This is a genomic window from Rhodopseudomonas sp. (assembly GCF_036404135.1).
Lineage (GTDB): Bacteria > Pseudomonadota > Alphaproteobacteria > Rhizobiales > Xanthobacteraceae > Rhodopseudomonas_A.
Map to the genome: position 1 here is coordinate 112,486 of NZ_DASWPE010000098.1, position 56,267 is coordinate 168,752.

The following is a 56,267-nucleotide window of genomic DNA, read 5'->3' on the forward strand; positions in this document are numbered from 1 at the left end:
GGTGAGGCATGAGGTTTTAGCGCGGCGCGCTCAACGCCGCCAGCGGCAACGGCGGCAATTGCGGCCGGGCGGCGCGGGCCGCAGCCTTTGCCGCTTGCCGACGCGCGCGGCTTTTGCGGCGGCGGCGCAGCCACCAACTTGTCGCGCGTTCCGTCGTCGCCTTGATCGACGCCAGCACGCCGAACAAGGCGAACACCGCCCACAGCATCCACCACGACAGATTGAAGGCGCCGAGCGTCAGCAACAACGCGCCGCGGCCGAGCAGTTTGAGGATGCCGCGGGTCTGGCCGGCCTTGGACTCCGCGAGTCTTGCGGCGCGCGCAATGTCCTTCGGTCCCTCGGCGATCTTCAGCGTATCGAGCGCGCCGCGGGTGCCGAGCTTCTCGCCGATCCGTCCGACATCCTTGGCGACGCGCAGCAGCGCACCGGCCTGTTCGGCACGGAACGCGGCCCTCACCGCGCCGGCGGTTTCCGCCGGCCGGTTCAGCGCGCCCTGCGACAGCGCGTTACGCAACGCCGGCGTATCGACCACGTCGCGCGCCGAGCGTCCGGCCCAGCGCGACAGCCCGGCGCCCAACCGCCCGACCTTGCGGGCGTCCTTGACCAGCGTCAGCCCGGCGCGCAGCGGCGTAGTGCCTCCGACCGAGACAAAGGTCGCCGCCGTCACCGCAAGCCCGGCGGCCGCCAGCCCGAGTATCACCCGGTCCGGTTCCTCGCCGGCGACCAGCCGCTGGCTTTGCTGCACCACGTCGCGCACGTCGCCGAACACCAACAGATCGCCGGCCACGCTGCCCGACAGACTCGCCGCGTCCTCGGCATTGCCGGTGAGCAACCCGGATGCAAAACGCTTGGCGACTTGCGCTGGGCTGTGCTCGGCGCGCAGCGCGGTGTCAACGCGGCTTGTCAATTCCTCAGCAACGCCGATGCCTCGGTCGGCGGCCAGCGCAACCAGGCTCTGCGCAAGCTCGGCGTCGTTCTGCGCAAGCGCGTCCTCGATGTTGTGTTCGATCAGGCCGGGCGCCTGCTGCACTGCCGAACTAACTTGCAGGTCAGCAAGTTCCGCCGGATCGTCCTGCGCATCCCACAACGCGCCGGCGTGTCGGGCCTGCGGCCAGGCGAGCAGCAACGCTGCGATGCAAATCGCAGTTCCTGCCAACGCCGATCCGCTTTGCAACCGGGTCATCGCATCCTCGCGGCCACATCCTCAAAGGTGGTGCGTCATTTTTCGGACACAACCGCCCCGACGAAAGAAGGGCTTCTCCAACGCCACGGGATTGTGTCGAATTTCCGCGGGCGAATGGCCGCCGGCCGCTCTAGGAATCAAGAACCGTGAACAGTATGGTGCGCGCACCATGCTGTCTTCGTTCGTCGCGACCATAAGGTGAAGAACATGTCCGACCACGTCGTCCCTCACTTCCACAATGATGCCGGCGTTCCGATCATCGAAATAGGCTCGAAGGAATTCATGTGCGTGGGGGCCAACCCGCCGTTCGATCACCCGCATGTGTTTCTCGACCTCGGCAACGACAACGAAATCATCTGCCCCTATTGCTCCACATTGTATCGCTACGCCGCCGACCTGGCGCCGGGCGAAGCGCGGCCTCCCGAATGCGTGCTGCAGGATAAGGTAGCCTGATCGACGGCATTGACCGCTTCACGAACCATCGTCGTCGCGGGCGCCGGGATCGGCGGCCTGACGGCCTCGCTGGCGCTGGCCGCCAAGGGCTTCGACGTTATCATCCTGGAACGGGCGCAGCGGCTGGAAGAGGCCGGCGCCGGGCTGCAACTGTCACCCAACGCCAGCCGCGTGCTGATCGATCTCGGACTGCGGCCGCGGCTGGAGCCGCACGCCGTCACCCCTGACGCCGTCTCCATGATGAGCGCGCGCGGCCCTGGCGAGATCGTTCGCCTGCCGCTCGGCGAGCCGGCGTCGTTTCGCGCCGGCGCGCCGTATTGGGTGATGCATCGCGCCGATCTGCAGAACGCGCTGGCAGCGCAGGTGCGTAGTCATCCCAACATCGAGCTGCAGCTCGGCTGTCAGTTCGAAGAGGTCGGCAGCGACCCCGGCGGCGTGGTGGTGACCCGGCGCAGCGGCGTGTCGCGGTCGCAGCAGCGGGCGCTGGCGCTGGTCGGCGCCGACGGCATCTGGTCGACGGTGCGCGGCCAATTGTTTGCCGATGCGCAGCCGACCTTCTCCGGGCTGATCGCCTGGCGCGGAACCTTCGACGCCGAGCAATTGCCGGCAGGCACCGCCTCACGCAACGTGCAGATCTGGATGGGCCGCGACGCCCATCTGATCGCCTATCCGATTTCCGCCGGACGCCGCATCAACATCGTCGCGATCGTTGCCAGCAGCTGGAACCGGCCGGGCTGGAGCGCGCCCGGCGAACCCGCCGAGATCAAGAGCCTGTTCGCCGCGCCGGCCTGGCCGGCGGCGGCCGGCAGCATGATCGACGCCGTCGACGGCTGGCGGCGCTGGGCGCTGTTCACCATGAAGGATGGCGGGGTGTGGAATCGCGCCGCGGTGGCGCTGCTCGGCGACGCCTCGCACGGCATGCTGCCGTTCGCGGCGCAGGGCGCCGGCATGGCGATCGAGGACGCCGCGGTGCTGGCGAATTGCCTCGGCGAGATCGCGGCGCCGGAGGCGGTGCCGGCGGCGTTGCAGCGCTATGCCGAACTGCGGCAGCCCCGCATCATCCGGGTGCAACGCACCGCGCGGCACAACGGCCAGATCTATCACCTCGCCGGCGCCGCGGCGCTGGCGCGTGACCTGGCGATGCGCGCACTCGGCGGCCCAAGGCTGCTGGCGCGGCAAAACTGGATCTATGACTGGCGGGTGTGACTTGCGCCGCAGCGGCTCTATAGCGTTTTCGAGCGAAGTGGCTCCCGGTTCGCGTGAAGAAAACGCGTCAAAATAACAATCGAGAGCCGGTTCTGATCTATCAGAACCGGAACAGCTCTGGCCGGCGTCGTCAATGCTTGGCATGGCCCGGACGCGGCGGCGCCGCTACAGCCGCCGGCGGCGGCGGCGTCGGCGCGCTGACGCATTTGTTGCGGGCCCAGACCTCGTCGGCGAGCTTGGCCTGCGCGCGCAGCGTGATATAGCTGTTGCGGTAGCCGATCTCCGCCATCACCGCGCCGCCGGTGCCGGTCTGCGCCTTGGCGATCAGCCCGTCGAGTTCGGCGATCCGCACCGCCAGCGACTTGCGCTCGGTTTCCAATTGCTTGCAATCCCACAGATCGTATTTCGCCGGATCGGCGAACGCCACCGAGGTGGCGCCGTCGCCGAGCCCGGCGCAACCGCCGAGACCGGCCGCCAGCGCCAGCAACGCGGCATAACCGGCATGCGGCAGGAAACGCGGCAGGAAACGAGATCTGTGCGGCCGGTCGGTCATGTCGTGTTGCCCATTCTGTGTTGCCGCCGCTAAGGCACATGGCGGGATGACCGCAATGTGGCCGAGCCGGCGCCCGCCCCTGCGGGCCGGCGCGCCACGCGGCGGCTGGTGCGGACGGCGGGAATCGAACCCGCACGACGTTGCCATCGAGGGATTTTAAGTCCTAATGGGTATAGCGTATCACCTTGATACTGCAACGTATTTTTTTAGTTTAGTCGCCTGTGTGCTAAAAGGCGTGTTGAAAATGAGTCCCGGCATAGGTTTTTGTCAGACAAACCGTGCTAGGAATTTTTACATTGTACACAGCGTATGCAGCCCGCTTGACCCTGCCCCCAGGTGGGTGGCAAGAGCGCTATCGTCCAGCGGAAGGACGAAGTGGCCAGACCTTGCCTTGAGACTACTCAGGATCCCCTAACGGAGGGTTGCCAGCCTGGGCGGGCGCTGGAGCACGTTGACGGAGCGCACGTGTGGATTTATATTTGCCCGTCGCTCAAAATGGTTGTGTGGCATGGGTCGCTTCTGCGGCCCTTTTTATTTGGACCGACCACGGCCGAAGTATTTGGCAATGATGCGACTGCGGCGTTCATCTGCCGGCAGCCCGAGCCGGTCGGACTCTTCAGCCATCTGCTTGGCTTCCTTGCTCAGGTGTACGCCTTCGACCGCGGAGATTCTCTCCCAAACGGCGCGGCCTATCGTCAAGGGGACTCCAGCCTTCTTCGACGAACGTTCGGCGGGGGTTTTTGCCGGTTTCGTTCAAGGTCAGATTACCCGGTGGCTGGGCGGTTTGTCGCGTTCGGTCGAATAACTTTGCTGCTTCTTCTGCCGCATGACGAGATTAGCCCGCCTAATCTCGTCATTGTTTCGAATACAACTACTTACGCTCACCACATCTTCAACTGAGTCCCAAGCAGGACGAAATTGCTCACTCATTGAACATCCCCCTTGCCCCCGCTCTGTCATCTGCGGAAGGTTGAACCCATGGACGCGGCAGCCCTGAAAACCAAAATCAATGAACTCCGGGCGAGGGAAGAAGCACTGATTGCCCAGCAAAATGCGGCGACCAACGACAAGGAGAGATTTGAACTTGAACTCTGCGTCGCGTGCACGAGATGACAGGAGAGAAAACCATGGTCTCACAGCCGATTGACGATCAGGCCGCGGCGGTGACCCAAGCCAAATCCTTGAAGGAGCAAGCCAGTGTAGGTGGGCTACGTTTTGAACTCTATTTGCCGCCGGATTTGGCTGAATGGCTGCTTGGCCTGGTGGAGTCCGGTACGTTTGATTCACCCGCCGAAGCCGCTTTCTCTCTTCTCTCTGAGGCTAAGGATCTGGCGCCCCACAAAGACCTACGGCAGGAAATTCTGCGACGTTCGATCGAGCGCACCCTTAACGATTCGCGTCCTTCCATTCCGTTTGAAGAGGTTATGAACGGCCTGCGCAAAATGATGCGTGCCCCGCCGCCCGAACCTGCTGTTTGGAAAACATCCAGGAAATAAGGGCATCATCAACTCGCTAGGCAAAACGCCTCCTAGGGAGCGTATCAGATTATGCTTACCACAGCAGACGATATTCCATGGCTCGAATCTGTCGTACCGCAGGCGTGTTTGCCGTGTTGCGGGACTATCTGTTCAACACACGGCACCCCCGTGAAGGTTCAGCTTTCTAGCATCGCGAGTATATTTTCGCGTTATCCTTCCGCGTGGTCATTGCATCGTCCAGCATCTGCTATCATTGTCCATTGAGACAGGGGGTAATTGGATGTTCCTTTCTAGAATACAAATCAGCAACTTTCGCAATTTTGCCGAGCTAGATGTGCGCCTTTCAGGAAATGTCGTGGTGGTCGGCGAGAACCGAGTCGGCAAAACCAACCTTCTGTATGCCCTCCGGCTTCTATTTGATCCTGCGTTGCCAGATAGCGCTCGCCAACTCATTCTCGCCGATTTTTGGGATGGGCTTGGCAGGCCGGGCCCCGACAACAAAATCACCATCTCTGCAGAAATCACCGATTTCGAGAGAGACTCTGATATTCTAGCTGTTCTCACCGACTTTCGACTCGATGCAGACCCACACACCGTAAAACTCACTTACGAGTTCCGCCCTGTCGCTGATCTTGCTGGCGCCCCGTCATCTGACAACGACTACGAGTTCCTCTGCTATGGCGGTGAGAACGAAGCCAAGAGATTCGGACATGATCTTCGTCGGCGGATTCAAATGGACCTGCTTCCGGCGCTCCGGGACGCCGAAGGGGATCTCGCCAATTGGCGTCGATCGCCGCTACGGCCTCTCGTTGAAGCTGCATTTGCTGGCGTTGATCGTGCCGAACTTGAAACGATCAAACAAAGTATTGAAGCAGCGACAAACCAGCTCACCGAATTCGACTCCGTCGATGCTCTGGAAGAGTCACTTCGCAAACTCACCGTGGAGATGACCGGACCAAAGCAAGACGTCAAACCAACACTTGGATTTGGCGCGACTGACATAGCCCGAATCTACAGAAACCTCCGACTTCTCATCGACGAAGGACACCGCACCGTTTCCGATGCCAGTTTGGGGTCTGCCAATATCCTATTTCTTACGCTAAAGGCACTGGACCTGAAACGACAGATAGATGAAAACAGGCGCGATCATACGTTCCTTGCCATCGAAGAGCCAGAAGCTCACCTCCACCCACATCTACAGAGGTCCGTTTATCGGCATCTTTTCACTCAGTTTGCCGCCCATGGAGAAGAGAGGCCACTCTCCATCCTTCTTACGACTCACTCCCCCCATATTGCGAGCATCGCGCCGCTACGTTCCCTTGTATTGCTAAAAGACAGCGGCGATTTAGGTACCGTTGGGCGCTCCACCGCCGATATTTCGCTCACTGACGATGACGTCGAAGATCTCACTCGCTACCTTGATGTGACCCGAGCCGAAATGCTCTTTGCGAGGGGGATTATTCTTGTTGAAGGAGATGCCGAAGAGTACTTGCTCCCTGTCTTTGCAGAAACGATGGGCCACCGCCTTGACCATCTCGGCATCACCGTCTGCTCGGTCCGCGGAACAAACTTTGCTCCTTATGTGAAATTGCTGTCCGCCCTAAGCATCCCATTCTCCGTAGTCACCGATTGGGATCCAATTGACGGAAAGACGCCTCTCGGGGCGACGCGAGCCGCGAGGTTAGCGTTTCTCGCGGAAAAAACAGGCAGTGGAAGGGAGTCTAAAAAACTAAAAGACACCCTTGTTGAAGCAATTGACAAGAGTGATTGGACTACCCTCGACCAACAATGCAATGGTCACGGAGTTTTCACGAACAGCCATACGTTGGAAATTGATCTGTTTGAAGCGGATTTCGCGGGGCACGTTGTTGAAACTCTACGAGAGCACAATTTTAGCAAGCAACGCGTTGAATTAATTGATAGCTGGGCTGCAGATAATGATACCCTTGAGTCCGTGGAGTATCTGAAGATGATTGAGGCAATCGGGAAAGGTCGTTTTGCGCAGCGACTGGCTACGCGCATTGGAGGCATAGCTCCTCCGGAATATATTAGCGGCGCTATCCAATTCGTGGTCGACCGTGTCTAACCGAGCACTCTATCTCCGCACCGCCGAAGAACTGAGACGGAACCAGGGGCAATGGGACGCATACACCTCCGAGGGAAACTGCGTCGTCTTAGCAGGTCCTGGAAGTGGCAAAACAAAGACCCTCACCATTAAGCTTGCTCGGATGTTGGCGGAGGACGTTCAAGATCCGAGGGGTATTGCTTGCATCACTTACAACAACGAGTGCGCGAGGGAACTTGAAGACCGCCTTGAAGCGCTCGGTGTGGAGGGCGGGCGGCGCGTCTTCATAGGGACGGTTCACTCCTTTTCGCTTACTCAGATCATCCTACCGTATGCCAAGACAGCGCAGATGGGACTGCCCGAGGAGTTCAAAGTCGCCACAAGGGCTGAACGAGCAATTGCGCTTGAACGAGCATTCCGCCGGACGATCGGGGGCCCCGAAAATCCTCAAACTTGGGATTTTCGGATGGGCACTTATCGGAGATCGATTCTCAACCGGGAAAGCGCGGCATGGGAAGGCGACCCTCAACTAGCTCGCCTTGTTGAGGCCTTCGAGGCTGAACTTCGCGCCCTTGGGCGAATCGACTTTGACGATATGCCGCTCCTGGCGGTCCGCGCCCTCAGGAAGCATGTTTGGCTGCAAAAGGCGCTTCTCGCGAAGTTTCCCATTTTGGCCGTCGATGAGTACCAGGATCTCGGTCGAGCTCTCCATCAAATGGTGATGGGACTCTGCTTCAGTACAGGCATGCGGCTGTTCGCAGTTGGCGACGTAGACCAGTCCATTTATGGATTCACGGGCGCTCATCCAGAACTGCTACAGCGGTTGTCCGAACGCGACGACGTTCAAACCGTTAGGCTGCGCCTGAACTACAGATGCGGCGCTCGCATCGTTACCGCGTCAACCTACGCGCTCGGGCAGGAACGTGACTACGAAGCCGCTGAAGGCGCTTCGGATGGCACAATCTATTTTCATCCTTTGACAGGACAATACCCAGGTCAGGCCAACTGTCTATTTACTCATATATTACCTGAGATTCAGGCTAGAAATCTCGACATTCGTCTCGGAGATATAGCCATATTGTATCCTACGGCATGGATCGGCGATGCTCTCGCGAGTGCGGCTATAGACGCCGGGCTCTCGACGCTCAGAAGCGACACGAACGCGTTATATCCGCGGTCGAGCCGTCTGATGAGATGGTTGGAGCAATGCGCGGAATGGTGTTGCGGCGGTTGGCAGACTGGCTCGCCGCGCTTCAGTCGACTCGTCAATGAAGGCAAGCGGCTTTTCACGGAGGCTCTGACGGCCGAAGAAGGTCAGATATCATTCCAAAGACGGCTCGTCGAAATTCTGTGGAATCGCAGGGACGGCACATTAGCCCTTCAGACGTGGTTCGAGGAAATACACGATAGTCTGATCGGAGATCTGCTCACCGCCTGCCGCACCATGCAGGATGAAGGAGATACTCTGGCCACGTTTATCGAGCGTTGCACGACAGGCGACTGTAACCAAATGCTACTCAGCCAATTTGCGGGACAAGGAGAAGGTCGTGATTGTTTAAAGCTTTCAACTCTGCACAGTTCAAAGGGGCGCGAGTTTTCTGTGGTCATCATGTTCGGGATGGACGAGGGACGCATCCCCCGTAACAATCCAACTCCACGCGATCTGGTGGAGTCGCGGCGTCTCTTCTACGTCGGTTTTACTCGCGCAAAGACCGAATTGCACATGGTATTTTCTACACGTAGTCAGTCTCGGTTCGTAGCCGAAGTTGAGAGGCGGCTGAATGAGGATTGAAGACGCAGATTTGTTTGGCCCGCTCGTGAGCAGCAATCGTCCGAGACTAACCGCTGGTTAGCATTTCTCTTCTTTCAGTTATTTTATGAACTTACCAACTTGGTGCGGGTGCCCGGAATCGAACCGGGATGGGGAATCCCCAACGGATTTTCGTGCCACTTCGGCTTTCGCCGCCGCCACCTGGCGTTCGTGGTCTGGACTATCCCTTCACCGTAGCTGAGTCGCTTTAGGTGCTGCCCGTCTAGTCTCTACACCTTCCCTAGGGTTAGGAGTTCGTCCATGTCTGCATCGACTACGCCTCGCGCGTCGCATTCTCGCAAATCATGCCCGACGAGAAGGCCGTCAGCGCCGTGGCGTTTCTGCGCGCCGCGCTGGCCTATTACGAAAGCCTCGGCGTCACCGTCAGCCGCGTCATGACCGACAACAGCAGTTGCTACAAATCCTTCGATTTCCGCGACGCATGCCGGGCGCTCGGCCTCAAGCATATCCGCACCAGGCCCTATACGCCCAAGACCAACGGCAAGGCCGAACGTTTGATTCCAAGCGCGCTCAGGGAATGGGCCTATGCCCAGGCCTATCCGACCTCACAACACCGCGCCCAGGAACTGCCGGTCTGGCTGCACAGATACAACTGACATCGGCCCCACGGCGGGATAAAATGACAAACACCAATCACCCAACTCGGTCTGTCCGAGGACAACCTGTTGAGGCTCCACATCTAGCAACGATCTGTCTGATTCATCAGCGACCAGCATCACTGCCTGTATGTGCTGAACGTCAAGGCGAAGGCATGCCCCATCGGCTCAAGCGGATTCCGGCTTGCAAAGCGGTCAGTGGCGCTCGGACGTCGTTCGTCGCGGCATCGATCTAAAGACTGCCCGGAGAGCCCGCAACAAACATTCTCCTATCTTCCAAATGGGCTTTCGTCGACCGGACGCGCGCGGCGGTTGCCAGCCAAGTACCGGCCCAACATGGACAGAGATGTTGTAAGCATACTGAGACTGGTTATACGGCGCACCCACATACAAGATCGCATCGCACGTTTCTGCAAGCTCTTGGTAAAGAGTATTCGCTGTCGCACAGCTGTAAAGCAGTGCCACCTTTAGACGACGATCAACTGCCCTAGCCCGCACAATCATGAAGAGCGCGCGATCGTCCGGATCTCCAACTTCTATGCTCCAGCCGGCGTCTCGCAACGGTCGGACAAGGTCACGCATACACTCCTGCACCAAGACTGCCTTACGGAGAAGGACGCCGTCGTCGGTCGGCAATTCTGGCACCAGGCGGCCGCTCTCGTGATAGTGCTTCTCCTCAATCCGCTTAACAGCTCCTTGCAGATTGCCGCGCAGCAGAGCTTGTTGCCAGAGCAGTTTGCTATCCTCATTCATCTTCGGGAAGAATGGAGAAATGGCGTGCGTGCCGTCATACCAGGACTCAACGAATCCAAGCGTCGCCAAAGCGACAACCAACCGCTCAAAGTTCGACGATTGCTGCCAGGACAAATGCGTGTTGTGCGCAAACATATGCCGGTTGAGCGCCGTCGGACCGTCATAACGTTCCGTATCCGCGAAGAATGAGGTCTTCAGCCAACGGCGATAGGTCTCAAGAGCGAACACGACCTCGTCTTGGGAAAACAAATAATCGCAAGTCAGATACTCCCGAGGTACCCACGTTCTATCTTCTCCTCGCATCTCAAAATGCCACTCGCTCGCCGTGTCGATGGCCTTATCGAAGATTCGATCAATCCTGACGAAGAGCGGGTCGGTGCCTGCATGCGGCAGGATGCGCGACAATCCACCCTCAAGCGCCGGGATCAGGGCAGCGATGCTCGACGCACGATGGCCGCTATAGAACGCCAAGTATGCCTCGCGCGCGAGGGGAACGAGCTCCTTCAAGCTGGGGGCCTGGGAGAGTATCTGTGCAATGCACACAGCTTGGAAAGGCACAGTGTAGAGGGTTGATGTGTGATAGTGGAACAGTTTGATCGCCCGCTCCCCGGAAGCTTGGCGAATATCGCGAAGGAGCTTGCTGGCATCAGCCATCCCTACCCACAGCGGACTAAACCACTCAGCTTTCGCCCATAGGGCCGCCTGAGCATCCATGGCCAACCTTCGCGATTGCCAGGCTGAATCCTTGCGGTATGGCACTTTCGGGAAGATGGCCCGCGTGTCACCCGTCCGCAGGACAACGACCGGAATGGCAACGAAGCGGCCCACCGAAGACTCCTCGACGATCGCATCATGAATACCAAAGGCTGTCGCCCACTTTTCAACAAGGGCTGAAGTTATCTCCTGTCTAACATAAGTGTTGGAAGCCCGGTTCCAAATGGCCTGGAATTGTCGACTTAGCTCAGAAGAAACGTTCATCGGCGATCAGTCGTTAATATAACTTTGTTGACGCTCACGCGGATCAATTCCTGAGTGTGTCGTTGTCGTCGATGATGACTTATTGTCAAACTGCGTGCAAGGCGCTCTGCGCTCACTAAATGCCGCCCTTCAGGCAAAACACACATTTCCAGGTCTTGTCGCTTGAGGTTGGCAAACGGATTGCCGCAGGCAGCGCGCATTCCTCTTACGGGAAGCTGCTCATGACCTATACTCTCCCTTTGGGACAATAAGCGAGTAGCTCGTGCTTCGACCACCAGCTGAATCCTTCTGCAAAATCTCACGCGCGATGAGTTCATCAATATCACGAGCTGCGGTCGCCTGGGAGACCTTCGCCAGCTTGGCCCATTTGGAAGAAGTCAGTTTGCCTTCAAATCCATCGAGTAACCGATTGATCACGAGACGTTGCCTATCGTTCAAGGACTGCCCTGCATGCAGCTCCCAGAACCGAGCTTTACCGAGGACATTGGCCAATATGACGTCCGCACCATCAAACGCGCGGTCCAGGCAGCCAAAGAACCACTCCAGCCAAGGCGTGATATCAAGCCCACCCTTCTGTGTGTGCTCTAGAATGTCGTAGTAGGATTTGCGTTCCTTCCGGATCTGCGCGGACATGCTGTAGAACCGCTGGACGCTGTTTTCGGACCTTGCGAGCGCCAGATCCGCAATCGCACGTGCAATGCGCCCATTGCCGTCCTCGAACGGGTGGATCGTCACAAACCACAGATGGGCAACCCCGGCCTTCAGGACAGGGTCAATGCGGCTAGAGGCGTTAAACCACTCCAGGAAGCGCTGCATTTCAGTTTCGAGCCGACCAGCAGCCGGGGCTTCGTAATGAACATTTTCACGACCAATAGGGCCGGATACGACCTGCATGGGACCGGATTGTTCGGTACGCCATGCCCCAACGACAATTTTACTCATTCCGCTGCGCCCCGTAGGGAATAGCGCCGCATGCCAGCCGAACAGGCGCTCCGCTGTGAGGCCTTCGCTGTACTTTTCCGTGGCGTCGAGGATCATTTCGACGACGCCTTCAACGTGTCGATCTGCGGGCGCGAGCGCGCCTATATCCATCCCTAACCGTCGCGCGATAGATGAACGAACCTGCTCCCTGTCGAGAACCTCGCCTTCTATCTCGCTGGATTTGACGACTTCTTCAGTGAGCGTCTGCAAGGCGGCTTCAGCCCTGAGGTTGAAGCCCAAATGCTCCATCCGTCCGATGAGCCTGCCCTGCTTATGGCGTACAGCCGCAAGCTGCTCCGAAAGCTGCTCGCCGCTCCAGGTTAACTCCGGCCACCCCTGAATCTCGTGAATGTATGCCATTATTCTCTGCATCCTTTGCAGAGAATATGGAACCAATTCTCCTCAAGCGCAACAATATTCTATTCATTTTTTGCAGAGAATAGAGGCTTTAATCTCGTCATACGGCAAAGCCGTTGAAAAATACCTGTGTTATCATTTGCTTGACCATCGTCAGGCCCCGACATGTCCAACACACGACTTCAATAGAATCGCTGTCTATCGGGGAGACCCCGTTGCTCAAATACCTAATGGTGATTTTGCGGTTCGTACGAACGATAAATTTTTCCAAAATCAGTGGCATAAGCCTCCACAGACCGCCAATATTGCCGGATGTTTTGCTGCTTCGAGGCCCTTCACCACCAAGCCCGACCATAGCTCATTTTACCCGCGGGTCATGAGCCCTGAGAGCGTCATCATAAGAGCTTCTCTGGAGCACTTGCGATGGCAGGTCGGAAACTACGGATCTCGGCTTATTTCGACCCGCCTCGCAGGCGCGCAAAAAAAATTGCTCAAATCCGTTAGGCAACGGCCTGCAACTCTCCTATCAGCTTGAAGATCTCCAGTAAGACCTCCTTTGAATCGGCGAGCTTCTTTGCCACCACCAGGTCCTGTCTGCAGGAAAGCTGGAGAACGGCCTCCAAAACGGCATCAGAGGTCCGGACCAGGTCGACCAGATGTTCACCAGTCGGACCGTTTTTCGCCAGAAACCAGTTTTTGACGGCCCGTTCATTGGCGTGAGTCAGGTTGACCACTGCTTTGATTGATGAGTTGTGCTGTCCGAACTCCCGATGCAGCGCGTCTGCGATCACCTGAGCGAATCGCGTGTTTTGAAAATATTCCTTTTGATCCGGAATCTCTTTTCCGGGCCCGGACTGACTCTTTCGGTCTGTTTTTGTAGGCGACATTCGGCGTCTCCCTTGGTTACGCTGAAGGAACCCAAAGGACGCTCAACTGGAATTCCGGTTGATCGATGACCGAGTAGCCATGACGTGCGACGTTCCAGGCAAGTACCGGCCGACGCATTTCCGGACGGCCCAATCCCAGCCGCTCAATACGTGCGCATGTCCACCGAGCATCAAAAATACTCAACTGAAAATCAGGCCGACGTCATCGCCGCCTATGCGGCGAGACGTGGATTCACGATCATCAAGACCTACGCCGACGAGGGGCGTAGCGGCCTGAGCCTCGACGGCCGTGATGCGCTCAAGACCCTGATCAAGGACGTTCGCGACGGGTCGGCCGGCTTCGCCGCCATTCTTGTCTATGACATCAGCCGCTGGGGACGTTTTCAGGACGCGGACGAAAGCGCCTACTACGAGTACATCTGTAAGGAAGCGGGCATCCGCGTCTTATACTGCGCCGAGCAATTCGAGAATGACGGCAGTCTCACCTCGACGATCATCAAGAACATGAAGCGCGCGATGGCCGGCGAATATAGCCGGGACCTGTCAGCGAGGGTTTTCAAAGGACAATGCAAACTGGTGACTCTTGGTTACCGGCAGGGCGGCTCACCTGGATATGGCCTACGCCGGACACTGATCGACGAACACGGGCGCCCCAAGGCAGACCTGGCCCGAGGGGAATACAAGAGCCTCCAGACAGACCGGGTCATCCTCACGCCGGGTCCGCCCAATGAGGTCGGGATCATTCGCCGCATCTACCAAAGCTTCGTGATCGGACGTAACGCGGAATCTGAGATCGCGGCAGAATTGAATCGGGAAGGAATATCCAATGAATTCGGGCGCCCCTGGTCGCGGGGAACGATCCACCAGATCCTGACCAACGAAAAGTATATCGGAAACAACGTCTATAACCGCGTATCTTTCAAATTGAAGCAAAAGCGGGTGGTTAATCCGCAAGAGATATGGGTCCGTGCCGAGAATGCCTTTGAGGGCGTGATAGAGGCCGGTCTGTTCGCCGCCGCCAGCAGCATCATCGACGAACGCTGCAAGCATTTCAGCGACGAGGACATGTTGAGGCGCTTATCGTCGCTTCTGAGTGACAAAGGATACTTGTCAGGTCTCGTCATCGACGAGGTTGACGACATGCCGTCCAGTTCGATCTACCGCGCGCGTTTTGGCAGCCTTCTTCGCGCCTACCAGTTGGTGGGTTACAAGCCGGATCGCGATTTCCGATACTTGGAAACGAACCGCGCACTTCGCTCGATGTATCCTGATATCCTGCGACAGACCATCGCCGGGATCCGAGATTGCGGAGGCGTCGTCGAGCTGGATCCGTTGACTGACGTTCTGACGGTCAACGGCGAGTTCACCGCCTCAATCATTATCGCTCGTTCCCTTCGCACAAGCGCGGGTTCTTTGAGGTGGAAAATTCGTCTCGACGCCAGCCTGAGACCCGACATCAGTATCGCAGTACGCATGGATGGAACCAATGAGACGGCGTTGGATTACTATCTCCTGCCCAGCATTGATATCACGACCGATAAGCTGAAACTGGCTGAGGAAAACGGCCTCCGTCTGGACGCGTATCGGTTCGACAACCTCGATATGCTCTTTCGATTGAGCACCCGCGACGACCTGGGAGCGGCCGCATGAACGACATCACCCCTGCCATCGTCAAAGTTCCGATCTCGGCAATCACGATCCTCAACCCGAGGGTCCGCAACAAGCGCGGGTTCAAAGAGCTGGTCACCAGCATTGCCAATCTTGGTCTGAAAAAGCCTATCACCGTCAGCCGGCGCAATGGCAGCGGCAGGTTTGATCTTGTCTGTGGCCAGGGACGCCTGGAGGCCTTTATTGCCCTACGCCAGGAGGAAATTCCGGCGGTGGTGGTCGAAGCCTCCGAGGAAGATTGTTTCGTCATGAGTCTGGTGGAGAATCTGGCGCGGCGGCACCATTCTTCCATGGAGTTGATCCAAGAGATCGGCAATCTCAAGAAACGCGGATATTCGATCAACCAGATCGCGGCCAAGACGGACTTCAGCGCGGAATATGTCTATGCCCTTTGCTATCTGCTCGAGCATGGCGAGGAACGCATCCTCACCGGCGTCGAGAAAGGCGTCATTCCGTACTCCATCGCGATCGAAATTGCCCGGGCCAAAGAGAGTGACGTTCAGACCGCCTTGGCCGACGCCTACGAAAACGGATCAATTCCCGGAAAGCAGGTACTTGCCATTCGAAAAATCATCGAGCAGCGCAACTTGACCGGCAAGGGACTTCATTCGATCGGCAAACGGCCGCCATTCAAAAGATCGGTTACCTCCGGCGCCCTCATTCGAGCCTACCGCAAGGAAACCGATCGTCAAAAATTGCTCATCAAGAGGGCTACGCTGGCGCAGGGACGTTTGCTTTTCGTGGTCAACGCCATGAAAAGCCTGTTGAACGATACGCCATTTGTTACTTTGCTGCGCGCAGAGGAACTGCACAGCCTGCCACGTCCGTTGGCCGAACGGGTGGGAGGAACGGGAATATGAAAACAGAGCCCCCGGATGTAAAAATCGCCTTCGAGCAAAATATCGTGGTGCTTCCCATTGCGTCGATTTTGCCGCTCAAGCAGGTGCCTGACGCGATCAAGAGTTTGACCAAGTATCGCAGGATTGCGCAATCCGTCGCCGAGATCGGCGTCATAGAGCCTCTGGTCGTGTCTCAGCGTCCTGATGGAAACGGCAAATATCTGTTGCTCGATGGACACGCCCGTCGCGCGATCCTGATGGACCTCGGCGAGACATCCGTCCGCTGCATCATGGCTTTTGATGATGAGGCATTTACCTACAATAAGCGTATCAACCATCTTGCCACGGTCCAGGAGCACTTCATGATCACACGCGCCCTCGAACGCGGGGTGTCCGAAGAGAAGCTTGCCAAGGCCCTGAACGTCAATATCCAGCATATTCAGCGGCGCCGCTCGCTGTTGAATGGCGTCTGTCCCGAAGTTGTCGATATGCTCAAGGATAGGGCCGTGAACCCGGTGACCTTCGATGTCCTGCGCAAGATGCGTCCCATGCGGCAAATCGAGGCCGCCGAACTCATGCAATCCGCATCGAACTTCTCATCCAGCTATGCGAAGGCCATTCTAGCTGCGACGAAGCAAGCTGATCTTGCGAAGCCGGACACTCCGAAGAAAGTCGCGGGAATGACCTCAGAGCAAATGGCCCGGATGGAAAGGGAGATGGAGACTCTGCAACGCGATTTTAAAGCGATTGAGACCTCGTACGGCGAGGACATCCTGAACCTCGTGATCGCCTCTGGCTACCTGTCGAAATTGATCAGCAATCGCAAGATCGAGCGCTATTTGGCCCAAAACCACGGTGAGATACTTGAGCGGTTCCGATCGATCGTATCCTCGGCCTCGCTTGACAGCCCATCGGCCGAGTCGCCTGTTCATCCATAACGCCGTCGAGCGCCGGGGGCGCAGGAGGGAGTCTCGTCCTATCGTGACGCTACCCTCTTGCGGTATTCGTCAACCATTGATGCCGTGACATCGTGGGCATAGCAAAGAGGTGCTGCGCCCCCTGGTCGGGAATATGCACTCCTGCCGCCGCAAGCTCGGCCGTTCCGCATTCGATCATCCGGGCAGGCACAGGGACGGCCCGTCGCATGATAGGCACTGCGGCTTGCGGCGATGATCAGCGCCGCGACAGCGGCGGCGGTCAACAGTTCCTTTGGGGGTTTTGCGACCACTGCCCCCTCTTGCTTCTCCCCTGACTTCTGCGGGGGAAGGGATTCGATCGAAGGCGGCAAAACCGTAACCGGACGCGGAGTGGCGGCCGCGACATCCGCTCTTTGGACCACGGGTGATTGTTTCGCCGGGGCAGCCGAGAGACCGGGGGTGGCCAGGTATTTGACGGGCGGCACTGGTTGCGGCGGCGTTGAGTGAGGCGCGCCAACCCCGATGCCCAAGGCGATCAGCCCCGCGAGGCACGTACTCCCAGCTAACCATGACACAACCCGGCGCATTCGCCCTCTCCCGCGCTCGGTACCAGCACCGATCCAACCGCAACCGGGGGACAGACGCAAGGCAACTTAGGGCGGGGAATTGAACGGCGGATTCTGCCGCCTTCGGTCGGCCAGGCTAATGCCCGACATACCGCGTTGCGGTATCGAGGCCATCTCGCCCGGTGCGGCGGGCGATGACGTCCCTGACGCGGTCCCAATGACCGCGAGGCCGGTTTCCGTCAACGACGGCGGTGTGCTCAGCCTCACGCGCCCGGCGGCGCGCTTCCTCGTACGCGAGCTCCTTGTAGCCGCACAGAAGTGCGTCCGCATCCGCCTCGACCAGCGCGGCCTTTTCGCGGCGCGCCTTCAGCCACCCAAAGACCATGACCCGCTCCCGGGGCAGATCGTCAACATCTTGACGTATACAAAATTTTGACTCATAGGGGAAACATCGCTTCAAGCGGTTGTGTATTGAGAAGGGGCCGTGCTAGCGGCCCCTCTCGCTATTTGAGGCGAACGCTGATTGCGAGGACGACCTGCAATCGTCACCACCACACAGCGAGCGTACCGCACAGGTGCATGGCATCGCTCCTTCTTTTGGTTGTATCTGGCAGCGCCATGCCTCGCCCATTGTTGCCACGCTGTCGACGGCGGTGGACGTATGTCTGCGCAAGTTCTCAATCGCGCATTCAATACCGGCGTTCTTAACGTACGACTTCTCAGATCACGGCCGCGACATATTGATGATTTTCGGCGAATCCGGACATCTCCGCGTATTGATGAAATCGATTATTTTTTGTCCAGTCTCCTCTCCCGAGTAACCAAAGCCACTCACCCTCAACATCGTATGAGGCATCGTTTTGTTGTCGATGTTGGCTGAGTTATAATGCCCCTGGATCGGGACAAGGTGCCCCTGCGCGTCCTGGGCGAGACTGATAACCCCGAATCCGTAATAGGTTTTGTCGGACTCCCCATCCATTTGAGCAGCGAAGATGTAGAGGTACCTTTTTTGTTGAATATCTAAGTAACTCGTAATTGTCTGCCAGTGACAAAATTGGCTACCGTCATTTCGATAATTCGTCCCGTCGAATAAATACATACCCCTAGACTCATCACGGTATATTTTTCCAAAACTGTATTGGTGAGCTAGGCCGCCTTCCGTTACGGAATGTTCAATGTATTCTCCCCAATCGCCTTCAATATCGATTGGGATCTGCTTCTTTCTAATTTTATGAACCTGATACATGCTCCAAAATATTTGAAAAATCAGGTTTGATGCAATGCCAGAGACAACACCAATGCTGAAAGAGACGGCATTCGCGTTACTGAAGATGTTATCCATTTGGCGATCTCCAGACCCGGTGGGAATCATGTCCCGTAACGGCTGCATTAACCTATCTCGTTTTATTTCAAAGCGATTTGGGAACAAACAAATTCGATCTATGCGTCGCGCCGAACGACAACAACGGTAAGTCGCACCTCTATCTCGGTACAATGATACATCCTGACTTTGGACACGGCAGCGGAAATAACGTGCTCATCGGTTTTCAGGACTTCCCGCCAATGCGCCAGCCACTGCGGATGGTGAGGTGGCGGCTCAACGCCCCCCGAACTCGGTGCACAGGAACGCGGGGCCGCGCTTGGAGATTTGCGCTCCCCTGGCATACGCCTAAGTATCTAACCGGCCCCACAGATCACGACCGCACAATGAGAAGGGGCCGTGCTAGCGGCCCCTCTCGCTATTTGAGGCGAACGCTGATTGCGAGGAAGACCTGCAATCGTCGCCACCACACAGCGAGCGTACCGCACAGGTGCATGGCATCGCTCCTTCTTTTGGTTGTGTATCTGGCAGCGCCATGCCTCGCGGCTTTCCTCTTTAGCACGGCATCAAACGTACCGGATATCCGGCTGCGCAACGTCTAAGCTACGCGCTTCCTGTATGACAAATCAGGGGGCCCGATCTGGACAGCGCCGGGTCTGTTTGCAGTTTTGAGCTTTTACCGGCCGCGCGGTATATGTAAGCTAACCCCACTTTTTAAACTCACAGGTCCAGACCCTGGACGGGGTTCACGACGAAGAGGATTTTGTACCCTGAAATATTGAATCTAGCGATTGCGAGGTCCGCCATGGAAATCTCGACATTATCACCTCCTTACGCCAACCGAACTTTCAGATTTTCCATAACCGACGGGACGGCACCGATCGAAATCACCGTCCTCATCAACGGCCGGCAAATTTACTCAATCGACTGTCCCGATCCTCCTTGCCACGAGACCATCGAGATTCCCGACGCTATCGGGGCCAGACTGACCATCACCGCAAAGGACGCCCGGGGAGAATTTGTACAACAGGAATTCACGATCGCAGCATCCACGGACAACTCCGGTTTCAGTACCGCGTGACTTGCGATGACCTTCCTTGAGGAACTAGGGACATTGAGCCCCGGCACGCTCGCGGCGTTTTCGTCGTTGGCGACATGCGCGGGTGCGATCGCAACGGCAGTCATCGGAAAACTGGTCGTCACGCCGTTCCTTGGAGCCCGCGACAAACAGGATCGGGAAGCGGAATGGCGCAAGCACGCCATAGAGCTGACCAAGCTCGATCTCGAGCGTCGGCTTAAGACGCGCGACCCCAACGACAAGAGTCGACTGCGACCGGGTATTTTGGATTTTTTGGCGAACTATCGCGACCTGCAGGAGCTGGGAAGCCGTTCACCGAAAGAACTCTACGCGATCATTACAACGCAACGGATCAAGGCTTACGCGCCCCCCGCTGAAAAGACAGGATTTCCCAAGCGCTTCGTGAAAGGTGTCATTCGACTCTTCGACCACAGGTATGCCGAGCGGTAGTTGTACCTGATCTGCCGGGAAAAGGTATCTCCCCGGCTCACCCTGTCAGGTACGCGCAGGCCTCGGCGGCCTTGGACGCGGCGGTGAAGATGGCCCGCTTGTCGGCCTTCAGGACGTTCAGCCAATGCGCCAGATACTGCGCATGGTCAGGACGCGGCTCGACGCTGATCCCGAGCTCTGCGCAGAGAAAAGCGGCGCCCAGCTCGGCGACAAGCTCTTCCATCGCGTAGGCCTCGGTGCCGAACCGGCCGGACAGGTCGCGATTGCACCGATGGGAAGGGGCCGTCCAGTGGGTGAGCTCATGCAGCACCGTCGCGTAGTAGGCCTCGGTGGCCGTTGACGTGGCAGATCCCGTGAACGCGGTGCGCTCGGGCATCCGGATTTCATCCAGGGACGGAATGAAGCACGCCCTGCTCCCGCCGTGGACAATGGTCGCGCCGGTGCGGGCAATGAAGGCATCAGCGGTCCCGACGCCCTCGACCGGCGTTTCAACTGCGGGCGCCCCGAAGCCATCGACCTGATCGGCGTTGAACACCGGTGTCGCCCGGGCGAATAGGCGGCGTTTGGAATCGTTTTCGCACTCATCATCGGCGTCGACCTCGATCTCCTTGTAGAAAACGACGTAGGAGGCCTTCTGGCCCTTGCGGACGGTGGCGCCGGCGGCCTGCCATTGGCGGAACGTGCCCCAGAGATGCGAGCCATAGCTGTTCACCTGGGCCTCGACCCACAGGCCAAGGACGTTGACGCCGCGGTACTTGTTACCGGAGGCAATGTTGACCGGATGACGCCCGCCGCTGCCCCGGTGCCACGGCATCTGCCATTGGCCTGCCCCGGCCTCGATCGCCGCGACGATGCGGTCGGTCAGGTGCTGGTGAATATCGAAACGTTCCTTGCTCATCTGTCTCTCCTTTGCTGGCGGCCCCCTGGCCTTGCCGGCGACCGGAGAGACGGGGAGAGACGGCCGCCGCACCCGCAGGGCGCGCCTGCGCGAGGGCTTGCCCCTTGCGGCGGACGGAAATCTCCGTCAGGTCAGCCGACAAGCAAGGTCAGGGGCCCCGCGGAGAGACAGGAAGGAACGATCCGGATGCACAATCGCGGCTGAGTGCGGGTCCATCGATGGAATGGCCGAACCATCCGGCAGATCACCGCGTCCGCAGCAGCACCGGTGGGGGACCGCTCATGAGATGACTGCCGCGGTTAATCCCCGCGATCCTGTTGCGCGGCCAGTGACTGACGAAGGTCGGTACGGCTGGATGGTCTGATGAACGGAGCGCCGATCAGCGAGAGCGGGCCGGCAGTCGGTGTTTGGCAAGCCGTTTGATGTCGCCGTTGCCGATGACCGGCCACTGCCGGAACAGGCGCTTATCCACCGCGCCCGCGATCATCGCCTCCGAGAGTTCGCCGACGCTGACCACGATGGGCGCCAGGCCGAACCGCAGCAACCGGTTCGCATGGTCGGGCAGGATGCCGCCCGGACGAAACGCGTGGGTACAAAAGACCGGGTTTCGCTGCTGCAGGACAAACAGGTCTTTCTCCGTCCGCCCCTTGAAATGGCGGGTCAGCTTTTCCCACGGCAGCTTGGCAGTCTCCGTAGGGTCGGCACCCATCCCGCTCAGGTAGCAGAACGTGAATGTGCCGCGGGCTCGCCCGGCGATGCCCTCCGCCAGTGCCAGGGTAAAATCATGGGTGATACGGGCAAACGCCTCGGGCTCGCCGAGATCCGATGCCTTGCCGCCCAGCGCCCAGATGCAGGCGTCGTGCTCGGCAAGCCGGTCGAACAGTGCCGGACCGTATGACAGAAAATCGTCCTGCAGGATGGTCGTCACCTTTGGCGAATCCGACGCCACCGGGCGACGACTGATGCAGGTCACCCCCGTTATATGCGGATCGGCGATGAGGTGTGCCAGGACATGGGAGCCCACGAAGCCCGTGGCGCCGGTCAGGATAATCTTCATGATGCCTCTTGCGGCATGGCGGTTGCCGTCGAATGTGTTATCAACAGGTGTTGATGTTCACGTTGCAGGAAGGACCAGTCATTGTCAACGGCCGTTGATAATCCGAAACGGGATCGGACAAAGCCTCCGCGATCCTCATCCGCGCAGACCCGCACGCGGGTGCTCCAGGTCGCGCGAACTGCGTTCTGCCAGGCCGGGTTCGATCATGTCGGTTTGCGCGAGATCGCGGCCCGTGCCGGCACCGATGCGGCCATCGTCATCAGGCTGTTCGGTTCGAAAGAGGCCCTGTTTCGGGAAGTCGCCGGGAATGCCTTCGTACTGGAGCCGGCTTTCCAAGGGCCAAAAGAGGATTTGGGGCGGCTGGTCGCGGATTTCCTGCTGGGGCCGAACGTTGTGCCTTCCACGCCGGACGATTTCGACGCTTTCCGCTTTCTGCTGCGCTCCGCGGCCAGTCCTGTCGCAGCGCCAATCCTCTCCGCGAGCCTGCACGCCAGCTTCGTCGCACCACTGGCTAAACACCTCGGCGGCAAGGACGCATCAGGCCGGGCGGCGCTCCTGGCGGCGTGCGTTCTCGGCCTGACAACGATGCGCTTCGCATTGGACTCGCCTGCCCTGCAATCCGGGCAGGTGGAACGGCTGCGCCAACGGTTTGCGGACGCGCTCCAGGCTTGCATCACTCAATAAGGATCTTTGTTGGGTAGTTGGCGCCTCCAATCCTCATAAAGCGAAGCAACGTTCTGCACGAACACGGCAGCTGTCACGAGGAGTCCCATCACTCTAACTAACGCAGGAAGACGCCTGCTGGCAGGACACTATCGTCGAAGCCAAGTAACCTCATGCCTGCCTGCCGTTCGGGCAGGCACGTCGCCACCCGGTACATCGCAAAGAGGATCCCTGTCAGGAACTGTTGCCGCGATACTGGAATATGATACTATGTGGAGTTAAGTGGGAAGCACCGAGCTACCTTGGACGCGATCTTTGCCTCGCCCGAGCGCGCCAGCATTACCTGGAGCGACATTGAAGGCCTTTTCCGGGCTTGTGGCGCTGAGATCAGCGAAGGGAGCGGGTCGCGAGTCCGGGTCGCCCTTAACGACGTGCGCGCGGTTTTTCACCGGCCGCACCCGCAGAAGGAGACCGACAAGGGTGCCGTGAAATCCGTGCGCCGCTTTCTGACTGAATCAGGGATAGAGCCATGACGACGATGAGTTACAAAGGGTATGAGGCAGTAGTCGAATACGACGAGGATGCCGAGATTTTTCACGGCGAAGTCGCCGACCTTCGCGACGTGATCACTTTCCAGGGCAAATCCGTGGCCGAGCTGAAGAAGGCTCTTGCCGGATCCATTGACGATTACCTGGCTTTTTGCAAGGAGCGTGGCGAGGAGCCAGACAAACCGTTCTCCGGCCAGTTCGTCGTGCGCACCGACCCAGCCTTGCACAAGGACGTGTCCACCGCCGCCAGACGTGCCGGCGTCAGTCTCAACAAGTTCGTAGCCTCAGCTTTGGAGAAGGCCGTCCGCCGATAAGATTGCTGCTCGCCTTTGGCCGCCGGCTTTAGCCGACGCCAAAGCGCGTACACCTTTAGCGCCGAGCATCACTTAGGCCTGCAAGCGGACAGGGACCGCCTCGCGGCTCGTCCGAAGGCCCATTCGCCGCCATGCCCGGCCGACGGGAGCCTTTTGACCTCAGCCGCGAGATTGTCGAGCAACTGACCTTGTAGTCCCGCGCAATGGCCTTCTGGGACTCTCCAGCCAGGCATCGCTCCAGCGCATCCTTCCGTTCCATCGCGGTCATTTTCGGGCGGCGGCCGAATTTAACACCAAGCGCCCGGGCCCGTTCGCGGCCTGCGCTCGTGCGCCTGATGATGTCCTCCCGGGTCTTGCGCGCAATGTAACCGATCAGCGCCGCCAGCACCTCACCGAAGTCGTGCGTGGTATCGGCCCATGGCTCTGCCAGTGACTTGTAGCTTGCGCCACGCCTGGTGATCTCATCAAGGACAGTAAGCATCTTGAAGGGACCTCCCCGGGTCAATCGGTCCAGGGCAGAAACAATCACGACGTCCCCGGACCGTAACTTGCGCAGCATCCGGTTCAGGATCCGCCGATGATCATTTGCGCCGCTCTCCTTTTCGGAGAAGACATACTCACACCCGGCCTCCCTCAGCCGTTCCAATTGGATATCGAGTTCCTGACCGACAGTACTGACCCGTGCGTAGCCTAGGACCGCCACCGGCTACCTCCCGCGCGCCCATGCAGAAGTCCTGATTTTTGCAAGGCTCACGCGGTATTTGACGAAAATTTCTGCGTAGAGACAATTTTTCGAGTCGCGTCTGGCACTTATCAAAATCATTCAAACAATCTTCTCAGTCGTCCCTTCCCTTTCAATATGCGCTTACCGCTGACATGCGTAAATCAGAATTTCTGCATAGCGTCGGCATGGGTTTTTCAGGGGATTTCCATGCGTAGTCTCGCCGGCGCAGTCTACTCTCCCACCGACATTTTGCTCATCGCGACCCGCGCAGCTCATCATCCGCGGCCGCCCGGCCCGTCGCTGCCGCCGCCCGCATACGCCGCCCTATAGTCTCCCAGCCGAAGGAATAACTACATGATTGCCGTCGCAATTCTCTTGCCGTGGCTGGCGTTGATCATCCGTGGCCGCATCGGCCAGGGCATCCTCTGCCTCCTGCTGCAAATCACGGTCATCGGTTGGATCCCCGCCGCCGTCTGGGCGATCGTGGTGGTCAATAGCGACAATCAGGAGCGGCGGCATCAGGAGATGCTGAATGCCGTGCGCGGAGAACGGTCATGAGGATCGTTCTTGGACTGTTGCTTTCAGCGGTCATCACTTCGGCGCAGGCGGAACGGCTCTTCGTGCCGGTGTACGTCAAGGAGACGACGGCGGCGTGCCGCAACCTGGCGAGCCTGGAATATCGCGATCGTCTTATCCGTGAGCAGCGTGGTGAAACCCTCTCGGGCATCAACTCGATGTCGGCGTTCACGGGCGAATGCGGAAACGCCCCGGAAGGCCAGTGGATGTTCCTTGAAGGCTACCGGGGCAACTACGTCTGTCTCCGGCCGAGGGTCGGCGCCGATTGCGCCTGGGTCAGGCGGGCAGCCGTTGGCGAGATTGTCGAACTGTTTCCCGGGCGGACGTTCGAACAGGGCAACAAGAACGTGCCCTGCTCCAGCTGGTCCCAGGTGGTCGCGAAATCGCGCGCCACCGAAAAGGACTATACCCAGAAGTGGCGCGCCTCACGTCCGGCCAACCGGGCCGAGGATTTCGCCCTCGGCGTCCTCACCGGTGCGCTCGGCGTGGTGACGGGCGGCCCTGACAGCAACGACGTGCAGCATGCGGACGCCTGCGTCTATTATTTCGCGTCCGCGCAGGAGAAGGCCCGGCGGCTTGTCGCCTATCGATCGTGCCCGGCGCTCGGCGCCAACGGTCAGCAGGAAGAGGATCAGCGCGGCTACAGCGCAATGATCAGCCTCGTCAGTGACTCCTGTGTGCCTCATTGAGCGTCAGGTGGGTCTTTTACTGTGGACACTCTTCTCGGAGGTCTTTGTGATGCGTCCAGGTTTTCTGAAGATTCGGTGCGCGTGGCTGCGCGGAATCGGACTGCTTTCGGTATTCTGCCTTGTTGCGGCCAATGCGCATGCCCAATCACCGGAAAAGCTCTCGCAGCGCGAACGCACCTTTCTCGACCTGATCGAGGTCGGAGACGAGGCCAAGGCGGTGGAATACGCGAAAGTCGCCGAAATCAACCCGAACTCGATTGCCGGGGAACCTCTCGGCAGCTGGTTCTATGCCATGTTCCCGAACCGCGGTGGCACGCCCATTCAGCGGCGACTGAACGTCCAGCGGATCGTCTTTCAGACCTTCAAGCAGAACCCCAATCCGCCGAGCATCCAGAAGAACGCGATAGCCAGGTTCTGCAACTACGCGCCGTACAATGACAATCCGATGATGAAATTCGGCAATGCCGACGAGCAGCGGATGCTGGCAACACAAAGGTTCAACCAGCAAAAGCCCCATATCGATAACATGGCCGCGGCGTTCGACTCCCTGATCGGCTACGGCCTCCGGGACAAGACCATCATCAATGAGATATTCATTTCCTGCTTCTTTCACAACGCGGCGTCGTTGTCGGACGGGGTGGTTAACGAGAATGAGTACGTCTACGACACTCTCATCACCAAGATCCTGAAAGCGGGCGCGGACATCAATACCGAGGACGGTCCCGAACGCCCGATCCAGTTCGCGCTGCGGCTGGGTTACCCCGGCATCGTCGAACGCCTGCTTCGCGACGGCGCCCAACTCAACTTCGTGGTGCGCACCAACGCCTTTGACCACACCAATCCCTCCGAAGGCTGCCAGCCCCGGCGTAGCCGCTCGGTCTATGGCGCCATGTTCAACTACGTGGATTCGCGGAACGTGGAAGCCGCCTTGAGGGTTGTCAGCGCGCTTGCCAAGGCCGGTTATTCGCCGACGACCAAATACGGCTACACGGAAAACCCCAATGGCCAGATCCTCTGCCACTACAAATCGTTCTACGACGCGGTGGTCGATAGCGGCAACCTGCCCTACGCGGCGCGCATCAAGGAAATCGCCGACGGCATGGGAACGCCGCCCGCCCCCCCTGTGGACTCGCCGAAGCCTGCCGCGACGTCGACCCCAGCGCAGCCCGTACAGGCAGCCTTAACGGCGCCGCCCCCGATAGGCGCGTGGCGGTTCACCGTCGAGAATGGCCGTCCGGTCGCCCTGGCCAAGAGCGAAAAACCGGACGGCAGCCATCTCGCCGCCCTGAGACTGGAATGTGCCGCGGGTGGTCGCCTTGAGTATGTCGCGGTCGCCGCGAGAAACGGCTTCGATACCCTCTGGGTCAACGGCATCGACGACACCCTCCATACCATCCCGTTGGTTAAAGGCCGCGTGACGGGCGCCGACAACGTCCTGCTGTCGAAGGAATTCTTGACCATGGAAGGCATCGCCAAGCGCGACAACAGACCCGGTTGGGGGATGGAAATGAGCATCGATGGGCCGGAGGCCGGGATGCAGACCATTGAGATGGGCGGGTTTTCAAAGGTGCGCAGCTTCATGCTCTCCCAATGCAAGAGCTAATTCGAAAGGGAGTCGAGATGCGTTACGTCTGGATCGGATTTCATATTTTGATGCTGCTACTGGTCGTGATGGCGTTTGGCGGCGCATTCTCGGAGCCGGTGACCGGCAATTTCGCCCATGATAACGGCCGTACCATCATGCCGGTGATCGGCGTTGTCACGATCTGGGTTGTTGGCGCCATCATCCTGCGGGTCATGCGCAAATTCTCCAGCTACTGAAAACCTTGTCGGACGGCTGACATCGGACAGTAAAGGCCGCCCGCCTCGCGGGCAGCGCCGTTGACCGGCGAAGGCCCGGCCGACAGGTTTTGCGCATGGCCGTTTTACGCGCTTCATTCCGGTTGGCCGTCGTTCTCGTGCGGCTGGGGCTGCTGATCGTCCGCGTCCAGTGTTCGATCCTGTTTGCGCTTAGTCGGATCGTTATCGCGTGCTTTATGTCCCCCGCCATGACCCATGGATCGGCCCGCTGGGCGAGCTCGTGGGAGCTTTTGCGCAGCGGCGCACTCGGCGGCCGCGGCCTGATCGTCGGCAAGAAGTGGGGACGCTTTGTCCGGTTCAACCGCGACGGGTTCGTGCTGCTCTTCGCCCCGACACGGACCGGCAAGGGCTATTCGGTCGTCATCCCCAACCTGCTCACTTATCCCGGGTCCATCATCGCGATCGACATCAAGGGCGAGAACCAGGCGGTCACGGCCCGTGCCCGGGCGAGAAGGGGCCCGGTCTGGACCCTCAACGTCCTCGATCCGGCCGCCTCGGATTCCTTTAACCCGCTGGATATGATCCAGACCGGGACATGGCATGAGGCCGACGACGCCAAGCAGCTCGCCGACCTGCTGATCATCCCCACCCACGACGGCGAGCACTGGGACGAGAAGGCACGCGCCCTGCTCGCCACCGTGATGCTCTACGTGTGCCACAAGTACCGTGATGACCCCGAGCTCCGCACGCTGGCGCAGGTCCGCGCCCTGGCCGCACAGGACTGGCCGGGACTGGAGGCCACGCTGCGCGACGCCGCCACGCTCGCCTCCATCAGCCTGCGCGAGGAAGCCACCAGCCTGCTGGCGATGGACCGCAGCGACGAAATGAAGTCGATCAAGTCGACCATGGACAAGGCCACCGCGATCTGGTCGGTCGATAAACCCGCCGGCATCGTGTCGCTCCGGTCGGATTTCAAATTTGAGCAGCTGAACCGGCAGACCGGCACGGTTTATGTCATGGTGCCGGAAGAGAAGCTGTCCATTTACCGCGGCTTCCTGCGCGCCATCATCGGCTGCGCCATCTACGCCATGACCCGCCAGAAGCAGCACCTGCCGCCGATCAAGACCCTGTTCCTGCTGGACGAGGCGGCAGCCCTCGGCCGCATCCAGCCGATCGAGGACGGTGTCGGCTACCTGGCGGCCTACATGAACATGATCATGGTCTGGCAGGATCTCGACCAGCTCGAACGCACCTACAGCCGCGCCCGCTCCATCATCGCCAACGCGGGCTGCAAGGTGGCGTTCAACGTCAGCGACATCGACACCGCGCGCATGCTGGCGGACAGCATCGGCCACGCCACCATCCTGAGCCACTCGGCGGGCCGCTCACAGGCGAATGTGGATGTCGTACGCCATAATCTCAGCGAGGGCGTGAGCGAGGCGCCGCGCTATCTCCTCGATCCCGCGGAGATCATGCGGCTGCCTGACCGGCGGGCGCTGATCCTGATGCCGCGACAGGTCACCTACCCGATCCTGGCCACCAAGGTACGCTACTGGCTTGAGCGGCAGTGGCGGGGATTGTGGGACCCCTGGCGGGTCCCATTGCCTGACGCGGAGGCGCTGACGGCCGACCCCGACTAAATCCCGGACCAGGGTTTCCGCCAGGTAGCGCCGCCGGAAATCCCCCTCACGGCCAAGCCGCATGCCCAGGATGATCTGCCAAAGGGCCATGCCGTCCCCGATGCGCCGCAGCAGCGCCGGGATACCCACCGGCAGCGGGCGGTCCGGCTTGACTTTCTTCAACCGGAGCGGCGCGCCCGGCTCCCAAACCGGCGGCGCTCTCTTCCTCGGTTTGTCCAATTGCAGCAGATGGCGGACGTAGGCCTTCTGCCAGCGCTCCAACCGCTCGCGCGCCTGTTCGGCGTTGCCGGCCAGGATGGCCGCGTTCCGCTCCGCCCGGTCGGGCTGATCCTTGCGGATAGCCGGCCTGCGGACGGTAAATCGCCGTTGTTCGCGGCCGAGATGGATTTCCGGCCTGCGCCGCAGCGAAGCCTCCGCAAGCCGGTCGCCGCGCTGAGATGCGCTAACCCGCTGAGCCTCCAAGGTCCGGTGGTCGACCTGCGCGCCGATCCCCGCTCGCGCCAGCGCGCGGTTCTGGTGCTCGGCCCACATCGCCCGCCACGCCACCAGCAGCCGGTCGCTGTTCCACTCCCGCGTCTTGACCGCCCGCAGCCCCGCCGGTGTCGCCTGCCGTAAAACCAGCAGGATATGGGCGTGGTGGTTGTGCGGATGGTCGCCCTTTTCCAGAACAGGCGCATGAATGGCGACATCCGCCACCATGCCGCGGCTGACGAAGGCCGCCTGGACGAAGCTTAAAAGCAGTTCCCGCCGCTGGACGGCATCCAGTTCATGCGGCAGTGCCAAATTGATTTCCCGGGCGAGCTGGGCGTCCTTGCGCCCCTCCATCCGCTCGACCAGATTCCACAGGTACGACCGGTCAGCCAATCGAGCATCGGCGCCGAGAGGGAGGATGATCTCAGCTGATACGACACCCCGGCGGTGGCTGTAGTCGTGAACCTCGCCCGTCCGGCGATCCCTGATCTTCTCTCCGGCCCGGTAAGCGGCTGCGGCAAGGGCCGATCGCCCCTGCGACCGCCGAATGATCTGTACCGAGAAGTGGTAGCTCGCCACAGGCAGAGGATCGCCGCCGCACGACTACATGTCAAATATTTCAATGAATTGTCGGACAAAGCTCAGGCCGCAACACCGGCTGTGACTTGGCCGCCACGCGTTGAGACGCGGCACCTATGTTGGCGCAGCCAATGTATAAGTGCGCTATTCAACTGGGATATATCGTTTGACGTTCCTCAATACCGCCGCTGCATCGCACCTATGGGCGTATTGGTCGGTTGCGCTTCTCAAGTTCACTTTAGGTACACCTCCATGGCACCTAGTATTGCATCTACCACGCCATCATCAGGAACCCGCAGCTGAGTTTCATCATTCGGCCGCACCACACCAGCACTCGGATGAACATCGCCAAGAATTACTTCGACAAATCGAGACGCAGTTGGATGAGACCTTAGTGAACGCAGCCCGTCCCAGCTTAGACTCCGTTCGAAAAGTGATCGAATACCGAGTCTATCGAATAGCGCATTGATTTGCCGAAGCGACAACGTCAATCTCTGACCATCCACAGTGCGGCGATTAAGGCCGCAATCTAGCCTGCCCATAGCTGTGTCATTGAGAATGAACGCGCGGTACTCCTGAAGATAACTAAGCAAATATTCGCGCGAGAGAAAAAACGCGAGTTGGGACCGCTCGTGTGGGAGCAGAGAGACCCTGAGTTCGCGCTCAACGAACTCCTGTATAAAGGCGCGGTTGTCGAGCAGTGCGGGCAAATTTGCAAACCTGTATTCTATGGATTGTGCAGTGTGTCCCTCCCTTGTCAGACGGTCAAAAATTGTCGAAAACCACGATGACGGGTCGCCTACACCCGTTTTCCAAGATTGGGCAATGTCATTGGCTGTCGAACGCCATACTCGCGGAATGATTGGGATGGAGGTAGCGCTGACAACTTCGGGAAGTGAGCCATAGTTCGGTCTATCCCTATACTCTCTCTTCTGCTTGAGCTCAAAATATCCGTCCAAGCTCAATGTCGGATTGGCTAGTTGTAGCATGCCATTGCGTAGAAGTGGCTCGATCGGCCTAAGTATATCGCTCAAGCCGTCTAGTTCGAAAAGGTACGACGCCGGCATAATCACGCAATCTGTAGCGAAAAGAAATGCATACCTGAAATAGATGGAAATGGCGTCGCCGATTAGCTTGATGTCGGCATTCAAACCGTAAAGACGAAGTATTTCGGGGTTTAGAACCTGGACGAAAATGCGGCTGCCGGTCTCATCCAACTGAGGAGTGTCGGCCAACTCGTCCCCGACGTAGAGTCGGAGGAAATCTGAGATAGCAGACAACGGAATTATATATGTAACGGCCTTCTCTTCGTCGCGTCCTTGGATGACGCCAGCAGCGCGACCACCAACCACAAATGGCCCACCGCTCATTCCATGAGCTACGGGAGTTGAGAGCGCTAGCGCGTTCGTCAACCCGTAAAAGGATTGCCATGCGGCCTCCCTTAAGTGAATATCGGTTCTATGATCTGCATAACCTGCGAGGGTACCACGCAACAACTCCGGCCCTAAATTGAATAACTCCATTCGAGGACGCAAAAGCCAACCGTGCGAACCTAACGAACCATCGACATATAGCAGAGCTATGTCTCGACTTTCGTGATTTACGGTCTTGATAACCTTTCTTACTCCCGTCCACGACGCTCCTGTGACAAACAAATCATTTTCAAAACGGCCGACAACATGCTTGGCGGTGAGCAGACAATGCGGGGTTATCTGAAATCCAGAACCGCGAAACGATTCGGATGCATAGCTTGACCCCTTCCAAATTCTGGCTACAGACCTAACCCATTGCGGCTCGCGCATTCATTCCTTCTTCCAAGTCGCTGTTATTTTCAATACAGCCTTCGCCTCCGAGCTTACCAGCACTGGAATGGGAGACGTTTTTCCCGCGAATCCGATTTCAAATTCCACCTTCCATTCATCAGGTCCATGTTCAAGAAGAGCATCCCTTCCGACGTTAACGACGCTACGAATTGTTTTATTAAGGCGCCCAATTGCGTCCTCGACATCGTCGGCTACGCCGGTGGGTACCGCCCCTTCAGGAAGATCTTCAATCCCGTAAGAAGGTAGATCATCTCGAGTTATGAGTTCTACAAGAATTGACGTGCCATCTGGTGCCGTAATTGTTCCCAATTTCATGAGTTTACTTCCGAGACTATTGAGTTCTTTTTGTAGGTATTTTCAATATTCTGAATTATGGCTTCGACGGCGCGGTTGGGCTCCAACTGAATAGCGTCGACGTTCCAACCTGAAAACGCTTTTTCAAATCCAGACAGCACCTCAAGATCAACGACCGGATCCGTATCTCGGAGAGCGTCATTCATAGTTTTTGGAAAAGCTCGAACCGGTAGATAGAAGATTAAATCATAGGTCTTCACATACGATCTCCCAAAGTCAAAAATTGCGTCCATAAAACTGCAGCCACGGGCGTCAAGCTCTGAAAAGCGCGCCAGCGAATAGGCATATGTATCGATGACGCTACGATCACCTACGACTATCTGTGCGCTGAGGCCCGCACGCATTTCTTCCGCAATTTGAAGGCCAAGAACCTCAATTTCCATTTCTATCGAAAGGTGCCTTCCAGCTAGCAGCAAAGACTGCCGGGCAGACTCTGGGGCAACCACGGCATTGAGACCGCTTTCACGTAGCCTTGCCACTACGGCGTGGCATAAGGTCGTCTTCCCGCTCCCGTGTATGCCAGAGATCGCAAATCGAAAAGGCCGATTTCCGCTGTAATTCGAAGTCATTCGATCTCATCAATTCTTGAGATTTTTGATGCGTACGCCGAACGCTCTTTCACGACCAGCGAACCATCTATCGGTCCGTCGGCGGATGGAAATAATCCGCTTTGTGGCAGGTCCCAATAATGTGCTTCGATCCGAGCTAGCGCGTGATACTTTTTTGGCGCCTGTGCCTGCGAACCAAAATCCCAACCCGCTACCGAGATGCCGCGATCGTGATAAACGGACCGTGCGCGCTCAAGATATTTTGGCGATGCAATCGTCTGGTTGTGCAAAAAGGCAATATCGAATCCATTTTGTGCTATTCCAAATGCCGCGAGGCCAAATAGAAATATTGGCTCGATATTGCGAGTCAGACAAAACGAAGTGATACGCTGCGCTCCGACAATCGTTCCAGCATAAGATAGAATTATGACTCGCCTCAGCGAATGGGCTTCCAGATATGCTTCAAGCACTACGCGAACCGTCTCACCGCTCGCAATAGTGTCGCCAATTAGAAGGGTCTCCGTTGCCGCATCAAAATTAGCGAAGTGAACCTTTACGGTTACGCCTTCCTCCGAAACGTTCGTTCTATTGGTAGCAACGAAGTTGATTGGCAGGTTTCTTCTAAAAGCTAACTCATACGCTGCATGAAGAAAGTAGTAGTACCCCTTTGTAAGGATCATCATCTCGGAAACATCTGACGATTCCGCTGGCAAGAGTGGTTTGACATGACGCAAAAATAGTACGCTTGCTTCGCGACATTCGCGGACAAAGTCCAGCCCAAGGTTCTTACGGTTGAACAGCAAACGCTCCAAGGGAGCGTTCTCACATACGAAAAGATTGGCAACTCCATCAACTCTTGGAGCGTAGGCCGCACTACCTTGGACAGTAAGATCAATCATTGAAAACAAGGGTGAGAGGGAAAAACGACATTCAATTTGGAAATAACAATCTCATTGGAAGGTCGTTTGGCAATAGTCGTTCTCGATAGGCGGCGATCGCTTCTTCGAGTACTGAATCGCTGATACGCGGCTGGAACGTCGGTAGCTCGTCTCTTATCCATCTGCCTGCCGAGGTGAAATCGTCAACCACGGCGTCAAGCAGTGACATAAAATGCGGATGAACGTAGTTTTTCGCCACCCCCCCTCTATACTCAACGTTCGATTGCCGGTAATACGAGGAGGGAGGAAGGACACCAATCACCGCGCGCGAAAAGTGCCGACCGGCCAAAAGTTCAACGCCGATACCGATACCTCGACGCTCTCGCGCGTCGATGATTACAACATCGCATTGTTGAATTTGAAACATGTCGCGTCCAAATAGCGGCAGATGATCATCCAGATTCGTTACGGGATCGTCTGGGTTCAGAAAGTCAATCTCAACCGGTCTCGCGCCATGGTTTACTTGGGCTCGCTCAGTATCAGACCAGCAGAGCTTCTTAGTATCAGCAGGTCCCTTTTGGATGCTGCCAGAGCAATAAACACGTCGCCTCATCGCGCCCTCCCCAATATTCCAATTATCATACCAAAATCAATGCAAGCAACTTAAAAGTGTGGCAAATGACCTTACTACAAAGTTGAATGCAGGAAATTGATACGACATCCTCCCTGCAGGTCTTCGTATCAAGCGATGAACGAAGATATCGAGACTCTCTCTCAATAAACTGCGCCCAGTATGACGCGCATTGGAGGTGGCCCTTCATTGGAAGGCTCGTGTGCGAGCCTCCCTTGGCCGGCAAGATGCCGGCCTGGATCATCGGTGCCCCTCCACCGGCTTGGGTTCGCGGATCACGAGCCGACCGCTGACGGGCGTCGCCGTCAGCGTGATGTTGAAGCCCTTGCCGTCCTCGTGCGGCCAGGCGGCGCCGACCTTGGTCCAGAAGGCGTTGTCACCTTCGCCGTCCACCACGAATACTCCGTGCGGAAGAATGTTTTTCGGTTTGCGTTTCATGTTTGTAGTCTCCCGTTGGTTTTTCCGGCCACATCCATCGCGGCCGGTCGGGAGTTTCAGAGGCTCGCAGGAACGAGCGGACGCGCAACGGAGGGTCCGGCCGAGGGCCCCTCGGGGATACGGCTGGATGCCTTGCGCGTTTGCGCTGCGGGACTAACTCACGACAAAGAACGGCCGCGTGGTGGTGGACGGCGGGAGATGAATGAACGACGCCAAACCTCGCTCGAAACGATTCCGCATGGTATCTACGGTGGCAGACGGTCAGATAACGAGGCCAAGCGCTTCGAGATGCCTGCCTCGTGAAGAGCGCTACGGCACCGGGCACTGGTTGGATGAATACGCCTCGTTGAGGAACCGGGCCAAACGCAATCCCGCGACGCCCAACTGGCGGTCAAGAATCGGCAGGATCAAGGTATAGTAACTGTCATCGAGCACCTTACTCGCGGGTACAAGATTCCACACGGTCTGCGCCGCCTTATGGGTCTCGATGGCCCAGTCGGCCGTCGTCCCGGCGTCGATGCCCGGCGCTTGCGCCTCGGCGCTCGTGAGCCAGCCGGTTTCCAGGCGATCTACATAGGCGCCCCAGTCCCAGACGGTTTTCATGATCAGGCCAGTGTCCCACGCCGCATGAAAATTGGAATGCGCATGCACCGGCTGACAGGTGCCGGTGCAGGTCAGGCCCGCCATGAACACGTCCACCTGAACACCATTGCCGCCCCGTTCTTCAAGCACGGTGTGCAGCGGTTGATGGACATCGCCGACAAAATGCACCGCGAATTTCAACGCCTCGATTTTCAAATCGTCAGGCGCGCAGCGGAGATCATTCTTGAGACGGTCGAGTTCGGCCACAACGCAATCGCCCTTGGCCGGATCGTTCGTGCAGTCCCGCACTACATCATAGGCATTCAGCGCGATCGGAATGTCCACGAAATGCCAATTGTACGTCTGGGGCCGTGCGTCACGGACGTCGTCCGCCCAGCTGCCGACCGATGCGAGCGAATGCCCGGTCCCCAGCACCTCGCTGACCTGCGCCGTCGCTTGCGGGGTGAGTCTCCGCTGCGCAATTTCCGCGATTATGGAATGCCCCTCCTGACCCCATGCCCAAGCTTGCGAAACGGGCGCTGCGACCAGCAATGTCAGTAGAAACGTCGATCGCCTCATGGCTTTCTCCATACTCCGAAAGACACGTCTATTGATCCGCGGCATTAGCTACTTCTCCACAGTGACCTTCGCTTTGCCCGTGTTGCCGATCCAATCCGCCACGAGCGTCTCGTATCCCCAGAACCCGAGCATTGGCTTGTTGAGGTAGATAAAGAGCTCCCCATCACGTTTGGGACGGAAACCTTCGGAGACGAATTCCGCCTTATCCGGCACCGGCGGGTTGATGTCATAGGCTGACCGGTCGTCCGTCTGTTCGGGCGGCGGCCGGTCGAGGAAATCCTCTTCGTTTCCTTTGCCGCCTATCCGGAGAATGATGCTTCCCCAGGGACGGTCAAAGGTTCGTCGCAGCGGAAACAACAGCGCGAGCGCGACCGACCTGAAAAATGAAAGGTGAGAGACCGGTTGACCTCCCATGTACGATTCCTCGCCGAAGAAAGTCCACTTGCCGGTGGCTGAAACATTGTCTTCCTCTGGAAGCCGCTTGACCGAGACGAGATATCTCTCGCCGGTCCTGAGGAAAACGCCGGTTGAAATGCAAATGTTGTTCGGCAGGTTGCTTGCCTCGCGCGCCGTATCAAAGACCAACTCAACCTTTTCCTTGCCTCCGACCCGCTGAAAACCGTCATGTCCGGTGTTCAGCTGCGTATTTTCAGTGCAAAAACTGCCAAGACTGTCGCGCATATTGAAATGGTAATGGCTGCCGAAGGCGACAGCGAGATAGAGCAACCCAACGGCTGAGACTGCAGGCGCGATCCCGTATTTGAAGGCGTGAAGGGCGGCTTGATACCAGGGCGCTTGCCTGAGTTTTCTGACAGCGGCACCGGGCAGGAAGTAGACCACCAAAAACGTTGCCAGAACGACTCGCACGGGCTGGGCCGTATAATCGAGCAGGATGTCGTTCGCAGGCTCGGGCAAGGCCAGCCACCCCAATCCCCACCCCCAGCCGAAGAGAGGATAGCAAAGCAGATAGAGGATCACGCCGACGAAGAGCGTGCTCGCTGGCAGCGATGAGACCGGCGGCGACTTCGGCGCCGCGGGACTGTTGCTCGCAGGCAGATACTTGATCCAGAGGAGCCGCATGCGGTCCTTGATCGAGCCTGCGAGCTTGGCACTCACCCAGGTAAGAAATGCAACAAGGAGAGCCCAAACCAGGAACCATGCCGGATCCCTTGCGTAAGCATCGATCCATCGGGAGGCCAGCCCAGGAAGGACGGTTCCGACCAACCTGATGGTGTCAGACGCCCAGCGAAACGGTGTTCGGAGTTCCTGGAAGGGATAGCTGTCCCGGAACAAGGGATAAAGCAGCAGATAGCCCGTGGCAAAGACCGTGAGGAAGTAGATGGCTCGCTTGCGCCAGACGTAATCCCAGACCTCCTCTTGAGCTCCATGTCGTAGCGTGCCGCTATCTTTTCCCTCGGCAAGAGCGGCGCTGTTTGGTTCAACGTTCGTCAGGATAGGCGCAATGGGCGGCGGGGGTTTGGGGCTCACCAGGACATCCGTTGACGTCACTACCTCATAGTCAGCTGGGAGAACGATGGGCGCATAGAAATGGGCGCCGACTTTGATCCTGCCGAACACGGCCTCATGAATCTTGGGCTTTGGCGCCCAATTTTCGTGTTTCGGCATCGCCGCATAAAAATCCGCCATTTTGCGCGGGCTGTACCTGTAGTAGCCACCAAGTCCGCTGCGGGAATCGTAAAGCCGCCCATCCTTGTCCTTGGCCGAGTCGGTGCTCAGCAGGGCGTCGGGTTCAGCATCCGGCATGTCTTTGAACTGAAGTCCGGCATCCTTAGCCTCGGCCATCATCCACGCGAGGGCGATGTTGGCGAGGGAGTCGTCGGGATACCCCCCACCGACGTTGGAATGCACGCCGGCAAACCAGACCTGCAGCAATTGCTCTTTGTCGGTCGGTCGGCTCACCCCGCTCGGCTGGGTATTGGAGGGCGTCTCATCCCACAGGACCGGGTGAAAGGTCGCGCGCTCGTCATCGATCGCGAGGGCGTGTCTCGCCTTTTTGATATTTGTGTTGAAATTCTTGTTGGGCAATTCAAGCGGCCAAAGCCACTCACTGACGCCCCGGGTCATTTCATCGATGGGCAAACCGTATGCCGCAACGGTGTCCCAGACACCAACAAACTCGATTGAGGAGATGGGGGTTTCACAGGATTTGTAGAACCTCTTGTCCAGGATGATCTGGGCCAGACGAAATGGATATTGGAGATTCCAGATCGGGTATTTGTTGTGGCGGTAGGCGCGAAAGGCTGCGCGGGCTTTTTTGTCAAGCTCCGCTTCGTTGGCGAAATGCACCAGCCCCTGGTTCAAGACGAGTCCGACAACCACGCGGATCGTAAAGGCGCCTCGGCTAAAGCCAAACGCGAAGATCTGGTCGCCAGACTGGTAATTCCGGCAAAGAAATTTGTACAGGTTGATGACGTTCCGCTTGAGGCCCCAGCCAAACACACCACCGAGGATCGCAAATGGCTTGAACGATGACGTTCCGACGCCATCGTCGTAAATGGCGATTTGATCCGAGCCTTTCAACTCCAGTGCCTGGAACAGTCGCCAGACGTTGGTCCGCCATACTTTTCCGGCGGCATTGCCTGTCCCATCGGAGAGAAGAACAATCTTCTTTGCCATCGCAATCTCCCAATTAAAATACTCAAATGAGAATCTGAATATCGGCGCGCTGAATGAATACGAATTTCAAATCGACTTGCTGGCAGGAAAGAGCCACAGAACAACGTAGAGGACACTCAAAAATCCGACCTGCCCGATGGCCGCGCTGACAGACGCGAGTTTGATGGCGGTGAGGGTTTTCAGCACACCGAACGTTGCGTCGGTCAGCGGCGTGAACAATTTGAAAATTGCTACGACAACGGCATCCTCGGCAAGATCTGAGACCATGTATCCAACCGGAAACAGCCACCAGACCCAGGCCGGAACGTTGGAGAGGAAAGGAAATGACCCCGCCAGCGCCAGGGAGGAAAGCCCCAGGAGGAGACCAAGACTGACAAGGAAGGCGATATCGAGCGGGATAAGGGTCGGAAAGACATAACCTGCGATGGCGTCGTGATTACCCGGCTCCGATAACCATTGGGAGAGCGTTTCCCGACTCAGCAGCCTCGGTTTCTGGGAAGGAATATAGTTCATCCGCTCAATGAATCGGCCGCTGACATCCTCGCCATATTTTGGCGTGATCACGTATTTGAGGATCAGCGTCAGGCCAATGGTTATGACGAACAACCCAAGGACGCTCTTCATTTTCATCGTCCCCTAAAGTCATCACTCTTGCAGCAAGCTCACCGATCGCGCTCGCGCTCAGGCCCGTCGGTCCGCGATCGCTCGGTTTCTCGGTCCCCGAGCCAGTCCAGCCGATCCTCCCGCCTGGCCGCGGCCGGCGTTGGCGAATGGGCCGCATCCAACCAATCCAGCCGATCCTCATGGGGCGCCAGCCGATATTTATCCGTTCCTCTCTCTGACACCTCGATATCATTCTGCCGATCGACGGCGGCGCGGGCCTCCACCCGTTCTTCCACGGGCATGCGCTCCGGCCTTGGCGGCACAGCCGCGCGCGATGCCGGCCGCCGCTCCTCGAAAATAAGTCTCTCCTCCGCCTCTTCCAGTTCACGTGGATGCAGAGGCCGCCCATCCGGATCCGGCACCGGTTCAAGCCCAGTCCGCTCCGCTTCCTGAAGCCTGAGCTCAGTCAGCTTGGCGTCGAATTCCCGCAGGCTGGCTTCGACCCGTTTCCAGTCATCGAGCGGATGGTCTGTCCGGTAGCCGTCCGCCTGCATGCGCTCCCGCACCGCGTCATGCAGTTCGCGCCAGACCGGCAAGAGATCCTCAAGGACTTCCTCCCGAACGGCCGCCCCGCGCTCCACATCCGCAAGCAGCTTTTTCGCGGCCTCCCCGACCCGGATCGGATCCTGGTTTTCAAGCCGGATGCGGTCTTCATTAGGCCGGGGTGGATAAAGCTCGGGCCCCCAGAGCCGCTTGTCAACCTCCCGCCAGAACGTGCCCCATTCCCTGGCCTCGTCCGGACTGAGTCCGGGAACGGGCTCCCGCCGTTCCGGCGGCCAATCGGGCCGCCCGGACAGCAAGGGAAAGCGGTCGCGCACCCTGGCCTCGCCCAACAACTCGCGCCGGGCCTCAAGCGTATCATGCTCGATCATTGGTCTCCCCCATCGCCGGGCCCGGCGTTCAGCCGGGTCCGGCCCTCGATGAACAGTCGGTAGTTGGTCGATGCCACGGGCCGCATGACTGCGGGCGTCGATCTCGACGCCTGCGCCCGCCTTGCCGAGGGCGTCGTTGGCGATAACCGCCCAGGCCTGCCGCGCCTCGGTCACGAAGGCGAGGCCATCCGCCTCGCGCATCTTGAGTTTGAAGCCGTCCGCGCCGACGGCGCGGGTGGTCAGCATCAGGTGGACGTGGGGATTGCGCAGAGTACCATCGTCATGAATGGCGATGTCGACGACGTGACCCCGGGTCACGTACACGTCGGCCATCGACCGGGCGACCTCCTCCCAGGCTCGCCTTGGGAGTTCAACCGGCAGCGCGAACTCGATTTCCTTGGCGAGTCGCGCGTCCTTCCTCTTCTCCGCCGCCTCGACCGCGTTCCAGAGCTTGGCCCGGTCGGACATCCAGGCAGGCGCCCCCGGCGGTAGCCTGATCTCGGTGAACACTACGTCGCGCTTGCCGCCGAACGCGCTGTCCTTTTCCTCCGCGTCGTTGGGCAGGGTCTCTCCTGCCCGGTATGCCGCGGCGGCGACGGCCGACCGGCCGTCCCGGCGGCTGATATTCTTGACGTGCAGGTGGTAGATGGCCACGGGCATCTCACTTGGCACGATAGCAGCGCGCCCCCTCTTGGGGCGCGCCGGGTCCAGGGTGTCCCTGGCGCACTAGCCGGTTTTCTCCGACGCGCCTCTCCGCGTCGGTCAGAAAACCGAGCTACGCGTCGCCGCCACCTCCAAAACTCAATGCGTACATGTTGGCGGCGATGCGTAAGTGCGCTGTTACTTCGGAGATAGTGTCACACTTTGCGATTGTGTCACCAGATTTCTCCCGTTAGCTTGATGGACGGGCAAGGGGTGTCGCGTGAGTAGTCTGTTCGATTTGTCCAGGGAGCTGGGGGCTTTCCGGTCGGCCGCGAAGTGGGGCCGCTGGGGACTGAAGGCGGGCCGGCATTGGCGGGCCAGCCGGGTGCGTGCGCGGATCGAGGCGGAGTACGATGCCGAGACCGCCGAGGCGGTCGCCGCCGCGATCACTTCCGGCCGGAACCCTGAGCCGATCCTTGAACGCGCCAGGCAGCGCAAGGCGGAAGAGGCCCACCGCGACAAACTTCTGAGTCACCCACCCCCGCTCCATGGCTCCGCGGCCTGGGCGGCGCCGACCGACCTCGCGCGTTTCCTCAAGGGCCGTGACGGGTTTGATACGCCGTCGTCCATTTTGCTCGGGACCTACCTGGAGGACGGCGGTCAAGCTCCGAGCGGATTCGTGCATTGGGATGGCGATGGCCACCTGCTGACCCTGGCCCCGACCCGCTCCGGCAAGTCGGTGACGACGATCATCCCGAACCTGCTGCGCTACCGGGGCAGTGCCGTGGTGCTCGACCCGAAGGGAGAGCTCTACGAGGCCACTTCGGCCTGGCGCGCGGCCAACGTCGGTCCGGTCTACCGGATCGCCCCGTTCGATGACGGCAGCGATGCCCGGACGGCGAATTTCCCGCGCCACGGCTTCAACCCGCTCTTCCGCCTCCGCTCCCAGCACCAGGCGCGGGGGCTGGCGCAGCTGATGTTTCCACGTGATCCGAACGGTCAGGAGTTCTTCAACGACGACGCTGTCAGTTTCCTGACCGGCCTGATCCAATACATCCTCAACGCCGCGCCGCCCGACCGCCGCAATCTCGGCACGGTACGCGAGGCTACCTCCGCCCCGATCGACCGTTTCAAAAGCCTCGCCACCCACATGGCGTCATCGCCGCTGGTGGCGGTGCGGGAAGCCGCCAACAACGTGCTGGGCAAATCCGGTGACCGCGGGCTGCCGAACCTGCGGGACACCCTGCATAGCAAACTGGCGCTCTGGAGCGATCCCGCCCTGCTTGCCGCCACTGACCGCGACGACGTCGACTTCACCAAGCTCAAGGACAGTCCCGCCACGGTCTACATCACCGTACCATTGAACCTTCACGAGGCTTATGCGCCGTTCATCAAGGTGCTGCTCAAGGCGGCGCTCGACGCCATGCTCGACAATCCCGCCCAACCGAAAATCCCTGTCCTCTTCGTTCTCGACGAGTTCCTCTCGCTCGGTCCGTTCGCGGATTTCCGCAATGCCATCCGCACCCATGCCGCCGCGGGCGTCCGGCTGTGGTTTTTCCTCCAGGACATGGGCACGCTGGAGGAGCACTACCCCGGCAAGGCCTGGCATGCGTTCCTCAACACCTCGGTGAAGCAGTTCTTCGGCATTGACGATCCTTTCACCGCCGAACTGGTCGGCCGCTACCTGGGCAACCAGACTGTCGCCTATCGCAGCACCCAAAGCGGCGCCAACGTCTCGGCGCAGATGGGCAACTGGACCAGCGACGGGTCGGCGGGCGTGGCCTTCTCCAGTGGCGAGAGCATCCAGTTTCTCGGGCGTCCGCTGATGACACCGGATGAGGTCATGGCCCTACTTTCCGACTGGCATGCCGACGGCACGCGCACCGGCATCATTCACATTCGCGGCCCGCGCGCCTTCAAGGCCCGGCTGGTGCCCTACGATTTCAGCGAGACCTGCCGGTCACGGCTGGGCGCATACCGTGTGGGGGGCAAAACACATGCAACAGGAGCAAACGCGCCTTCAAAGGCTTGATCCGTCCCGGCTCAAACGCGGCGGATTCTGGCACAAGATCGTCCTGATCTTCAGCGCGGAGATGGGGCTTGTCATGGGTACGATCTTCAGCGGCGGCGTGGGCACGCCGCTCCTGGCCGGATTTCTGGTCGTCCCGTTGTTCGGCCTCACCCTGGGGTTCGTCGGCCTCAGCAGGGCAAGGGACAGGATCGTCAAGGCAACGACGACTAACCTCTTGCCCGACGACCATCCGCTCACCAAAGCGGTTCACGGCATGGCCCAAGAGCTTCACCTATCTGCAATGCCAAAGGTCGGCGTTTATCCAGATAACGACATCAACGCATTCGCCGCCGGATCGGGACCCAAGAAGGCGGTTGTGAGTTTCAGCCAGGGGCTCCTTGATCGCTGCACCAACAGGGAAGTCCTGGCCATCGCCGCGCATGAGCTGGCACACATCGCCAACAACGACATGCGCCGTATGCAGTACGCGTGGTCATTCCAGAATGCGCTGACCTGGTACATGATGTTCGAACGCGCGCGCACAATGGTCCGCTGGTTACTGAGCACCCTTGGCGAAATCCTGATCCTGAAGCTTTCCCGCAAGCGCGAATTTTGGGCGGACGCGACGGCGGCAGCACTCCTCGGGAAAGAGGCGATGATCGAAGCCCTGCGCCGCCTCGATGGAGATCCCATCGAGCCGCCCGCCTCAAAGCTCGCCTATGCCCGGCTGATGATCCGGTCAAATCCGAGGGAATGGTTTGCCACACACCCCACCATTGCCAACCGGATTGCAGCGTTGGAGCAAGAGGTCTACGTTCGAAAGCTGCCGTTCCTCTCCGAAGCGCGCCGAACGCTGAAGAGAGAGCCGCGAGAACGACGGCTACACGAAGCCGAAGACATTTCTCATTAAGCGAGCCAACCCATTTGAGATCATAGTTCTCCGATGTAATGTCTGGGGTGCACCTCATCGGTGACGTCCCCCTCTGGAGGCAATCATATTAAACTGGTTACAAGAATGTCCGTTACCCAACAGATCGTCTTCGCCTTGCTGTTGACCGGGATGGTGAGCATCGACACGGCCAAAGCGCAGGATCGCGGTCAAATCGGAAGATGCTTATCCATTCAGGATATCGATGAGCGGGTCGACTGTCTTGAAAGCGGCGGAGCGCGACCAGGCGTCTCTGCACCTTCTCTTCGACCCGGAGCGGCCACGACCGGCCCCAGCTTCGATTGTCGGGCAGCAACCCTATCGATCGAACGCGCGATCTGCGGAGATCAAACCTTGTCCGAGTGGGACGCCCGGATGATGCTGCAATATCAACAAGCACTTCGGTCGCGAAAAGGATCCGAAATCCAGTCGCTCGTTGAGGCCCAACGTTTATGGATTCAGCGTCGGAACGGCGCTTGTAGCGGGATCCCCGGGACTGCCATCTGGTCTTGCATTCTAGAAATGACTAAGCAGCGCATTGCGGCTCTCTCAAACCCTGCCCGGCCAACCGACACGCCAAACCTTACGTCCCAGCCCTCTTCCACCTTACTACCTCGGGGACAGGATGTGGCGACTAGCAGCCAACCGCCTGCACCGCAAAATGGGCCGGCGACCACAGTAGTCCCCAACTCCAACTCTTCCCCGGCCAATCCAACCTCAGAAGGCACAAACCCGCTGTTGTTAGTCATTTTTGTGTTGGGCGCGATCATCGGCGGCATCACCGTCGGAAACAGCATTCGGCGGCGCACACTCCGGCAAAGCCTAATCGCAAAATATGGCGAGGGAATCGCAAATCGCATACTGGCCAGGCAGATTTGGCAGGGAATGACAGGCGAACAGCTCGTAGATTCCTGGGGTGCCCCCGCGGATAGGGATCACGAGATCATGAAGTCAAAAACGAAAGAAACGTGGAAATACCAACAGTACGGACGCAACCGGTTTCGCAATCGCGTTTTTTTGGAGAACGGTATGGTCGTTGGCTGGAAGCAATAAAATGGAGTAACCGTTAGCTGGAAACGGCCCTGTAGTTCTTCTCCGCCTGGAGGTATGTTGCGTGAGCAGCCTCGACTGGAGCCCTTAATTGCGATCGAGCGCTGAGAATTCTCGCATGGAGTTGACCAAGCTCTTCATATCCGGCTCGGATCGCCTGCTCGATCTTTCGACGGTCCAGCTCAATCGCGTGCTCAATCTTGTCGATCTCGCGCCGATCAATGCCGGTGGCGGGGTTGAACACGAACCGCGCTTCGATTGACCGGCGCCAACCATACAACACAGCGCACAGCTTTGGCCCGAAGCCAGGCACGGACTCAACCGCAGGGCTGAGAAGATCGGCTGCCGTCTCAATACCGTAAGACTGTAACGTGCGCTTGCGACCATCGCCTATTCCGTCCAGGCTCGCTTTCTCGATCTCGAAATTATCGAGGAACCGTGCCAGTTGAACCTGCTTGACCGACTTCCGGAGATGATCCAGCTTGGACTTCTTTTGGCTCGGCAGCTTGTCGATAGCAACTTTCAAGCCCAATAATTCCTGCTTCTTGTGGTCAAAACTCGCCGATCCAGCCCGTTCGGCCCATTGCTGCTCTGCACGCTTCCATGATTCCTTTGCCGCCGCTTCCGCTTGTCTAAATTTGTAGACGTCCGTCGATTTATCGAGCCATCTGCGCGCGCCGAAGAACGTTAGGAGGGCCGCTATCAACAAAAGGAGTGGCGTAGGAGCGCTGAACCCTGCGAAGACTCCCACGGCGCCAACGAAAAGAGCCAATCCGAAGGCAATGATGTTCGCTCTCTTGAACGAGTTGGCCACAGAAATGGCCTCGGAATCTGGGGCAGGACTGGGCATATGAATGTCCGGCGCGGGACCGGGACTGGCCAATGATTCAATCTGACGCCACAGTGTGGTTAGATCCCCAGTAGGCGTGCCGGTTCCAAGCGACACGAATGGAAATAACTCAATTCCAGTCGCTACTTCCATCGGACACCACGGGCATGCGATGTCCTTGTGATACCAATGAGAGGCGTTCGCGCCACACTGCTTCAGATTCTTCTCAAGCCTGACCAGTGCCTCGACCCACTCTCTTGGTTCAGGCCTCCCGCCCTGGATCATTTGCTTAGCAAATGCCCGCTCGAACAGAAAGGCGACCTCGTCACCTACGATTGACAGGGCAGGCGTGTGTGGCGGTCTGTCCATCTGCACGTCGGCTCGCATGGCACTATATGCAAACCTAAGCTCTGAGATCGCCTTCGGGATTGGCATGTCACCCCGTCCGAGGAAACGTCCCGCAAAGGGATGACGTCCCATGAACAGAAGAAGAAACGCGACGATTCCAAGCCCGAAATTGTCGTGATTGACGGTCCGCACGACCTCCCGGAGGTTCTTTCCTTGGAGTTCGGGCGGCGTAAATGTCTCCACTCCCACTTCACAAGGGTATCGCTTGCCTTTCGCGATTACCTGGTAGCTATCGCAATCGATCAACCTCACTGTCGCATCGTTTGCGACCAAAACGCTCCCTTCGTTGATGTCACCGATAATGCAGCCAATCTCGTGAACTGCTGCAAAAGCGCGCGCTGTGTTCGCACATGTTCGTACGAGGAACCGCCAGTCGGCCCTCTGGAACTCCACAAGCCGGCTCTTAGGGCTGTAGAGCTTGTGGATGTCCTTAGCGTTACCGATCTTCGGCATGAGAAGTCCGACCGGCGCTCGACTCGACTTCGACAGCAACAGTCCTATGGGCCAAGCCGAAACTTGTTGAAGGGCACCGGTTGAGTAAGAGGCCATGATTTCAATCTTGGAAGCGCGATCGGCAGAGAGCGGCTTGTGATAAACCTTGGCCACCAAGTCGTCCGACGCTACCACGTCGTATACGGTTCCTTCACCGCCTTTGCCGACGATATTCGCCAGTCGGACTTCCCGGCCGGACGTATCGATAAGACTAGGTAGCTGCATTTGTATCGCTCGACGTCGAAGGAACACAGGTCGCGATGACCAGTGATTTATCATCATCGGTCCGTTCGCAGATGCGATCTGAACCAAGATAGCGCGCCAGACTCTCTGAGAGGCCGTGGTCTAATCCCTCGGTTGCGACCTCTCTTACAGGTCCAATCATCGCATTGAAGAAGGGGTCATGAACCGTTTTCGTCGCATAGTTAAGAACAAGACTTTCGATCCCATCGGAAAATGATGAAATGCTTACGACCTTCCGATTGACGCAGGCAAACTCCATCGCTGCGGCCGCATCAGGGGATGTTACAAAATTCGTGCTGTTGATATACTCGCCGTGCTGAGGCCAAAACACGTAAGACCACCCATCATCACCTTCCTCGCGAACCACCATCGCCCCGTCACCCACCTGTATGAACGCTGCGGATTCGGTGCCAACTATTGCAATCAGAAGCGTACAGGCAAACTCTTTTACTGACGTCTCAGCCTCAGCGGCAATGCCTGATAGTTTCGATTGAATTTGTGCCAGCCAGTTAAGGGCCACTTCCCGCTCAAGTCCGGCGATTTCGGCACCTGTCTCAAGGTAGTTGGCAATCAGGTCGGTCACTGTCGCAACCGCATTGTCTGATCCGATTTCAGAATGGGCGGCGCTACCTGCACCGTCCGAAACCGCAACGACCAGAGCGGGCCCTCGCGTTGCCTTCACTAACCTCACACGCACGCTATCTTGACATGGTCGGCCTGTTTTCGCATGTGACGTGCCCGCCACCGACGCAGCGGCAATTCGCCATGTCATGTAATTAGACTTCAGCCCAACCGGTAGGCGGCGCCAACGACACGCGATCTCCGGTGTTTGAGGCGGACACACGACTCAGAGAACCCGACAACCACATAAACAGCTCTCGGAAGTTAAGCCCATCCAGCTTGAGGGGGCCTCGTGGCGCCAGTTGGGCGAGGATTCCCATGTCCGCATTTGCAACCCCGATAGCGAAGAACGAAAACTCCTTCTTCTCTTCGCCTTCGCGGACGCGCTGTGCGGCTCGTTGCCAGCTATCGGTCGGAGCACCATCTGTGATCAGAAATATCCAGGGCCTGTAGTATGAAATTCCGTTTTCCTTGTATCGCGCCTTGCGCTCTTTGAGCATGTCGAGGCCCTGCTCGACAGCCGACCCCATTGGCGTATCACCCGTCGTCGATAGAGTGACGGGCTGCCAGAAATCTGGTGTCTGAAAGCCAGACTCAATATTTACAGGCCCAAATGTGACCACAGCAATTTCGACGCGTTTCATCGCCAGCGCGTCGGTGGCAAGTTGATCTCTCAGGGTGGCGATGCCGCGATTAAGTTCGGAGATCGCGCGGCCCTGCATCGAATGTGACGTATCCAAGAGCAGCAGGCAGGGGCATCGGGGCTCCGGATTGCCAACGAACTCGACTTCACTTCCAAAAGCGACTTGCTCAAAACCGGACATTGTTGCTCCAAATCATTCTCGGGGCAGTATTTGTAGTGGCGGACCAACACCTTCAACTTTCGCCTTCGGACGAGGGCGTGGAAGCGGAATTGGCCCATCGACTGCGGTAACGTTTTCAGAGCTAATTTTTGCGATGGAGCCCGTGATGTCCGCAGCTCCTGATGCAGGCTGCGACGCGCTTTCGTGCAACATAGTCGTTGGCCCAGTGGACTGAGTTGCGATGTACAGCAGGCCTAACACGAATGCGGCAATCACAAGTGGCGTAGCTGAATAGCGCCTCCGGGACGGCAGTGAGTTGGCAAGCAGGTTTGCCGGATTTTGATGGGACACATTCGTGGTATAGGAAATTCCCGATCCGGGAATCCCCACTGTAACCCGCGAGCCTTTTGAACCGATGTTGTAGATAAAGCCCCTGCCGCCAAATGAGACACTCGTTCGCCTCAACCCGACGTTCAGGCGCAACCCCGGAAGTACCTTGATCGACCGTCGAAAGCGAAGGCCCATTTTCTCCCCCTGGTAGAAATATTGGGGTACATTTCCGCATAATGCAACCATCGCGTCCCCATGCGGGAGCGTCTTTTGGAGCATTCAGGTCTCACATGCGACGGAACCGGAAGGGAGCAGACGCCGCTTGGCCAGCGACGGCGAGTGTGTCCATGCATCGTCCCGTCGGGTCCGACGCATGAGAACCGCGAAGTGCAGGTTCGACTAGCTTTCAGCAGTCTGCCAACAATAAATGTGCCACCTACCCGGCTTCCCTCGGGTTGCGGGTTCCGCTGCGCGCTATGGACGCGCAGCGGATTTTTCGCAAACGAGAAGGGGCCGCAAACGCGGCCCCTTCTATTGCGCGGTGCGACCGCTAAGCGGCGGCGCAATTGGCGTCGGCGCCACGTTGCGGCAACCGCAACAGCTTCGGCAACCACCGTTTGTCCGCCAGTAACCGCTCTGCCGCTTCCGCCATGGCGGGCTTCTTCAACTCCACCAGTTGCTGCGCCGCCTGCTCGGAGACCCCTTCGCGAACAGCTTCAAGAATAGCAGCCTTGGTGACCTGCCAAAGGTAATTCGCCGCAGTGGGCTGCCAATGCGCGGCCATATCCAGCGAGACCGCTTCAGCGAGCTTTTCAGCGTGTTTGAGGGGTGCGGATAAGTTTCCGCCCGACCGGACGACACTATCGATCGTCAGGGCCGCGCAATGCGCCAACAGCCGCATCAGGCGCTCTTGCGGAAGTGCCTGCAACGCCTCCCACAGGTCCTGCATGCTTTCCGGCAGCCCGAACGCCAGTTCGGCCTGCCGGTCGCTGCACGCGCGGCCTTCCGGGCTTTCATCGATACCGGGCGCATAGCCGGACAGGAACGCGCTGCGCGCGGTGATGTCGAGGCAGCTGACCCGCGTCCCGACGTAGAACGTCGACGCCACCAGCACATGGACTACCGCGAGGAACGCCACGTCGGGACGGGTCGCCACCGCCTCGCGCAACGCCATCGTGCGCTGGGCGGTAAGTTGCGCCACCAGCCTGTCCGGGAGCGTGGTGGAGGTTTCTGCGTGGTTGTCAGGCTCGGCCTCACCTTCGCCAGCCTCACCAGATGCCACGGGTGCCGGGGGTTCATCCGCCTTGCGGATAAACCCGCGCTCGATGCGCAAGCCACCGTCATAGCCCAGTGACACGAACGCCCCGCCTGCCGCGATGTCCGCCGGGTCATACACCGGCTGGCCCTTCAACGCCTCAATGGCCGCGTCCAGTTCGTTCATCCGCGCTTCGGTTTCCGCAGTCAGTTCGTCCCCTTCGGCTGCCGCCGACAGCTGCTCCAGTTCCTCCAACAGCTTGTCAATCTGCGCCTGCACCTCCGCCGCAATCTCCGGGGCATCGGGGTGGACCCGGCGCATGTCGCTGGTGGCCCGGTGGTCGAATTCCGGCGCCACCAGTACCCATGCCCAGCCCTCGGCACGGACGCCTTCGGCTTCACGCTCCAGCTTGCGCAGCACCAGCCGGTCGAGCAACGCCGCATCGGCGAAATATCCGCCATTGTCGGCATCGAACAGGTCGCGCACAATGACGCCGCCCGCCTCGGTGTAGTCCTCGGCGCCGACGAAGCGAGCGCGCCGGTCACCGGAAGGCACCTGCCCCTCGGTCAACGCCCGGCGGATCGCATAGGCGCCCTTATCCCAACCCAAGCCCTGCCACACTTCCTCCTGCCGGGCATGGTCGTCGGTGAGCGTGAACGCCATCACCTGCTCAAGGGTGAGTTCATCGGCCCGGTACGCCTGCAACAGCATCGGGCTGACCGCCGCCAGCTTGAGGCGCTGGCGCACGACCGCCGGGGTGACGCCGAAGCGTGCGGCGATATCCGCCGCCGCCATGCCCTTGTCGTTGTGCAGCGACGCAAAGGCCTCGTATTCGTCGGCCGGATGCATCGCGGTACGGATGATGTTCTCGGCCAGGCTGATTTCCTGCGCATCGTGGCCGGTATCGAGCACGCACCGGATGGGCTCGGCCTTGGTGATCTGCCTGCGCTTGGCGCGCAGCAGCTGCGCCAACCTGCGGCCTTCGCCGATGGTGACAAGGTAGCACCCGGTCTCGCGGCCTGCGTCGTTGCGCTCGGGCTCAACAACGAAGTTTTGCAGCATGCCGTTGGCCTCGATGCTGGCGGCCAAGGCTTCCACTTCCGCCGGGGTGTGCGGCATCTTGCGCACGTTGCGGGGGGATTTTTTGAGCTTGTTGAGCGGCACGAAAATCTCCGTGCCGCTCTTCGGTTTGGTGGTCTTGGTCATGTCTGGTCTCCTTTTCGGGTTTGAGGTTTCAGCGCAAAAGGCGCGCTGAACCTCTGCCCGTCGGCGAGACCGGGGGTGGCAACTGCAAGGGCGGACGCAGACGAGGGGGATCACCCGGTCTGCACAAGCGTTGCGCGGAAGACCGGGGATACGGCTGCGGCCGAGCGCAGCGATCCCTTGCGGGCGCCAGGGGCAGCGCCCCTTAGCACTTCCAGATATTCAACCGATTGGAAAACGAAAAGAGAGGGGCATGGCGCGCACCATAGCGAACCCCATTCTTGGCACGAAGATCGCAGCCGTAGGAGCGTCAGCCTGGCCCCGGGAGGCGGGAACGCGGGATCGACTGCGCCGGCCAAGGGTTCAGCACGACCGATTCCGAGATCGTGGCACAGTGCGCAGCCTTTGTGGCCATGTGTTGCCATAAAGCAACCCTATATTTAAGACTCGACGCTAGAGTTCCCTAACCCGACTTAAAAAGGTTGTTTACATTGAAAACGACCCGCACAGACAAGACGCCAGTATCGCTTGGCGACTATCAGACGCTGACAGCCGAAATCGCGAAGTTTATGCACGTGCGCGTTGCCGCAATATCGAAGTATAAGACAGTTAAGATTATTTTCCTAAAACACGGAAGTAGGGTTACACTCCCCCGTCTAACAAAGACGAGGGACATCATGACTCCAAAAATTTACCGGACACGTTCGAGCAGCTCAGACTCAACCCCCACCAAATTCGTCATTGCAGAATTTGAAGGTGGCGTTACGGGCACTAACAAAACGATGGATGCGACCGTTAGGGAAGAACAGATTCGACGACAAATCGCAAAGAAGGCGGCGGACTGGCGTACCAAGCATGGCGATGTAAAATTCGAAGGAGGCATCTCTGCTTCTGCAGTCAATCGAATTGTTGACCCGGCAGTCGAAGCGGCCCCAACAGCAAAGATCGATATTGCGAAAATTATTGGAGCCAGTCGGCTTTAGTATCAAAACACTCCGATTAATGTCCGTAGGGCTCTTGCAATCGCAAGAGCCCTTTTTTGAAAAGCACTCATGGCACAAGCAGGAAAAGACGGCATTATCGTCGGAATTCGGGATATGGTTGGCGCCACCAGCTCGGTTTCGGTCCAACAGCTGGCCATTTACATTCCGGACACTGATCGCGATGGCAACGAGATAACTGATCACGAAGCCTGGGTCAGCCAAGCATTAGAGTTGCTGAGCATGATCGGAGGAGGAGCTAGTGCCTTCGAAGATGTGCTGGGTGCTTGGCTAAATCCAGAGACGAAGGTGCTCATCCGTGAGTACACCACAATTGTGTATTCTTATGTGAAGCCGCAAAGTTTTATCGATAAGCTTCCTGAGCTTCGCGCCTTCCTGCATGAATTTGGAAGACAGACTAACCAAGGCGAAGTGTTGTTTCATTGGGATGGCGCAGCCTATAGCATCGTAACGTTCGACGGTTAACTGTCGAAACAACAAGACTCTCGACGGCGGCTGGCGAGTGGCGCGCCTCCTTCCGCGAGGGATCGTCACCGAAGGCCGGGACGCTGGCCCGGCGCGCTTGCGCGTAGAGCCCGGTCAGCTTGCTGACGCGCCAAGAACATTACCGCGCAAAATGCGAAATGCCCCCGAGGGGGCACCCGCGATCGCGAGCAGTTCCGAGGTCAGGACTCCTTTTCCCTGCGTTCCCGTATGACCATGCGGCCACTCACCGGAAACGCTGTCAGTTCGACATTGAACCCTTTGCCATCTTCATTTGGCCACGCCGCACCGATCTTGGTCCAGAAGGCGGTCTCGCCTTCCCCAGTTACAACGAAAGCTTCATGACTCGGCTTCTTGGATTTCGATTTGGATGGCATCGTATTTCTCCTGCTGGTTGTCGCCACAAGCGACGGATTCCGGCGGGAGTGAAACGTTTCCTGCGCCGGTTACTTCCGGCTGGCGGTCATCAAGATTCTACGACAACAACCTGGGCGAGAAACACGTTAGTAAAATTGTCTGAACAGAAATGTGGCACTTTATTTCGTTTTCACATCCGCGGGATCAGGAGTTTGCGACGAAAGAACCCGAACCAGTTCTTCAGGCAGACCTGCATAAATCACCTGCCGCTCATTACTTGTGAGAAGCCGCGGACTGAATTGCCGCAAATCGAGGTTTCGAAAATTCATTTCACTTATCGAGTCGTCAAACCTCCGCAAATGAAGCTCGGTCTGATCGGGGGCCGGTTTAGGCCACCCTCCTTTAAGAAAGGAAAGCGAATTTAAGGCGACGCAGCGATGAAAATGCAGTTTGAGCTCGTGATCCGACTTGGACCGCAGGTAGGGATTGCGTCTGTAAGCCAGCTTCCAAGCTTCATGACGCGCCATGGACTCTGGAATATCCTCAATCGACTCGAACTGATCAGGATTACCGGTGACGGGGGTATCTCCCGTTCGAAATTGGGACCATTTTTGGCCAACGACGTCCACGATCTCCATCTTCCACGCTTGCTCGATGGCGGGCATGTTGATTACGTTGACGATCGCAAATGCGATACGGCCGTCAGGCAACTTCTGGAAATGCTTCTCCGAAACGTAAACAACCGCATCAATATTCGAAAATCGCTGGCCCTGAGCCGTTGGCTTCAGCTTGCGATGAACCGCGTGCATGACGACATCAGGGCTGAATTCATCGACCTGGGAGTTGAGAATCACACAGATGGAAACGGAATTCTTGCGCGGATTGCGAGCCAGGTACTCACTAAACTGCTGACTAGCCTTGCTCAGGTGGGTTTCAATAGTTTTCGCAAGCTTGTTGAGAATGGCCAGCCTGATTTCATCCCCGTTGCTGAGCTTGCCTAAATCGACACGGCGGGTGCCGTAAAACAATGGCTCTTCATCGGGAATGACCTTCTTCTTGAAGGCGTCGTTTACCCGCTCGTTCTGCTCAGATTCAAGATGCTTCATTTCAATAAGGATGAGATCGCGGTAGCAAGCGAAGTCAGGAAATTTCCCGAGCTTCGCTTCGAGATCTTTCTGATCATCCAGGAGCCGGCCGTGCAGGTGGTGGACAACGAAGTGTGCGAACGCCGCCTGCAAATCCGGGGGGCCGCCGCGGCGCTCAACGTGCATGTCTTCGGTCCTTGGCCCGCTTTCGGCTAGTCTTTGGCCTCAGCCGCAACAATATCACGACGTTGACCTGCGGTCTTCGCCCGCTCAAGAATCGGTTCTCGATACTTCGCTTTCATCTTTGGAATGAGCGGTGCGACGAAGGGATTGTTTCGGTAAGGAGCAACCTTGCCATCGATTGCCGATTCCATGGTTTGGATCGCCGCGTTGATACTTTCTGTGTTCTCCGGGTCGAAGTGCACCGTAGCGAGCTGTCCATCTAGGGACTTAAACGCGCGCTGCGCTTCATCAAGCTGTCTTTGAAGATTATCGAAGCCTGTGACTTTTACCATTGGGCGTTCCCTCGGGTTAGACGGTGCACTCGTTGAGCGCCAGAAGATTATCCTTCCAGATCCCGTCGGCATACGTCTGCAGGAATTTGCGGCCGGCTGGACTCGTACGCACCCCGACCCAAGCCGTGGCATTGCCTTCTCGCGTATAGAACCGGTGCTGCTTGGTTTCGATGAACCGCACCACGTTCGGCACAGTGTCTTCCCACCTGCCGACGCCGTTCGGATTCTGGCCGCCGACGTGGGTGATATGTTCGTGCGGGCTATCGCGATGGGGCTTGGTGACGCAATCGATGCGATAATCGGGCATGTTCGTTACTCCCCCTTGATGATCTTGGAGAGGGACGCACCGTTCCGGTCGCGGAGGGTGTCGAGGCGCATATCGCTCCTGACGCCCGGCGCAAAATCCGGGCCGTAGGTTTTGCGCAGCGTCCCCACCAAGGTGTCCCCACGCTTCTGGCGAATTTCGCCATCAAGATCCCGGCAACGATCATCAAGGCCGGTCTTGCAGTGTCCATCTTTTGACATTTCAGTTCTCCTTTCGTTTCTCCTTGCGCCATGCGATTCCGCCATGGCATAGTTGACGACACCGCCATGATGACTCGAAATGGCGAACCCGTCAATACGTCAATGTCGAAAGCGCCATGAACCCAAGAGAAGATACTGATATCTTTCAGGAAAGACTTAAGCTTGCCCGCGACCTGCGGGCTCTGAGCCAAACCCAGCTCGCGACCAGCGCCGGGCTTCCGGCCAGTTCAGTGTCCCATTTCGAGTCCGGCTCACGAAAGCCGTCGTTCGACAACCTGAAGCGTCTGGCCGGCGCTTTGAGCGTGACGACGGACTACCTGTTAGGCCGATCGGATGTCCCTGATGCATCGGGTTCAGTCGGCCGGCTGCACCGCGACCAGCACAAGCTTAGCTCCGAGGATCTGAAGCTAACGGAGCAATTTGTTGAGATGCTGCTTAAGCGCGGCGCGCAAAAAAAGGATGACGAGTGAGCGCAAAGCCTCGCCTCGCAAGAAAGTCACTGGCGGAAGGATCCGCCAGTCTTGTGTTGCGTGAAATGAAAATCGAAGGACTGCGCGTCGATCCGGCCGACCTTGCGACCCGCAAGGGAATCCTCGTTCAGGCAAAACCCGACACCGCCGCCGGCGTTTCTGGAATGCTGGTAAAGGCCGGTGATGAATTTGGAATCATGTACGCGACCAATATCCCGAGCAAGGGCTTCAAGAAATTTTCAATCGCCCACGAGCTCGGCCACTACTGCATTGACGGCCATTCCGACGCATTACTTGCCAACGGCGTCCATTGTTCCCACGCCGGCTTTCGTTCATCGGATCCATTCGAACAGGAGGCCGATTATTTTGCCGCCGCGCTGCTTATGCCGGAATTGGCTTTTCGCAAGGAAATGAACCGTTACGATCCGGGGCTGGCATGTATCGAGGCGCTCAGAAAGGCTTGTGAAACCTCGCTTACGGCAACCGCCATTCGTTATGCCGGGCTCACCCGCGATGGCGTCGCAGTCATTCTAAGCTCCGGTGAGACGGTCGATTATTGCTTCATGTCCGAAGGACTCAAGGAGGCCAAAGGCATTAGCTGGATACGCAAGGGTACACCTGTTCCGGACGGTACGGTAACATCAGCGTTCAACGCCCGACCAGAGAACGTGCGTACAGGCGAGCGAGACGGCGGTGATGGTCGCCTCAACGATTGGATGGGCGGCGAGCGAACTTATCGCGTTCGCGAAGATGTACTCGGGCTTGGTCAGTATGGCCGCACGCTCACTGTACTAACATGCGAAGGCCTCAGTGCAGAAAAAGAATCTGAATATGATAGCGAAGACGATGAATTGATTGAGAGCTGGACGCCGAAATTCCGCAAATGAAACTG

57 protein-coding genes and 2 pseudogenes are annotated in these 56,267 nt (G+C 58.4%); 28 read left to right on the plus strand and 31 right to left on the minus strand.

Features of this window, described 5'->3' with window-relative positions:
* Window positions 1-16: 16 nt before the first annotated feature.
* On the minus strand, window positions 17-1,183 hold the full coding sequence (locus VGC77_RS12205) for a hypothetical protein (RefSeq protein ID WP_331171834.1): 1,167 nt from the start codon (window positions 1,181-1,183) through the stop codon (window positions 17-19).
* Window positions 1,184-1,390: 207 nt separating this feature from the next.
* Here VGC77_RS12205 and VGC77_RS12210 point away from each other — a divergent pair, with 207 nt between their 5' ends.
* On the plus strand, window positions 1,391-1,636 hold the full coding sequence (locus VGC77_RS12210) for a zinc-finger domain-containing protein (RefSeq protein ID WP_011473580.1): 246 nt from the start codon (window positions 1,391-1,393) through the stop codon (window positions 1,634-1,636).
* A gap of 9 nt (window positions 1,637-1,645) precedes the next feature.
* Window positions 1,646-2,842 carry an FAD-dependent monooxygenase gene (locus VGC77_RS12215; RefSeq protein WP_331171835.1) on the plus strand — a complete coding sequence of 399 codons (1,197 nt, stop codon included), beginning with the start codon at window positions 1,646-1,648 and terminating at the stop codon, window positions 2,840-2,842.
* Window positions 2,843-2,972: 130 nt separating this feature from the next.
* Here VGC77_RS12215 and VGC77_RS12220 read toward each other — a convergent pair whose 3' ends face one another.
* Entirely contained in the window at window positions 2,973-3,395 is a 423-nt protein-coding gene (locus tag VGC77_RS12220; protein WP_331171836.1) for a twin-arginine translocation pathway signal, read from the minus strand.
* Between the two features lie 465 nt (window positions 3,396-3,860).
* Between VGC77_RS12220 and VGC77_RS12225 the strand changes: the two genes are divergently transcribed.
* The 6 genes and pseudogenes from VGC77_RS12225 to VGC77_RS12250 all read left to right on the plus strand — a co-directional run.
* A complete protein-coding gene (locus VGC77_RS12225; protein ID WP_331171837.1) occupies window positions 3,861-4,295 on the plus strand; it encodes a hypothetical protein in 435 nt (144 codons plus the stop codon).
* 78 nt (window positions 4,296-4,373) lie between these two features.
* Complete coding sequence (locus VGC77_RS12230) at window positions 4,374-4,508, plus strand: hypothetical protein (protein ID WP_331171838.1); 135 nt, start codon at window positions 4,374-4,376, stop codon at window positions 4,506-4,508.
* Window positions 4,509-4,522: 14 nt separating this feature from the next.
* The gene (locus tag VGC77_RS12235) at window positions 4,523-4,891 is read left to right on the plus strand and encodes a hypothetical protein (RefSeq protein ID WP_331171839.1); all 369 of its coding nucleotides are present in this window, start codon (window positions 4,523-4,525) and stop codon (window positions 4,889-4,891) included.
* Window positions 4,892-5,153: 262 nt separating this feature from the next.
* Window positions 5,154-6,959, plus strand: coding sequence for an ATP-dependent nuclease (locus VGC77_RS12240; RefSeq protein ID WP_331171840.1), 1,806 nt, complete (start codon window positions 5,154-5,156; stop codon window positions 6,957-6,959).
* Window positions 6,952-8,730: an ATP-dependent helicase gene (locus tag VGC77_RS12245; RefSeq protein WP_331171841.1), complete on the plus strand. Its 1,779-nt coding sequence runs from the start codon at window positions 6,952-6,954 to the stop codon at window positions 8,728-8,730. The genes VGC77_RS12240 and VGC77_RS12245 overlap by 8 nt, the downstream gene beginning before the upstream one ends.
* A 269-nt stretch (window positions 8,731-8,999) precedes the next feature.
* Window positions 9,000-9,392: pseudogene (locus tag VGC77_RS12250) on the plus strand (integrase core domain-containing protein); the annotation flags it as partial.
* Window positions 9,393-9,560: 168 nt separating this feature from the next.
* Here VGC77_RS12250 and VGC77_RS12255 read toward each other — a convergent pair.
* The 3 genes from VGC77_RS12255 to VGC77_RS12265 all read right to left on the minus strand — a co-directional run bounded on the left by VGC77_RS12255 (window position 9,561) and on the right by VGC77_RS12265 (window position 13,321).
* Window positions 9,561-11,096 (minus strand): hypothetical protein, encoded by a 1,536-nt coding sequence (locus tag VGC77_RS12255; RefSeq protein ID WP_331171842.1) that lies wholly within the window; start codon window positions 11,094-11,096, stop codon window positions 9,561-9,563.
* Window positions 11,097-11,315: 219 nt separating this feature from the next.
* On the minus strand, window positions 11,316-12,437 hold the full coding sequence (locus tag VGC77_RS12260) for a Fic family protein (protein ID WP_331171843.1): 1,122 nt from the start codon (window positions 12,435-12,437) through the stop codon (window positions 11,316-11,318).
* 497 nt (window positions 12,438-12,934) lie between these two features.
* Window positions 12,935-13,321 (minus strand): hypothetical protein, encoded by a 387-nt coding sequence (locus VGC77_RS12265; protein WP_331171844.1) that lies wholly within the window; start codon window positions 13,319-13,321, stop codon window positions 12,935-12,937.
* An 84-nt stretch (window positions 13,322-13,405) separates the two neighbouring features.
* On the opposite strand from VGC77_RS12265, the gene VGC77_RS12270 reads away from it, so the two are divergent.
* Genes VGC77_RS12270 through VGC77_RS12280 form a run of 3 tightly spaced genes read left to right on the plus strand, consistent with a single transcriptional unit; the run spans window position 13,406 to window position 16,766 of the window.
* Entirely contained in the window at window positions 13,406-14,971 is a 1,566-nt protein-coding gene (locus tag VGC77_RS12270; RefSeq protein ID WP_331171845.1) for a recombinase family protein, read from the plus strand.
* Window positions 14,968-15,849: a plasmid partitioning protein RepB C-terminal domain-containing protein gene (locus VGC77_RS12275; RefSeq protein WP_331171846.1), complete on the plus strand. Its 882-nt coding sequence runs from the start codon at window positions 14,968-14,970 to the stop codon at window positions 15,847-15,849. Before VGC77_RS12270 ends, VGC77_RS12275 begins: the two co-directional genes overlap by 4 nt.
* Window positions 15,846-16,766, plus strand: a complete 921-nt coding sequence (locus VGC77_RS12280) for a plasmid partitioning protein RepB C-terminal domain-containing protein (protein ID WP_331171847.1) — start codon at window positions 15,846-15,848, stop codon at window positions 16,764-16,766. The genes VGC77_RS12275 and VGC77_RS12280 overlap by 4 nt, the downstream gene beginning before the upstream one ends.
* Before the next feature lie 681 nt (window positions 16,767-17,447).
* On the opposite strand, the gene VGC77_RS12285 is transcribed toward VGC77_RS12280, so the two are convergent.
* Window positions 17,448-17,696, minus strand: a complete 249-nt coding sequence (locus VGC77_RS12285) for a hypothetical protein (RefSeq protein WP_331171848.1) — start codon at window positions 17,694-17,696, stop codon at window positions 17,448-17,450.
* A 339-nt stretch (window positions 17,697-18,035) separates the two neighbouring features.
* The gene (locus VGC77_RS12290; protein WP_331171849.1) at window positions 18,036-18,653 is read right to left on the minus strand and encodes a hypothetical protein; all 618 of its coding nucleotides are present in this window, start codon (window positions 18,651-18,653) and stop codon (window positions 18,036-18,038) included.
* 784 nt (window positions 18,654-19,437) lie between these two features.
* Between VGC77_RS12290 and VGC77_RS12295 the strand changes: the two genes are divergently transcribed.
* Both VGC77_RS12295 and VGC77_RS12300 read left to right on the plus strand, forming a co-directional pair.
* Window positions 19,438-19,713: a hypothetical protein gene (locus tag VGC77_RS12295; protein ID WP_331171850.1), complete on the plus strand. Its 276-nt coding sequence runs from the start codon at window positions 19,438-19,440 to the stop codon at window positions 19,711-19,713.
* Between the two features lie 6 nt (window positions 19,714-19,719).
* Window positions 19,720-20,160, plus strand: coding sequence for a hypothetical protein (locus VGC77_RS12300; protein WP_331171851.1), 441 nt, complete (start codon window positions 19,720-19,722; stop codon window positions 20,158-20,160).
* Window positions 20,161-20,197: 37 nt separating this feature from the next.
* Here VGC77_RS12300 and VGC77_RS12305 read toward each other — a convergent pair whose 3' ends face one another.
* Window positions 20,198-21,058 (minus strand): ArdC family protein, encoded by an 861-nt coding sequence (locus VGC77_RS12305; protein ID WP_331171852.1) that lies wholly within the window; start codon window positions 21,056-21,058, stop codon window positions 20,198-20,200.
* Between the two features lie 379 nt (window positions 21,059-21,437).
* The gene (locus tag VGC77_RS12310; RefSeq protein ID WP_331171853.1) at window positions 21,438-22,115 is read right to left on the minus strand and encodes an NAD-dependent epimerase/dehydratase family protein; all 678 of its coding nucleotides are present in this window, start codon (window positions 22,113-22,115) and stop codon (window positions 21,438-21,440) included.
* An 81-nt stretch (window positions 22,116-22,196) separates the two neighbouring features.
* Between VGC77_RS12310 and VGC77_RS12315 the strand changes: the two genes are divergently transcribed.
* The 3 genes from VGC77_RS12315 to VGC77_RS12325 all read left to right on the plus strand — a co-directional run bounded on the left by VGC77_RS12315 (window position 22,197) and on the right by VGC77_RS12325 (window position 23,640).
* The gene (locus tag VGC77_RS12315) at window positions 22,197-22,799 is read left to right on the plus strand and encodes a TetR/AcrR family transcriptional regulator (RefSeq protein WP_331171854.1); all 603 of its coding nucleotides are present in this window, start codon (window positions 22,197-22,199) and stop codon (window positions 22,797-22,799) included.
* A gap of 281 nt (window positions 22,800-23,080) precedes the next feature.
* Window positions 23,081-23,311, plus strand: a complete 231-nt coding sequence (locus VGC77_RS12320; protein ID WP_331171855.1) for a type II toxin-antitoxin system HicA family toxin — start codon at window positions 23,081-23,083, stop codon at window positions 23,309-23,311.
* Window positions 23,308-23,640: a type II toxin-antitoxin system HicB family antitoxin gene (locus VGC77_RS12325; RefSeq protein WP_331171856.1), complete on the plus strand. Its 333-nt coding sequence runs from the start codon at window positions 23,308-23,310 to the stop codon at window positions 23,638-23,640. Before VGC77_RS12320 ends, VGC77_RS12325 begins: the two co-directional genes overlap by 4 nt.
* A 55-nt stretch (window positions 23,641-23,695) precedes the next feature.
* Here VGC77_RS12325 and VGC77_RS12330 read toward each other — a convergent pair whose 3' ends face one another.
* Window positions 23,696-24,343, minus strand: a complete 648-nt coding sequence (locus VGC77_RS12330) for a recombinase family protein (RefSeq protein WP_331171857.1) — start codon at window positions 24,341-24,343, stop codon at window positions 23,696-23,698.
* Between the two features lie 375 nt (window positions 24,344-24,718).
* Here VGC77_RS12330 and VGC77_RS12335 point away from each other — a divergent pair, with 375 nt between their 5' ends.
* The 5 genes from VGC77_RS12335 (at window position 24,719) to VGC77_RS12355 (ending at window position 29,069) form a co-directional block, all read left to right on the plus strand.
* Window positions 24,719-24,922 (plus strand): YqaE/Pmp3 family membrane protein, encoded by a 204-nt coding sequence (locus VGC77_RS12335; protein ID WP_331171858.1) that lies wholly within the window; start codon window positions 24,719-24,721, stop codon window positions 24,920-24,922.
* Complete coding sequence (locus VGC77_RS12340) at window positions 24,919-25,629, plus strand: hypothetical protein (RefSeq protein ID WP_331171859.1); 711 nt, start codon at window positions 24,919-24,921, stop codon at window positions 25,627-25,629. Before VGC77_RS12335 ends, VGC77_RS12340 begins: the two co-directional genes overlap by 4 nt.
* 49 nt (window positions 25,630-25,678) lie before the next feature.
* A complete protein-coding gene (locus tag VGC77_RS12345; RefSeq protein ID WP_331171860.1) occupies window positions 25,679-27,232 on the plus strand; it encodes a hypothetical protein in 1,554 nt (517 codons plus the stop codon).
* A 17-nt stretch (window positions 27,233-27,249) separates the two neighbouring features.
* Window positions 27,250-27,450, plus strand: a complete 201-nt coding sequence (locus VGC77_RS12350) for a hypothetical protein (RefSeq protein ID WP_331171861.1) — start codon at window positions 27,250-27,252, stop codon at window positions 27,448-27,450.
* A gap of 95 nt (window positions 27,451-27,545) precedes the next feature.
* Entirely contained in the window at window positions 27,546-29,069 is a 1,524-nt protein-coding gene (locus tag VGC77_RS12355; protein WP_331171862.1) for a type IV secretory system conjugative DNA transfer family protein, read from the plus strand.
* Window positions 29,070-29,522: 453 nt separating this feature from the next.
* Here the strand turns inward: VGC77_RS12355 and mobQ (VGC77_RS12360) are convergent.
* The 11 genes and pseudogenes from mobQ (VGC77_RS12360) to mobQ (VGC77_RS12410) form a co-directional block, all read right to left on the minus strand.
* Window positions 29,523-30,119: pseudogene (mobQ, locus tag VGC77_RS12360) on the minus strand (MobQ family relaxase); the annotation flags it as partial.
* Between the two features lie 233 nt (window positions 30,120-30,352).
* Complete coding sequence (locus tag VGC77_RS12365; protein ID WP_331171863.1) at window positions 30,353-31,921, minus strand: serine protease; 1,569 nt, start codon at window positions 31,919-31,921, stop codon at window positions 30,353-30,355.
* Window positions 31,922-32,257, minus strand: coding sequence for a CU044_2847 family protein (locus VGC77_RS12370; protein WP_331171864.1), 336 nt, complete (start codon window positions 32,255-32,257; stop codon window positions 31,922-31,924). It lies immediately after the preceding gene.
* Complete coding sequence (locus VGC77_RS12375) at window positions 32,254-32,865, minus strand: AAA family ATPase (RefSeq protein ID WP_331171865.1); 612 nt, start codon at window positions 32,863-32,865, stop codon at window positions 32,254-32,256. Before VGC77_RS12375 ends, VGC77_RS12370 begins: the two co-directional genes overlap by 4 nt.
* Window positions 32,862-33,656, minus strand: a complete 795-nt coding sequence (locus tag VGC77_RS12380; protein WP_331171866.1) for a hypothetical protein — start codon at window positions 33,654-33,656, stop codon at window positions 32,862-32,864. The genes VGC77_RS12375 and VGC77_RS12380 overlap by 4 nt, the downstream gene beginning before the upstream one ends.
* Window positions 33,657-33,774: 118 nt before the next feature.
* Window positions 33,775-34,335 carry a hypothetical protein gene (locus tag VGC77_RS12385; protein ID WP_331171867.1) on the minus strand — a complete coding sequence of 187 codons (561 nt, stop codon included), beginning with the start codon at window positions 34,333-34,335 and terminating at the stop codon, window positions 33,775-33,777.
* A gap of 258 nt (window positions 34,336-34,593) precedes the next feature.
* Window positions 34,594-34,791 carry a hypothetical protein gene (locus VGC77_RS12390; protein ID WP_331171868.1) on the minus strand — a complete coding sequence of 66 codons (198 nt, stop codon included), beginning with the start codon at window positions 34,789-34,791 and terminating at the stop codon, window positions 34,594-34,596.
* 309 nt (window positions 34,792-35,100) lie between these two features.
* Window positions 35,101-35,952 carry a S1/P1 nuclease gene (locus VGC77_RS12395; RefSeq protein ID WP_331171869.1) on the minus strand — a complete coding sequence of 284 codons (852 nt, stop codon included), beginning with the start codon at window positions 35,950-35,952 and terminating at the stop codon, window positions 35,101-35,103.
* Window positions 35,953-36,000: 48 nt separating this feature from the next.
* Window positions 36,001-38,589, minus strand: coding sequence for a DUF2235 domain-containing protein (locus VGC77_RS12400; RefSeq protein WP_331171870.1), 2,589 nt, complete (start codon window positions 38,587-38,589; stop codon window positions 36,001-36,003).
* A 66-nt stretch (window positions 38,590-38,655) separates the two neighbouring features.
* Entirely contained in the window at window positions 38,656-39,213 is a 558-nt protein-coding gene (locus tag VGC77_RS12405; protein WP_331171871.1) for a hypothetical protein, read from the minus strand.
* Window positions 39,214-39,251: 38 nt separating this feature from the next.
* Entirely contained in the window at window positions 39,252-40,778 is a 1,527-nt protein-coding gene (gene mobQ / locus VGC77_RS12410; protein ID WP_331171872.1) for a MobQ family relaxase, read from the minus strand.
* 268 nt (window positions 40,779-41,046) lie between these two features.
* On the opposite strand from mobQ (VGC77_RS12410), the gene VGC77_RS12415 reads away from it, so the two are divergent.
* The 3 genes from VGC77_RS12415 to VGC77_RS12425 all read left to right on the plus strand — a co-directional run bounded on the left by VGC77_RS12415 (window position 41,047) and on the right by VGC77_RS12425 (window position 44,758).
* Window positions 41,047-42,798 (plus strand): type IV secretory system conjugative DNA transfer family protein, encoded by a 1,752-nt coding sequence (locus VGC77_RS12415; protein ID WP_331171873.1) that lies wholly within the window; start codon window positions 41,047-41,049, stop codon window positions 42,796-42,798.
* A complete protein-coding gene (locus VGC77_RS12420) occupies window positions 42,764-43,687 on the plus strand; it encodes a M48 family metalloprotease (protein ID WP_331171874.1) in 924 nt (307 codons plus the stop codon). The genes VGC77_RS12415 and VGC77_RS12420 overlap by 35 nt, the downstream gene beginning before the upstream one ends.
* A gap of 105 nt (window positions 43,688-43,792) precedes the next feature.
* The gene (locus tag VGC77_RS12425) at window positions 43,793-44,758 is read left to right on the plus strand and encodes a lysozyme inhibitor LprI family protein (protein ID WP_331171875.1); all 966 of its coding nucleotides are present in this window, start codon (window positions 43,793-43,795) and stop codon (window positions 44,756-44,758) included.
* Window positions 44,759-44,771: 13 nt separating this feature from the next.
* On the opposite strand, the gene VGC77_RS12430 is transcribed toward VGC77_RS12425, so the two are convergent.
* The 5 genes from VGC77_RS12430 to VGC77_RS12445 all read right to left on the minus strand — a co-directional run bounded on the left by VGC77_RS12430 (window position 44,772) and on the right by VGC77_RS12445 (window position 50,942).
* A complete protein-coding gene (locus VGC77_RS12430; protein WP_331171876.1) occupies window positions 44,772-46,709 on the minus strand; it encodes a hypothetical protein in 1,938 nt (645 codons plus the stop codon).
* Window positions 46,696-47,499, minus strand: a complete 804-nt coding sequence (locus VGC77_RS12435) for a PP2C family serine/threonine-protein phosphatase (RefSeq protein ID WP_331171877.1) — start codon at window positions 47,497-47,499, stop codon at window positions 46,696-46,698. Before VGC77_RS12435 ends, VGC77_RS12430 begins: the two co-directional genes overlap by 14 nt.
* Window positions 47,500-47,503: 4 nt before the next feature.
* Window positions 47,504-48,172 carry a vWA domain-containing protein gene (locus VGC77_RS12440; protein ID WP_331171878.1) on the minus strand — a complete coding sequence of 223 codons (669 nt, stop codon included), beginning with the start codon at window positions 48,170-48,172 and terminating at the stop codon, window positions 47,504-47,506.
* A gap of 12 nt (window positions 48,173-48,184) precedes the next feature.
* On the minus strand, window positions 48,185-48,760 hold the full coding sequence (locus tag VGC77_RS23685; protein ID WP_414709653.1) for a DUF4236 domain-containing protein: 576 nt from the start codon (window positions 48,758-48,760) through the stop codon (window positions 48,185-48,187).
* 271 nt (window positions 48,761-49,031) lie between these two features.
* Window positions 49,032-50,942 (minus strand): ParB/RepB/Spo0J family partition protein, encoded by a 1,911-nt coding sequence (locus tag VGC77_RS12445; protein WP_331171879.1) that lies wholly within the window; start codon window positions 50,940-50,942, stop codon window positions 49,032-49,034.
* Between the two features lie 488 nt (window positions 50,943-51,430).
* Between VGC77_RS12445 and VGC77_RS12450 the strand changes: the two genes are divergently transcribed.
* Together VGC77_RS12450 and VGC77_RS12455 are read left to right on the plus strand one after the other, a co-directional pair.
* Complete coding sequence (locus VGC77_RS12450; RefSeq protein WP_331171880.1) at window positions 51,431-51,922, plus strand: hypothetical protein; 492 nt, start codon at window positions 51,431-51,433, stop codon at window positions 51,920-51,922.
* A gap of 69 nt (window positions 51,923-51,991) precedes the next feature.
* Window positions 51,992-52,405, plus strand: a complete 414-nt coding sequence (locus VGC77_RS12455) for a hypothetical protein (protein WP_331171881.1) — start codon at window positions 51,992-51,994, stop codon at window positions 52,403-52,405.
* A 200-nt stretch (window positions 52,406-52,605) separates the two neighbouring features.
* Here the strand turns inward: VGC77_RS12455 and VGC77_RS12460 are convergent, their stop codons facing one another.
* The 5 genes from VGC77_RS12460 to VGC77_RS12480 all read right to left on the minus strand — a co-directional run bounded on the left by VGC77_RS12460 (window position 52,606) and on the right by VGC77_RS12480 (window position 54,905).
* A complete protein-coding gene (locus tag VGC77_RS12460) occupies window positions 52,606-52,800 on the minus strand; it encodes a hypothetical protein (protein WP_331171882.1) in 195 nt (64 codons plus the stop codon).
* 159 nt (window positions 52,801-52,959) lie between these two features.
* Window positions 52,960-54,051 (minus strand): hypothetical protein, encoded by a 1,092-nt coding sequence (locus tag VGC77_RS12465; RefSeq protein WP_331171883.1) that lies wholly within the window; start codon window positions 54,049-54,051, stop codon window positions 52,960-52,962.
* Window positions 54,052-54,077: 26 nt separating this feature from the next.
* Window positions 54,078-54,380: a hypothetical protein gene (locus VGC77_RS12470; protein ID WP_331171884.1), complete on the minus strand. Its 303-nt coding sequence runs from the start codon at window positions 54,378-54,380 to the stop codon at window positions 54,078-54,080.
* A gap of 16 nt (window positions 54,381-54,396) precedes the next feature.
* Complete coding sequence (locus VGC77_RS12475; protein ID WP_331171885.1) at window positions 54,397-54,687, minus strand: DUF3892 domain-containing protein; 291 nt, start codon at window positions 54,685-54,687, stop codon at window positions 54,397-54,399.
* 5 nt (window positions 54,688-54,692) lie between these two features.
* Window positions 54,693-54,905, minus strand: a complete 213-nt coding sequence (locus tag VGC77_RS12480; protein WP_331171886.1) for a hypothetical protein — start codon at window positions 54,903-54,905, stop codon at window positions 54,693-54,695.
* 116 nt (window positions 54,906-55,021) lie between these two features.
* Between VGC77_RS12480 and VGC77_RS12485 the strand changes: the two genes are divergently transcribed.
* Window positions 55,022-55,375: a helix-turn-helix transcriptional regulator gene (locus VGC77_RS12485; RefSeq protein ID WP_331171887.1), complete on the plus strand. Its 354-nt coding sequence runs from the start codon at window positions 55,022-55,024 to the stop codon at window positions 55,373-55,375.
* Complete coding sequence (locus tag VGC77_RS12490; protein ID WP_331171888.1) at window positions 55,372-56,262, plus strand: ImmA/IrrE family metallo-endopeptidase; 891 nt, start codon at window positions 55,372-55,374, stop codon at window positions 56,260-56,262. Before VGC77_RS12485 ends, VGC77_RS12490 begins: the two co-directional genes overlap by 4 nt.
* Window positions 56,263-56,267 lie beyond the last annotated feature (5 nt).

Bases quoted from the DNA above. Each gene is read 5' to 3' on its own strand.
- VGC77_RS12205 (WP_331171834.1), bottom strand. From the start codon at position 1,183: ATGACCCGGTTGCAAAGCGGATCGGCGTTGGCAGGAACTGCGATTTGC.
- VGC77_RS12210 (WP_011473580.1), top strand. From the start codon at position 1,391: ATGTCCGACCACGTCGTCCCTCACTTCCACAATGATGCCGGCGTTCCG.
- VGC77_RS12220 (WP_331171836.1), bottom strand. From the start codon at position 3,395: ATGACCGACCGGCCGCACAGATCTCGTTTCCTGCCGCGTTTCCTGCCG.
- VGC77_RS12230 (WP_331171838.1), top strand. From the start codon at position 4,374: ATGGACGCGGCAGCCCTGAAAACCAAAATCAATGAACTCCGGGCGAGG.
- VGC77_RS12235 (WP_331171839.1), top strand. From the start codon at position 4,523: ATGGTCTCACAGCCGATTGACGATCAGGCCGCGGCGGTGACCCAAGCC.
- VGC77_RS12240 (WP_331171840.1), top strand. From the start codon at position 5,154: ATGTTCCTTTCTAGAATACAAATCAGCAACTTTCGCAATTTTGCCGAG.
- VGC77_RS12255 (WP_331171842.1), bottom strand. From the start codon at position 11,096: ATGAACGTTTCTTCTGAGCTAAGTCGACAATTCCAGGCCATTTGGAAC.
- VGC77_RS12260 (WP_331171843.1), bottom strand. From the start codon at position 12,437: ATGGCATACATTCACGAGATTCAGGGGTGGCCGGAGTTAACCTGGAGC.
- VGC77_RS12265 (WP_331171844.1), bottom strand. From the start codon at position 13,321: ATGTCGCCTACAAAAACAGACCGAAAGAGTCAGTCCGGGCCCGGAAAA.
- VGC77_RS12275 (WP_331171846.1), top strand. From the start codon at position 14,968: ATGAACGACATCACCCCTGCCATCGTCAAAGTTCCGATCTCGGCAATC.
- VGC77_RS12280 (WP_331171847.1), top strand. From the start codon at position 15,846: ATGAAAACAGAGCCCCCGGATGTAAAAATCGCCTTCGAGCAAAATATC.
- VGC77_RS12285 (WP_331171848.1), bottom strand. From the start codon at position 17,696: ATGGTCTTTGGGTGGCTGAAGGCGCGCCGCGAAAAGGCCGCGCTGGTC.
- VGC77_RS12290 (WP_331171849.1), bottom strand. From the start codon at position 18,653: ATGGATAACATCTTCAGTAACGCGAATGCCGTCTCTTTCAGCATTGGT.
- VGC77_RS12295 (WP_331171850.1), top strand. From the start codon at position 19,438: ATGGAAATCTCGACATTATCACCTCCTTACGCCAACCGAACTTTCAGA.
- VGC77_RS12300 (WP_331171851.1), top strand. From the start codon at position 19,720: ATGACCTTCCTTGAGGAACTAGGGACATTGAGCCCCGGCACGCTCGCG.
- VGC77_RS12305 (WP_331171852.1), bottom strand. From the start codon at position 21,058: ATGAGCAAGGAACGTTTCGATATTCACCAGCACCTGACCGACCGCATC.
- VGC77_RS12310 (WP_331171853.1), bottom strand. From the start codon at position 22,115: ATGAAGATTATCCTGACCGGCGCCACGGGCTTCGTGGGCTCCCATGTC.
- VGC77_RS12325 (WP_331171856.1), top strand. From the start codon at position 23,308: ATGACGACGATGAGTTACAAAGGGTATGAGGCAGTAGTCGAATACGAC.
- VGC77_RS12335 (WP_331171858.1), top strand. From the start codon at position 24,719: ATGATTGCCGTCGCAATTCTCTTGCCGTGGCTGGCGTTGATCATCCGT.
- VGC77_RS12340 (WP_331171859.1), top strand. From the start codon at position 24,919: ATGAGGATCGTTCTTGGACTGTTGCTTTCAGCGGTCATCACTTCGGCG.
- VGC77_RS12345 (WP_331171860.1), top strand. From the start codon at position 25,679: ATGCGTCCAGGTTTTCTGAAGATTCGGTGCGCGTGGCTGCGCGGAATC.
- VGC77_RS12350 (WP_331171861.1), top strand. From the start codon at position 27,250: ATGCGTTACGTCTGGATCGGATTTCATATTTTGATGCTGCTACTGGTC.
- VGC77_RS12355 (WP_331171862.1), top strand. From the start codon at position 27,546: ATGGCCGTTTTACGCGCTTCATTCCGGTTGGCCGTCGTTCTCGTGCGG.
- VGC77_RS12365 (WP_331171863.1), bottom strand. From the start codon at position 31,921: ATGCGCGAGCCGCAATGGGTTAGGTCTGTAGCCAGAATTTGGAAGGGG.
- VGC77_RS12370 (WP_331171864.1), bottom strand. From the start codon at position 32,257: ATGAAATTGGGAACAATTACGGCACCAGATGGCACGTCAATTCTTGTA.
- VGC77_RS12375 (WP_331171865.1), bottom strand. From the start codon at position 32,865: ATGACTTCGAATTACAGCGGAAATCGGCCTTTTCGATTTGCGATCTCT.
- VGC77_RS12385 (WP_331171867.1), bottom strand. From the start codon at position 34,335: ATGAGGCGACGTGTTTATTGCTCTGGCAGCATCCAAAAGGGACCTGCT.
- VGC77_RS12390 (WP_331171868.1), bottom strand. From the start codon at position 34,791: ATGAAACGCAAACCGAAAAACATTCTTCCGCACGGAGTATTCGTGGTG.
- VGC77_RS12395 (WP_331171869.1), bottom strand. From the start codon at position 35,952: ATGAGGCGATCGACGTTTCTACTGACATTGCTGGTCGCAGCGCCCGTT.
- VGC77_RS12400 (WP_331171870.1), bottom strand. From the start codon at position 38,589: ATGGCAAAGAAGATTGTTCTTCTCTCCGATGGGACAGGCAATGCCGCC.
- VGC77_RS12405 (WP_331171871.1), bottom strand. From the start codon at position 39,213: ATGAAGAGCGTCCTTGGGTTGTTCGTCATAACCATTGGCCTGACGCTG.
- VGC77_RS12420 (WP_331171874.1), top strand. From the start codon at position 42,764: ATGCAACAGGAGCAAACGCGCCTTCAAAGGCTTGATCCGTCCCGGCTC.
- VGC77_RS12425 (WP_331171875.1), top strand. From the start codon at position 43,793: ATGTCCGTTACCCAACAGATCGTCTTCGCCTTGCTGTTGACCGGGATG.
- VGC77_RS12430 (WP_331171876.1), bottom strand. From the start codon at position 46,709: ATGCAGCTACCTAGTCTTATCGATACGTCCGGCCGGGAAGTCCGACTG.
- VGC77_RS12435 (WP_331171877.1), bottom strand. From the start codon at position 47,499: ATGACATGGCGAATTGCCGCTGCGTCGGTGGCGGGCACGTCACATGCG.
- VGC77_RS12440 (WP_331171878.1), bottom strand. From the start codon at position 48,172: ATGTCCGGTTTTGAGCAAGTCGCTTTTGGAAGTGAAGTCGAGTTCGTT.
- VGC77_RS23685 (WP_414709653.1), bottom strand. From the start codon at position 48,760: ATGCTCCAAAAGACGCTCCCGCATGGGGACGCGATGGTTGCATTATGC.
- VGC77_RS12445 (WP_331171879.1), bottom strand. From the start codon at position 50,942: ATGACCAAGACCACCAAACCGAAGAGCGGCACGGAGATTTTCGTGCCG.
- VGC77_RS12455 (WP_331171881.1), top strand. From the start codon at position 51,992: ATGGCACAAGCAGGAAAAGACGGCATTATCGTCGGAATTCGGGATATG.
- VGC77_RS12460 (WP_331171882.1), bottom strand. From the start codon at position 52,800: ATGCCATCCAAATCGAAATCCAAGAAGCCGAGTCATGAAGCTTTCGTT.
- VGC77_RS12465 (WP_331171883.1), bottom strand. From the start codon at position 54,051: ATGCACGTTGAGCGCCGCGGCGGCCCCCCGGATTTGCAGGCGGCGTTC.
- VGC77_RS12470 (WP_331171884.1), bottom strand. From the start codon at position 54,380: ATGGTAAAAGTCACAGGCTTCGATAATCTTCAAAGACAGCTTGATGAA.
- VGC77_RS12475 (WP_331171885.1), bottom strand. From the start codon at position 54,687: ATGCCCGATTATCGCATCGATTGCGTCACCAAGCCCCATCGCGATAGC.
- VGC77_RS12480 (WP_331171886.1), bottom strand. From the start codon at position 54,905: ATGTCAAAAGATGGACACTGCAAGACCGGCCTTGATGATCGTTGCCGG.
- VGC77_RS12485 (WP_331171887.1), top strand. From the start codon at position 55,022: ATGAACCCAAGAGAAGATACTGATATCTTTCAGGAAAGACTTAAGCTT.